Here is a 51,200-nt window from a genome sequence, read left to right as displayed (position 1 = left end):
ACTTTAACCAATAAGTGTAAGGGTTTTTGTTGTTTAATTATATTGTTAAATAATAAATAATTCACCTTAGCTAGTTTTAATTATGCAGTATAGTGTTGGCATAGTTAAATATAATTGTTATTTTTACAAAAATCTTCTTTTATGTTTGCGATAAAGTTACTATACATAACAATAAAGTACTATTTTGAAAATGAGACAAGCGCCTTAATATATATTCGCTAAACGGTAAGTCAGTATGCTATTATAGGCTTAGGTCTAGTAAAATTTCTGAAAGAGTGACGATATTTTATGACACAAATTACTGTCCATCGTATCCTACCGATGGCAAAGCGTTTTTTAGCAAAAGTGGTTGCATCAGGCGATGCAGTTATTGATGCTACGGCTGGCAATGGCAATGAAACTCGCTATTTAGCAGAGCTTGTAGGCGATGCAGGCTGTGTGTATGCTTTCGATGTCCAACAAGAGGCATTAGCAGCAACTGCACAAAAATTAGGTCCACTACAATCACGTGTAAAATTGATTCATGACGGGCATGAGAATGTCCTGCAATATGTAAAACACCCTATCGCAGCAGCAACCTTTAATTTAGGTTATTTGCCCTATACCGATACGGGTATTACGACGAAGGCACAAACAACTATACAAGCAATTAACGCAATATTGCAATCATTAAAGTGTGGCGGCATTATTACGGTTTCCGTATATGAAGGACATGACGGCGGAGCGGAGTCTAGCGCGCTACTAGCAGCACTCAGTCAACTTGAACAATCGGTAGTGCATGTAGCGAGGTATGAGTTAATTAATCAACGAAATAATGCACCTTATTTACTTTTACTTGAAAAGCTAAAGTAAGGAAAAAATGCACGCAATGCTTATTTACAGTAGCTTAATAATGGGGATGTATACTAAGCTTTGCGACAGAGAAAGGCAGGAATGTACATGGCGATAAATAGTGGCATCAAGCAAACTAAAAAATTACAAGAAGTGTTGGCAGCAACTTCTTTAGAAAATACGCTTATTATTAGCGAAGAAGGCTATATCCAATTTCAAAGTGAATCTATTTTGCAAAATTACGGTTATGAGCCAGGTAGCATGATAAATAAAAGTATTTTTTCATATATTAAACAAAAAGATCAGTTGTACGTAGCACAAGCTTTACAAAACTTGCTTAGTAAAGAGATTAACGAAATTAAGGGAGATACAACGATGCGGGATGCGAGTGACCGTAAGCGTTATATTTACTATGTAGCAAGGCGCTTCAATCGCCATATTATATGGAGTTTTTTTGATGTTACTAGCATGAAGAAAAAACATAAGCAACAACTTGAGGCAGTGTATATTGATGATTTAACGCAAATTCCTAATATTAAGGGTTTTGAACGTTATGTAACAAATCTTATGAAGCGTCATAATGAGCAGCCTTTCACAGTATTTAAAATTGATATTAATGATTTGAAAATTGTTAATGATATGTTGGGACGCGACGTTGGTGACCAAGTATTAGTCAATGTAGTAAAACGTGTAGAGAGCCTACTTGGTGAGCGTATTACCTTTTTTGCACGACTTGAAGAGGATGCGTTTGGTATTGTAGTACGCCGCTTGGCAGACGTGGCAGAAGTTGAAGCATTAGGCAAGGAGTTATTGCGTTGTATTAATGGGCAAGTATTAATACAAGAGTACCAGCTAGTAATTAGCATTAGTGTAGGTGCGAGCTTTTATCCTGAAGCAGGTAAAACCTATAAACAGGTTATGCTATCCACCTCACAAGCTTTACAAATTGCACGCCAAAAGGAAGATTTTCAGCTCGAGGTATACACTCCTTTTGCGAGTGAAAAAGCGTACCGTATGTTTACCCTACGCAATGAATTATTACGTGCAATTGAGGAGGAGCAATTTACGCTGTACTACCAACCAATTGTATGTGCTAAAACAACACAAATTATTTCGGCAGAAGCTTTAATTCGTTGGGTACATCCCGAATGGAACATTATCCCGCCCAATGAATTTATCCCAGCATTAGAAGAAACAGGGCTCATTATTCCCGTGGGAGAGTGGATTGTACGTCAAGTATGTCGACAGCTAGCGGAGTGGCATAAGGCGGGGCACGAAATCCGAGCTTCATTAAATATGTCGGCTGTACAATTATTTAATGAAGAGATTGTAGCTGTTGTACGCGAGGAGCTTTTACTATCAGGTGTTGCGCCAGCCTACTTAACGATTGAAATTACCGAAACGATCGAAATTACAAAGAAAAGTATTTTCTTAAAAACAGTGGAGGACTTACGCGCGTTAGGTGTAAATATTTCACTTGATGATTTTGGTGCGGGTTATTCTTCTTTTTCTAAAATTTTAGACTTAAAGCCGCATGTGTTAAAGCTTGACCGTTCAATGATTAATGATATTGAAACGGATTATACGAGCTTTGAGGTGACAACAGCACTAGTATCGTTAGCACATCGTTTAAATATGCAAGTTGTAGCAGAAGGTATCGAAACCGCAACGCAGCAAAAATTAACGGCCGATGTCGGCTGTGATTTATTGCAAGGTTATTTATTTAGCCGACCAATTCCAAGCGCAGAGTTTTTAAGCTTGCTGTTTACGCACGAGCCGTTGACACCGCAGTAAAACTTTCTTATAATTGCGTGTATAAAGTAAAAACATTGACGAAGAAAGTACGTATTGCCCGGGCGTTGTAGAGAGAGGTTTCTTGGCTGTAAAAACCTTACGCAAGCATTACCGAAAGCTACTTCCGAGTTGCAAGCTTAAACTTGCCGTAAAACTACGTTACAGTAACTAAGAGACAGCTAACGCTGTAAATTAGGGTGGTACCGCGACTAATCCTCGTCCCTTTACATAGGGGCGGGGTTTTTTTGTGAACAAAACCTTAGGAGGAACCTATATGAAAGCAGCAGACATTCGTAAGTTATATTTAGACTTTTTCGTTGAAAAGGGACACCAAATCGAGCCATCAGCACCACTTGTGCCAATTGATGATGCTTCGTTATTATGGATTAACTCAGGTGTAGCAACATTAAAAAAATATTTTGATGGTCGCGTAACACCTGACAACCCTCGCATTACCAATGCACAAAAATCAATTCGTACCAACGATATTGAAAACGTTGGTAAAACAGCGCGTCACCATACATTCTTTGAAATGCTAGGTAACTTCTCAATTGGGGATTACTTTAAAAAAGAAGCGATTCATTATGCGTGGGAATTTTTAACGGATAAAAAATGGATGGGCTTTGACCCAGAAAAACTATCAATTACTGTACATCCTGAAGATCAAGAGGCTTATGATGTGTGGAAAAATGAAATTGGCATTCCTGAAGAACGTTTAATCCGTCTAGAGGGTAACTTCTGGGATATTGGTGAAGGTCCATCAGGTCCAAACTCGGAGATTTTTTATGACCGCGGTGAGAGCTACGGTGCTGACCTTACAGATCCAGAGCTTTACCCAGGTGGCGAAAATGAACGCTACCTTGAAATCTGGAATCTTGTATTCTCACAATTTAACCACAATCCAGATGGTACGTACACGCCACTACCAAAGCAAAATATTGATACAGGTATGGGCCTAGAGCGTATGGCATCTGTTGTACAAGATGTGCCAACTAACTTTGATACAGATTTATTTATGCCAATCATTGAGCAAGTGGAAAAAATCTCGGGTAAAAAATACCGTGAGACAGATGAGCAAGATGTAGCATTTAAAGTAATCGCTGACCATATCCGTACAGTAGCGTTTGCGATTGGTGACGGTGCGTTACCATCAAACGAAGGACGCGGCTATGTATTACGTCGTTTATTACGTCGTGCAGTACGCTATGCAAAACAACTAGGTATCGAAAAACCATTTATGTTTGATTTAGTGCCAACTGTAGGCGCAATTATGGTTGACTTCTACCCAGAGGTAACAGAAAAAGAAGCCTTTATCCAACGCGTAATTAAAAATGAAGAAGACCGCTTCCACGAGACATTAGATGGCGGTTTAGCTATTTTTAATGATGTAGTAAAAGCACAAAAAGAAGCAGGACACAACTTCATCCCAGGTGAAGATGCATTCCGCTTATATGATACGTATGGCTTCCCTGTAGAGTTAACAGAGGAGTATGCAGAAGAAGTAGGCATGACAGTTGACCACGAAGGTTTTGATAAAGCGATGGAGGCACAACGTACGCGTGCACGTGCAGCGCGTCAAGATGTGGACTCAATGCAAGTGCAATCTGAGGTGCTAGCTAACTTAACAGTGGCAAGTGAATTTGTAGGTTATGACACGCTACATGCGGAAACAACAGTAGCCGCTATTGTAGCAAATGGTGAACAAGCAACTGTAGCATCAGAAGGCGATGAGGTACTTGTTATTTTAGCAACAACACCATTTTATGCAGAGTCAGGTGGTCAAATTGCCGATGAGGGTACGATTGCTAATGATGGCTTTACAGCACAAGTGAAAGACGTTAAAAAAGCACCGCATGGTCAAAACTTACACACGGTAGTGATTACAAGTGGCGAAATGCATGTAGGCGATGCTGTAACAGCTACGGTAGACCGTACAGCGCGTAATAAAACAGTGAAAAACCATACGGCAACCCACTTATTACAACGTGCCTTAAAAGATGTATTAGGTGAGCACGTTAACCAAGCAGGTTCTTACGTTGGTCCTGACCGTTTACGTTTTGACTTCTCACATTTCGGTCCTGTTACAAAAGAAGAACAAGAAAAAATCGAACGTATTGTAAACGAAAAAATTTGGGATGACATCGAGCTTGTGATTGCCAATAAAGCAATTGACGAAGCTAAAGCGATGGGTGCAATGGCATTATTCGGCGAAAAATACGGCGATATTGTACGTGTTGTAGCTGTTGATGATTATTCTATCGAGCTTTGTGGTGGTGTACACGTAGCACGCACGTCTGAAATTGGTATGTTTAAAATTGTTTCAGAGGGCGGTATTGGTGCAGGTACACGTCGTATTGAGGCAGTAACAGGTAAAGGTGCATACGAGGCAGCTAAAGAAGAGCAACATGTTTTAGAGCAGGCAGCGCAATTATTAAAAGCAAAAGCAACAAAAGACGTGGCAACACGTGTGACAGCAGTACAAGCTGAGTTAAAAGAAGCACAGCGTGAAAACGAAGCATTATCGCAAAAAATTGCCAATGCTCAAGCAGGTGCAATTGTAGACGCAGCCCAAAAAATTGGTGAGGTTACCGTTCTTGCCACACAAGTAGAGGCTAAAGATAATGGTCAACTTCGTCAAATGATGGATGATTTAAAGGCTAAAATGTCTAATGCAGTTATCGTACTTGGTGCAGTAGCTGACGGTAAAGTTATGCTTTGTGCGGGTGTTTCGAAAGAATTAGCGGGCAAAGATTACCATGCTGGTAACATTGTTAAACAAGTAGCAGAAGCTTGTGGAGGTAAAGGCGGCGGTCGTCCTGATATGGCAATGGCTGGTGCAAAAGATGCGGCTGCTTTACCTAACGCATTACAATCTGTTTACGAATACGTCAAATCTATTTAATTAAAAACAGTAATCGAGTATACTAAGAGGAAAGGTGCTATTGTAGCACCCCCTTCTGAAAGCGAGGTGCTGGATATGAATAAGTTTGATCAAACGATGAAGTTTAGTTTTCCAGATGAGTCGATGGCGCAAGAAGTACAGCAAGTTATGCTACAGGTGCATAATTCACTAGAAGAAAAGGGGTACAACCCGATTAACCAAATAGTAGGGTACTTACTTTCAGGTGATCCGGCGTACATCCCTCGCCACCAAGATGCACGAAACTTAATTCGTAAACTAGAACGCGACGAGATTTTAGAAGAACTCGTTAAGTTTTATATTAGAGAAAATAACGAGGCGAAAAAATGAAGGCAATGGGATTAGATGTCGGTACAAAAACAGTAGGCGTAGCAATTAGCGACGCATTTGGCTGGACAGCACAAGGCATCGAAACGATTAAAATCAACGAAGAAAAGGGCGAATTTGGCATTGCACGTATTGCAGAATTAGTAAAACAGCATAACGTAACAAGCTTTGTCGTAGGGTACCCAAAGAACATGAATAACACAATTGGCCCGCGCGGGGAGGCTTCTGAGGCATATAAAGCCCTTTTAGAAGAAACTTTCGCACTACCTGTGGTATTATGGGACGAGCGTTTAACAACGATGGCAGCGGAGCGCGTTTTAATCGACGCGGACGTGAGTCGTAAAAAGCGTAAACAAGTTATTGATAAGATGGCAGCTGTAATGATTTTACAGGGTTATCTTGATAGCAAAAATTAGAAAAAGAGGTGTCCAATAATGGAACATGGTGAACAACACATCACAGTAATCGACGACAACGGCGATGAGCATTTATGCGAGGTAATGTACACATTTGATTCAGAGAAACATAATAAATCATATGTACTTTACTACCTAGTAGGCAGCGAGGACGAAGAAGGCAACATCGAAATCCATGCCTCTTCATTCACACCATCAGAAGGCGACGAGGGCGGCGATTTACAGCCTATCGAAACTGAAGACGAGTGGGAAATGATTGAAGAAGTTTTAAACACATTACAAGATGAGTTTGAAGACGAAGAATAGTTCAATCTACATGAAGCGACCCTTAGCGGTCGCTTCTTTTTTTGTAACTAAATGAGGGAAATGGCGTCTATAATAAATGCAATTGTTTACTGTTTCGATTTTTAGTATGATAACTAGGTAGTAGTAAGGGGGAAATTTCGTGTTAGATGAAGATAAACGCAAAAAAATGCATGACACCATGCAAGCGAAACAAGAAGAGGTGAAGTTTGTGCGAAATATTGTAGGCAAAATAGCACTAGGCATTATTGTCATATGCTTACTTGTTGTCGGCGGTGGCTATTTATACGTAAAGAGTGCGTTAAAACCTGTAGACCCAAGCGCCACAGAAAAAATTCAAGTCGAAATCCCAATTGGTTCAGGACTATCACTTATTGCGAATGAGCTAGCAGATAAGGGCGTTATTAAGAGCGCTAAAATTTTTAAATACTATACGAAATTTAAAAATGAATCAAGCTTTCAAGCAGGCACGTATGGTTTAACGCAGGCGATGACATTAGACGAAATTATCGAGAGTTTAAAAACAGGTACAATTTACCGCGAGCCTATTTTTAAAATGACGGTGCCAGAGGGCTTAACGCTCGACCAAATCGGTGCAGTTGTAGCCAAACATACGGACTTTACAGCAAAACAATTTATGGACGTTGTAACGAGTGATACCTTTGTCGAAAAAATGAAGGCAACCTATCCAGAACTAGTAACAGATGCTGTAGATGGCGAAAACATTCGTTATAAACTAGAAGGCTATTTATATCCTGCAACCTACCCAATTTTTGACGAAAATCCAACCGTTGAAGGTATTGCTGAAACAATGATTAGCACAATGAATGATACCGTTATGCAATATAAAGGGTTAATGCAAGAGCGCGAAATGACACCGCATGAACTATTAACATTTGCATCATTACTAGAGAAGGAAGCTACCGCACAAACAGACCGCGAAACAATTGCGAGTGTATTTTATAACCGTATTGGCGCAGATATGCCACTACAAACTGACCCAACGGTATTATATTCACTAGGTGAGCATAAGGACGTTGTGTTGTATAAAGATTTAGAGGTAGACAACCCATATAACACCTATAAAAATAAAGGGCTAACACCAGGACCAATTGCGGCACCTGGCGATGTATCAATTCAAGCAACATTAAATCCAACATCAACAGAGTATTTCTACTTCTTAGCAGATAAAGACGGGGTTAACCATTTTGCAAAAACCTACGAGGAACATCAAGCAAATGAGAAGAAATATATTCCACAATAAGTAAGGCTTAGGGTAAGCGTACAGGCAACTTGTCAGTACGCTTCCTTTCGTGTTACGATAAGCAATGATTTTCAGTAGCTAATAAATTTAGTCAGCGAGTGCGTACTCGCTGTTTTTTGATAATGAGGTGTCAAATTTATGGAGTTGTCAGATGCATATATTAATTCATTTGTGCAACCGCGTAGCGCGCTCTTGCAAGAGATGGAGCAATACGCCGAGGCCAACCATGTGCCAATTATGCAACTTGCGGCAATTGATGCATTAAATCAATTATTACGCATTCAAAAGCCAGCAAGGATTTTGGAGATTGGCACAGCTATTGGTTATTCAGCAATACGCATGGCAGAGGCACTGCCTACTGTCGAAATCGTTACCATTGAACGAGATGCGCCCCGTATTGAAGCGGCTAAGGCGTTTTTAGCGCGTTCAGAGGTAGGTAATCGCATTACTTTAATTGAGGGTGATGCGCTAGAGGTAGACGTACCGCAGGCGAGTTATGATGCTATTTTTATTGATGCAGCAAAAGGACAGTACCAGCGCTTTTTCGAAAAATACGAGGCGCTCGTGCCATCAGGCGGTGTGCTTTATATTGATAATATGTATATGCATGGCTTGTCGGATTTAGCTTTAAAGGACGTCCCGCGCCGTAAACGTACAATGATACGTAATTTAAAAAATTTTACAGACTGGATCACGGCGCACCCGGATTATACGAGTGCATTTTTACCCGTTGGTGATGGTTTATTATTATGTTTGAAGAGGTGACCAAATTGAAAAAACCAGAATTACTTGTAACACCAAAATCAGTCGCGCATATCGAAGCGTTACTTGAAGCAGGTGCAGATGCATTTGTAGTAGGTGAACAAATGTTTGGGCTACGCTTAGCAGGTGAATTTACTGTAGCTCAAATTAAAGAGGCAACAGCGCTTGTACATGCGGCTGGCAAAAAAATTTATGTAGCAGTTAACGCATTATTCCATAATGAATTAATCGAAGCACTTGACGCTTATATGGTAGAAGTAGCTAAACTTGAGGTCGATGGCTTTATATACGGAGACCCGGCTGTGATTATGGCATGTCGCGAAAATGATATTACCATTCCATTACATTGGAACCCAGAAACAACAGCAACGAACTGGTTCACAGCAAACTATTGGGGCGAGCGTGGCGCAAACCGTGCTGTTTTAGCGCGCGAGCTTTCTATGGATGAAGTTGTTGAAATTAAAGAGAATGCTAACGTAGCGATTGAGGTGCAAGTACATGGTATGACGTGTATGTTCCAATCAAAGCGCCCGTTACTAGGCCATTACTTCCTTTACCAAGATAAGGTGATGGAAGTCGAAAATCGCCAAGAGGACCGTAATATGTTTTTACATGACGATGAGCGTAATAATAAATACCCAATTTATGAAGATGCAAATGGCACGCATATCTTTAGCCCAAATGACATGTGTATTATTGATGAAATTGACGAGCTAATGGATGCAGAAATTGACGCCTTTAAAATTGATGGCGTATTACAAACAGCTGATTATATTACACAGGTGACGGCACTATACCGCAAAGCAATTGATGCGTATGTAGACGGCACGTATGATGATATGCGCGACGAGCTTCAACAAGCCGTAGAGGAAATCCAACCGGCACACCGTCCGCTTGATACAGGCTTTATCTTTAAGGAAACAGTTTACTAAGGGGGTAAGTAAAGTGGCACTAGCTTTACAACAAAATGATAAAATTCGCTCACTCGTTGATGGAAAACGCGTGATTACGAAAAAGCCAGAGTTACTTGCACCAGCAGGTAGTCTTGAAAAATTAAAAGTAGCGGTACACTACGGTGCAGACGCAGTGTTTATTGGAGGTCGCGAGTTTGGTTTACGCTCAAATGCGGATAATTTCTCAATTGAGGATATGCGCGAAGGTGTAGAATTTGCGAACAAATACAATGCTAAAATTTATGTAACAACAAATATTTTTGCCCATAACGAAAATATGGATGGTTTAATTGAGTACTTACAAGCAATTGAAGGTGCTGGCGTTACGGGTATTATCGTAGCTGACCCACTCATTATCGAAACATGTCGCAAACATGCACCAAAATTAGAAATCCATCTATCAACACAGCAATCCCTATCTAACTGGAAAGCTGTGAAGTATTGGAAGGATGAAGGTTTACACCGCGTCGTACTTGCACGTGAAGTAGGCGGCGAAGAAATGCGCCTAATGAAAGAAAAAGTTGATATTGAAATTGAAGCCTTCATTCACGGGGCAATGTGCATTGCTTACTCAGGTCGCTGTGTACTATCTAACCATATGACAGCACGTGACTCTAACCGTGGTGGTTGCTGTCAATCATGTCGTTGGGATTATGATTTATATGAGTTAGAAGATGGCGAAGAAAAAGCATTATATGAAGAAAACCATGAGCCATTTGCTATGAGCCCAAAAGATTTAAAACTAGTTGAGGCCATTCCACATATGATTGAGCTTGGCATTGATTCACTTAAAATTGAAGGGCGTATGAAGTCAATTCACTACGTAGCAACAGTTGTATCAGTATACCGTAAAGTTATTGATGCCTACTGTGCAGACCCTGATAACTTTAAAATTAAGCGCGAATGGTTAGAAGAACTAGATAAATGTGCTAACCGTGAAGCAGCGGAGGCATTTTTCCATGATGCACCAGGTCATGAGGAGCAAATGTTTGGCGAGCATGGACGTAAAACAAAATACGAATTTGTTGGTCGCGTTGTAGCCTATGACGAAACTACACAAATGGTGACATTAGAACAACGTAATTACTTTAAGCCAGGCGATGAAGTAGAGTTCTTCGGTCCAGAAATCGCAAACTTCCGCGTAGTAATTGATGAGGTATTTGATGAGGACGGCGTATCACTTGATGCAGCACGCCACCCATTACAAATTGTTACTTTTAAATGTGAGCACAAGCTCTACCCAGAAAACATGATGCGTAAGGAGAATGCTTGATGAAACCTATCGTCATCGGTATTGCGGGCGGTTCTTGCTCAGGTAAAACAACAGTAACACAAACGATTAAGCAAACGTTTCATAATCAATCTGTCGTTGTTATTGAGCAAGATTATTACTATAAAGATCAATCACATTTAACGTTTGATGAGCGTTTAAAAACTAATTATGATCACCCGTCAGCTTTTGATAATGACTTACTTATCACGCACTTAGAGACGCTGCTTAAGCGCGAGCCAATTGATAAGCCAATTTATGATTACGTTAAGCACACGCGTGCCGAAAACGTGGAACATATTGCGCCAGCTGACGTTATAATCGTCGAAGGTATGCTTATTTTAGATGACGAACGCCTACGCAACATTATGGATATGAAAATATTTGTGGATACAGATTCGGATTTACGTATTATTCGTCGTATTTTACGCGATATTAAAGAGCGTGGACGCACAACGGACTCTGTTATTGAGCAATATTTAACGACTGTCCGTACAAGTCACATTCATTTTATTGAGCCTACTAAACGTTTTGCGGACATCATTTTGCCAGAAGGTGGCGAAAATGTTGTAGCAATTGATTTGTTAATTACAAAAATTAATACAATTTTAGCAAAGTAACACTTTAGTGCAATAAAGATTGACAAATGCGACAAGCTGTATTATGCTAATGCAAATATTGGAAGCATACGTATGTAAAATTCGATTAGCGCAGGCGCTAATCGAGTTTTATGTTTATGTAGCGTATCTAATAGTTTTATGAAGGTATTTACGAAGGAGTGGAACACGTTGTCAAACGAAAAAACTTACCCAATGACTGAAGCGGGGAAACGCAAGTTAGAAGAAGAATTAGAATACTTAATTACCGAAAAGCGTAAAGAAGTAGTTGAACGTATTAAAGTAGCGCGTAGCTTCGGTGACTTATCGGAGAACTCAGAGTACGATTCAGCTAAGGAAGACCAAGCATTCGTAGAAGGTCGTATCTCGACATTAGAGTCAATGATTCGTAACGCTGTTATCATCAACGAAGATGAATCAAACAATGGAACAGTGTCACTTGGGAAAACGGTTACATTTGTTGAAATCGTGGATGGCAAAGCGTCAGACTTTGAAGAAACATATACAATCGTAGGTTCAGCAGAGGCAGACCCATTAGAGGGCTTAATCTCAAATGACTCACCAATTGCTAAAGGCTTAATCGGCAAAGAAGTAAATGCAACGGTTAAGATTCAAACACCAGGCGGCGAGATGGACGTACGCATTCTTACTATTAAATAATTGTCAGGAGCTGTCGTAATACGGCAGCTTCTTTTTTGTAGGCAAAAGTCGCCAAACGATGGTAAACTATTGCGAGAGGTGTTGACAGATGACCGAAGAAAAACAACAGCGCAGAAATCGTATGCCTTCTTCTGCAAAAAAACAAAGAGCCGATAAAATGCTAAATTACTTAATTGTTTTTATGGTTTTATTAATTTTAATTACCATTGCCATTATCGTAAAAAATGCGGGCGGCGAGCCAGAGCCTGCCAAAGAGCTAAATGAGCAACCAATTGAAACAGTGGATAAGCAACCCGTAAAAGAAAGTGATGAACAGGATGAGGTAGAGAAGGCCCCTATTAAAGAAAAAGAAGAAACACTAGTAGAGGGCGACCCGATTGTAGCATCCGTTATTGTAGACCCAGCATGGGAGCCAACGCCTACTACACAAACAGGTGAGCATGTGTCATTATATGTGGCTTCTACTGATTGGCAAGAGAAAATCGAAACATTGAGCCGCACAACAGGCCTTGCACATGATAATATGATTGTATTGCGTGTTGGCAATAATGGTGGCGCACAAAATGCGATTGGTGTTGTAACATCAGCAGACGGTACCGAAAAATATCGTGTGAGCATGGAGTGGGTTGATGAACAAGGTTGGTTACCAACCAAGCTAGAAAAGTTACACACCACAGAGGGTGCGTACTAAGGAGGATACAGCATGAAAATCGCAGTAATTGGTGCAATGGAAGAAGAAGTAGTTGCACTACGTGAAAGTTTACAAAATGCAGAAACTGTAACAATTGCAAATAGTGAGTATACAACAGGTACATACGACGGCAAAGACGTAGTATTACTAAAAAGTGGTATTGGTAAAGTAAATGCCGCAATGGGTACAACGATTTTATTACATCAATTTAAGCCAGACGTTGTCATTAACACAGGTTCAGCTGGCGGCTATGACGAAAACCTAGAAGTAGGTGCTATCGTTATTTCAGACGAAGTAGTACACCATGATGTAGACGCTACTATTTTCGGCTATGTATGGGGGCAAGTACCACAGATGCCAGCAACGTATAAAGCAGACGCTAAGCTTTGTGCTATCGCTCAGCAAGCTGTAGCAACTGTTGGTGAACATAATAGTGCAGTAGGTTTAATTGGTTCAGGTGACTCATTCATGTATGACCCAGCGCGTGTTGAAGATGTGCGCGCAAAACTACCAGCGCTTAAAGCGGTAGAGATGGAAGCAGCAGCTGTTGCACAAGTATGTCATCAGTTTAATGTACCATTTGTAGTGATTCGTGCCTTATCTGATATTGCAGGTAAAGAATCTAACCTAAGCTTTGACGAATTTTTACCAGTAGCTGCTAAGCACTCGACAGCAGTAGTACTAGAAGCTATTAAAAATTGCTAAAAAAAAGTGGTAGCGAGATTACTCGCTGCCACTTTTATTATGAAGCACCCAAAACTTCATGCCATAAGCAATCATCATACTGTAAATTAAGTGCGCAAATACCCACATGCCCCATGATGTTAAATCAAAAGGTGAAGGTGCTTCGCTAGTAAAACCACTTAAAAAATACAGTACAGCACTACCAATTGTAATTGGTAAAACATAGCTGAGTAAAGATAGCTCTACATGAAAGGCTTTTACAATGTAATATAAAACAATCGTACTAATAATACAGGTGCCAAAATGAAACAGTAAGCCAAGTGCCATATTGCCATTATAAGCACCAATAATAGGGATGTATTCAAAGTTGAATAATAAATCATACGCGCGACTAGTGTGTAAGAACTTAAACAGGTAGAGTACAGCAATAAGCATGAGACCACTAATAAAGCTTACAATTGTTATGCGAAAGATTTTATTCATGAAATAACCTCCTAAGTTAACCATTACCTTAACAGGTCATAACTAAACAAAAAAACTACGCTAGCAAAGTAGCGTAGTTAAAAATTATACTTTTTTCATGGTAAATGTACTAATCATTAAAAGTGCAAGAACAAGAACTAATGGGATATAAAAGCCTAGAGGTACAAAAGGTGCTAAAAAATAACTTACTGTTAAAATTGTACCTGCTGCTGTAATAGGTAGGCCAACAAAAGTACCGTTTGACTCTGAAATATTAAAGCGTGCAAGACGTAAAGCACCGCAAGTAATAAATAATACGGTTACAATCATACCTGCTGCACCTAAGTCATGTAGTAAATACTCATAAATTAGTATCGCTGGTGCTACACCGAATGATATAATATCACTCATTGAATCAAGTTGCTTACCAAGCTCAGATTGTTGGTTTAAGCGTCGTGCGACTTTACCGTCATAACGATCAAGTAAAGCGGCGATAAAAATGAATAGTACAGCGGAGCTATAATGCTCATTTAATGTTGCCATAATGGCTGCACCACCAAAAGATAAATTACATAGTGTAATAAAGTTTGCAATTTGAGATTTGGCTTTTTTTATTGTATTGTCCATAGCATGCGGAATATACATGATAGGTCACTCCTTTACAAGTGAAGTATTTTTTAATTATACTGCTAAAAGATTAAATTAGATAGTGAAAAAATGAGAAATAAGGGTGAAAACAAATGAAGCAAAAATTATACCAAACAATGATAGAACTGACAAATGGTAGAGGAACGTCGGCAATGTTAAAAACCTTTGCTACCTCTCGTATTAGTAGATACCTTATTCCAGGCTATACTAAACTTTACGCAATTAATACCCAAGAGGTTTCAAAAAGTTTACAACAATTTTCAACGCTACATGATTTCTTTACGCGTGAGCTAAAAGAGGAGGCGCGTCCTATTGCTTCTGCGGATGATATCATTGTAAGTCCCGTAGATGCAAAAATCGAATCTTTTGGTGCCATTACAGAAGGACAAAATTTTGTAGTAAAAGGTAAATCGTACCGTCTGGTGGATTTATTAGGCAAGGAAGCACGTGCCGAAGCGTATAAGGACGGACAGTATATTGTATTTTATTTAAGTCCTGCTGATTACCACCGCATGCATAGCCCGTTAGACGCTACTGTTTTACGCCAGTACACACTAGGGCAGCAATCTTACCCTGTTAATCAAGCAGGTTTAAGCTATGGCAAAAAGCCACTGTCACATAACTACCGTATGGTGACGCAATTACAACACAAAAAGATGCGCTGTGATTTTATTAAAGTTGGTGCAATGTTTGTCAATTCTATTGCATTAACAAATACAACAACAGCATGGTATAAGGGTGAAGAAGTCGGCTATTTTAGCTTTGGCTCAACGGTTGTTATGTTATTTGAGAAGGATAGCGTTGCTTTCACAGAAGATGTTGTAAAGAACCGTATGATTCGTGTGGGTGAAGCGTTCGCAACTATGCTATAATGAGTGCGACAAAGTTTAGAGTGAGGGGAATTACGTGTATAATTTTTTATTGCCAAAGCAATACGTCGAGACAATTTACGAAATTACACCAGAGTCATTAAAGGCTCAAGGGGTTAAGGGTGTTGTCACTGACTTAGATAATACGTTAATTGAATGGGATAGCCCATATGCAAATGATGATTTAGCTGCCTGGTTTGAAAGATTAGCTGAAGGTGGCATTCGTGTGATTATTGCTTCTAATAATAATGAAGCACGCGTGAAGGCTTTTGCTGAGCCTGTAGGGATTCCGTATATTTCACGCGCGAAAAAGCCATTAGGTAACGGTTTTTACTCAGCTATGATTCAACTTGGGCTACGACCACATGAGACAGCAATGGTGGGTGACCAGCTATTAACAGATATTATGGGTGGCAACCGCATGGGTATGCATACGATTTTAGTGCGCCCTGTTGCACAGTCAGATGGGCTTGTAACAAAGTTCAATCGCTTTGTTGAACGACGTGTATTTAATGATTTACGACGAAAAGGAAAACCAACTTGGGAGGACAAAAAATGAACGAAATGCCAACATGTATCGGTTGTGGCGCAACAATTCAAACAACAAATAAAGGTGAGGTAGGCTATGCACCCGCTTCATCATTAGATAAGGAGACCGTCATTTGTCAGCGTTGTTTTCGTTTGAAAAACTATAACGAAATCCAACCTGTGTCATTAACAGATGACGATTTTTTACGTATTTTAAACGGTTTAGGCACGCAAGACGGTCTAATTGTTAAAATCGTAGATATCTTTGACTTTAACGGGAGCTGGTTACCAGGTTACACCGCTTTGTAGGCAATAATCCTGTATTATTGATTGCCAATAAAGTTGATTTATTACCAAAATCAGTGAAGCCAGGTAAAGTAGTGCACTGGTTAAAACACGAAGCGGCAAAGCTTGGTCTTAAGCCAATCGACGTATTACTTGTGAGTGCACATAGCGGTCGCGGTATGGAAGACGCAATGAAAGCAATTGACCGCTACCGTAAAAAGCAAAACGTTTATGTCGTAGGTTGTACAAACGTAGGTAAATCAACATTTATTAACCGTATCATCAAACAAGCTACAGGTGAGGGCGAAGTTATTACAACATCACACTTCCCAGGCACAACGCTTGATATGATTGATATTCCTTTAGATGATGGTAGCGCAATGTTTGACACACCTGGTATTATTAATCATCACCAAATGGCACATTACCTTGATGCGAGCGAGCTTAAGTATATTATGCCGAAAAAAGAAATTAAGCCAAAAGTGTTCCAACAAAATCCTGAGCAAACTTTATTTGTTGGTGGCTTAGCACGTTTTGACTTCCTGCAAGGGATGCGCACAGCCTTTACGGTATATATGGCGAATGACTTACCAATTCACCGTACAAAACTTGAAAAGGCAGATGAACTGTATGCTAATCATAAAGGTAAAATGCTAGCACCACCATCTGAGCAATTTATTGACCAGTTGCCACCATTAGTACGTCATGAGTTTTCAATTAAAGAGGGGCGCACAGATATTGTGTTCTCTGGACTTGGTTGGATTACCGTACAAGACCCTAATGTAGTAATTGCAGCACACGCACCAAAAGGCGTGGAAGTATTTTTACGCCCTTCATTAATTTAAGGAGTGATTGACCATGAAAAAATGGTTCGCAGTTATTGGCGATCCTATCGCCCATTCTAAGTCACCTGAGATGCACAATGCGTGGTTCGCTGAGCTAGGCATTGATGCTACCTACATTCCCTTACACGTTACTGAAGAAAATTTAGCTACAGCTATTACAAGCTTACGTGTGCTTGGTAGTAGTGGCTTTAATGTGACCATTCCACATAAGGAAAAAATCATCCCATTACTCGATGAGTTGGACCCTTTAGCTAAAAAAATGGGCGCAGTTAATACAGTAGTACGCTTAGCGGATGGTCGCTTAAAAGGATATAACACCGATGGACTTGGCTTTTTGCGTTCACTTGAAATGGTAACAGGGCACAAGCCAAAGGCAAAAGTTGTGTTACTTGGTGCAGGCGGAGCGGCTAGAGGTATTGCATTTGCAATGGCACAAGCAGGCTATACCATAACGATTGCTAATCGTACCGTAGCGCGTGCACAGGCTATCATAGCAGAGTTAGGTAGTGGACAAGCTATTGCTTTAACAGATGTAGATGCGAGTGCGTATGATGTCATCATTCAAACTACATCGGCAGGGCTAAGCGCAGACTTTACATTACCAATTGATGTGACAAATTTGCGAAAAGAAGCATTTGTTGCTGATATTGTGTATAATCCACTCGTAACACCATTTTTGCAAGCGGCACAACACCAAGGTGCAACGATAATAAATGGCGTGGGTATGTTTGTTAATCAAGGGGCAATTGCCTTTACACATTGGCTTAACGAAACGCCAGATACAAAATCAATGATTGCTTCAATAGAAGAGCAATTAGGAGGAAACTAATTTTGATGTTAACAGGTAAACAAAAACGATTTTTACGTGCAGAGGCACATCATTTAACACCGATTTTCCAAGTAGGTAAAGGCGGCGTAAATGAAGCGATGCTAAAACAAATTAGCGAAGCACTAGAAGCACGTGAATTAATTAAAGTACGTATTTTAGACAACTGTGAGGACGAAAAGCATGAGGTAGCGGAAGCGCTAGCACGCGGTACACGCGCAGAGCTTGTTCAACTTATTGGTTTAACTGTCGTACTATATAAAGAGTCACGCAACAATAAACAAATCGTACTACCGAAAGTAGCGAAGAAGTAATGAAAAAGCGAATCGGGATTTTAGGTGGTACGTTTAACCCGCCCCACATTGGTCATTTAATGATGGCAAATGAGGCGCTTAATGCGTTGTCACTTGACGAGATTCGCTTTATGCCAAATGGTGTACCACCACATAAAGCTGTAGATATGCCCGTTAGTGATGCAGAGCGCCTTACTATGTTGTCAATTGCGACAGCGCCATATCCTTACTTTAAAGTAGAGCCTTATGAAATTAATAAGGGTGGTATTTCCTATACGGCTATTACAATGCGTGAGCTTACCAAACGTGAGCCAGAGGCAGCTTTTTATTTTATTATGGGCGGTGACATGATTGAGTCGTTGCACACATGGCATGATATAGGTACGCTAAATCAGCTTGTTACCTTTGTTGGCTTTGCACGACCACATACACAGGCACAAACCATTTATAATGTACAAATGGTAGACGCACCGCAATTCGATATTTCTTCAACCATGTTGCGTCGTCGCTTTAAAGAGGGACGGACGGTACAATTTTTAATACCAGAAGCGGTAGCAAATTATGTACGAGAGGAAGGATTATATGGAGCGACAACAACTACTAGCGGCCATTAAACCGCGCATGCCAGAGAAGCGCTACATTCATACACAAGGTGTAATGCATACAGCAATCGCTTTAGCAGAACGCTACGACGAAGACCCAAGTAAGGCAGAATCAGCGGCTATTTTGCATGATATGGCAAAATATGAGGACGTAGCGAAGATGGAAGACATCATTCGACGTGAAAACCTTGATTTATCCGTTATAGGGTGGGGCAGTGAGTTACTACATGGCCCAATTGCCGCCTACTATGCACAAACCCAGTTTGGCATTACCGATCAAGATGTGTTAAATGCCATCCACTACCATACGACAGGGCGCGCTGGTATGAGCAAGCTCGAAAAAATTATTTTCGTTGCTGATATGATTGAGCCCTCACGTAATTACCCAGGTGTTGAACGCCTGCGTAAAAAAGCACAAAAAAACTTAGATAAAGCAATGAGTGCATGTGTGCGCCATTCGTTACGATTTTTAATTGATACGAAGCAGCCGATTTTTCCACTGACACTTACTTGCTATAACGATATCATGAATGGAGAAAACAAATGAACTTATTACAAATCGCTTATAAAGCAGTAGATGACAAACATGCTGAGGACATCGTAGTACTTAATATGGAAGGTATTTCGTTTTTAGCTGACCAATTTATGGTTTGTCACGGTAATTCAGACCGTCAAGTACAGGCAATTGCACGTGAAGTAAAAGAGCAAGCTGAAAAAGCAGCTACACAGTACGCCGCATGGAAGGCTTTGACCAAGCACGTTGGGTATTAGTTGACCTTGGCGATGTAGTTGTTCACGTATTCCATAAAGATGAGCGTGGCTATTATAACTTAGAGCGCCTATGGGGAGATGCACCACTGCTTGAGGTAGCGCAGTGAGTAGCTACACACAATTTGCGTTAATCTACGACGAGCTACAACAAGATGTGCCGTATGATGATTATGCAGACTGGGTGCGACTAGTCGCACCACCCACAACAAATAAAGTGCTTGTTGATATTGGCTGTGGTACTGGTACCATGTTGCAACGTTTTCAAGCATTAGGCTATGAGGTAACGGGCGTAGATTTATCAGACGAAATGCTGATGGTCGCAAGTGAGCGCCTTCCTCATGTGCCACTTGTCTGTCAGTCTATGGATGAGCTAGAAGGTTTTACGGATGTGGATGTGATGACCATCGTGTTAGATTCACTTAACTATTTGCCAAGTGCAATGGCCGTACAAGCTACCTTTGAGCGCATTTATGCTAGCTTAGCGGCAGGCGGACATTTATTTTTTGATGTGCACAGCTTACTAAAGATGGAGATTTTCCTTGACTCGCCTTTTACGTATGATGATGGCAACATTGCATACATCTGGCATACCGAAGAAGGCGACGCACCTCACAGTATTGTGCATGATATGACATTCTTTGTAGCGGAGGGTGAGCATTACCGCCGCTTTGACGAAACGCACTATCAACAAACTTATGAGCCAATGCAGTATGTAGCATGGCTACAAGCAGCAGGCTTTACAGACATTACAGTAACTGCTGACTTTACAATGGATGCACCAACGGACGAAAGTGAACGCATTTTTATACACGCAAAAAAAGCTGATGCCTAAGTAGGTAGCAGCTTTTTTGCATATATGGCACAATGGGCAGCTGTTTAATGACAATCTGCGCTTTTTGTTGGTTGATTTTATCGGTTAACTTAGCGATTTGTGTAAAAGTCGTTGTCGATAAAAATGTATCAATTAGTATGACAGGGCACTGCGGTTGCAACGATGGTAGTAGCACATCTGTAATAATAAAATCAAATTCCTTCCTATCAATAAAGTTACGTATATCTTCCGCATCACAAGCGAGCGTTGGCAACAATGTTAGCTTACCGCTTAACTCACGATCAATAGACGTTGCTACGTAATGGCTAATTGCTACAGAACGCAATTTAATAAAAAGTGCATGGACGCGGGTGTGTTTTTGTACAAAGATATCGTCAAATAGTTCGTGATTCCCAATTTCATCAATCGCAACTATTGAACGATGCTTGCTCAAGAAGTAGGCGATAAAATCCAATGGACTTGAAAATCCAAAGCCAGGTAAGCTAGAACCAAAACCGGAGGAACCAACAACCCCAGAAAACCCTTCCGTAGAAATTCCGAACGAAAATCCAAATACAGAAAATGAACAGGCAAAACCTGAGTTACCAACGGTGCAACAACCGGATACGGATAACAAGGTAGAGCAACCGACAATTTCTGTACCTGTAAAAGAATTACCTAAAGCCGGTAACGACACAGCGGTAGAAAAATTACCACAAACAGATGGCGAAAGCACACTAGGCTTAATGCTTACAGGTTTCGCACTGATTGCGGCAAGTATTTTCCTATTTACACGTCGTAAACAAATGCAATAAAAGTAAAAACACCTTTTCACTCACGAAAGAATAGGCTATAGTAGGAGGTAACTCCATACGACGCCACTTTCGTAGGAAAGGGTGTTTTTTTCTATGCAGCAACTTTGGCAACAGTATGGCAAGTACGCACTTATTATTGGTGCGGTTAGCGTAGCACTTCTCTTTTATTTTACGCGCACTGAAGCGCAACAACCCGAACTACTCCCACTTACCCCAACCCTTGAAGAACCCAAAATAGAGCAACAACCAATTGAACCAGAGCCACCACAAGTTACGACTGTCCTTGTAGATGTTAAGGGTGCTGTTAAACAGCCAGGCGTTTACCCTTTAACAACAGAGGAGCGCATTATTGATGCTTTAACTATCGCAGGTGGTATTACGGATGAGGCTGATACTAAGCTCATTAATTATGCGCAAAAATTACAGGATGAAATGGTCATTTATATCCCCAAACAGGGCGAGGAGCCCCCACCCGAAGCTGTCGCGACACAAGCACAGCCTACATCTACAACCTCTCAAACAACAACCACTACCGTCAATTTAAACACAGCGGATGAAACGCAGCTCATGACAATCCCAGGCATTGGTCCAGCAAAAGCAGCAAGCATTATTAGTTACCGTACAGAGCAGGGCAACTTTACAACAATTGAAGACGTCAAAAAAATTAGCGGTATTGGTGACAAAACCTTTGAAAAATTAAAGGATTATATTAGTGTGAAATAATGCTACACTTAATAAAACGAAGGAGGTATTCGTATGGAGCGAATTACTTGGAATCAATTTTTTATGGCACAATGTCATTTACTTGCGTTACGTAGTACATGTACACGTTTAGCTGTTGGTGCAACGATTGTGCGTGATAAGCGCATTATTGCGGGGGGCTATAATGGCTCGATTGCAGGGGACGAACATTGCATTGACCATGGCTGTTATGTGGTAGACAATCACTGTGTACGTACGGTTCATGCCGAAATGAATGCATTACTGCAATGCTCAAAATATGGTACACCTACACAAAATGCAGATTTATATGTGACCCACTTCCCATGCTTACCTTGTACAAAATCAATTATTCAAGCAGGCATTAAAAATGTATACTATGCGACGGATTATAAAAACAATACATACGCACTAGAGCTACTACAAAAGGCAGGCGTTACCGTAGAGCATGTGCCTTTTGATGAGCGTAAAATTGATTTTTTAAGCGACGAAAAACTACATTTGTATATGACAATGCTTGACGAGATGCGCCAAGCAGGTGTTGCGCCAGAGAAGATTGCTGACCTTGAAAAGCAGGTGACAGAAATCCTTGGTAAACAACTTCAAAAATAAAGGGATGCTAGTAGCGCTCGCAGTAGTTATTATTGCGAGTGCGCTGCAACTCTCCCCAGTAGTATTTTTACTATTATTCCCCTACACATTATGGTTATTTTATAAAAAAGAATCCCCTAAATTACTAATTATCATCGCAATTTGCACACTTATTTTACTCATTCAAACAAAACCTAAGCCACTGCCAGCAACCACAGAGCTAACGCTGCAACAAATGAAAATTACAGGCGCTACATTACGTGGTTTTGCGAAAGCAGATGGTCAAAAAATTTATGTAACATATCGTTTTACAAGTGCTGAAGAAAAAGCACTGTACCAAGCGACCTCATTGTATGGTAGTAAGATGCATGCTCAAGCTGAGTGGATACCGCCACCTCGACCTGCACATCGCTATGCTTTTTCGATGGCAAGTTATTTAAAAAGTGCGGGTGCTGTTGGTATGGTTGAGGTTAGCGAGTGGCAAGCAGTAGGCAAAGCAACAAACCTTGCGACAATGCTCGCTACGCAACGATTTAATGTAGCGAGACATATAGAAGATAATTTTCCTAAAAGCCTACAGGCAGAAGCACAGGCGCTTTTAATAGGCTTGCGTGATGATGTTGACGAGGAGTTGACGCGTGCCTATCAAATTTTAGGGATTACGCATTTGTTTGCGATTTCTGGCTTACACGTTGGGCTAATGACAGCTGTAATTTATTATAGCTTGTTGCGGCTTGGTGTTCGGCGTGAAAAAGCAACGTGGGTATTAATTGTGGCGCTTCCTCTTTATGCGATGCTAGCGGGTGGTGCGCCGTCAGTTTGGCGTGCGGTTACAGTAACTGTTTTAGTATTAGTACTACAACTTAAACAGCGACGGATTGCGGTAGATGATGCGCTTGCGGTAACGTTAATAGGTTTTGTCTTATGGCAACCATCTAGTATTTTACAGGTGGGCTTTCAATTGTCTTATGGTGCAACAATTAGCTTGATTTATGCACAGCGTATTATGAGCTTAAGTCAGCACGGGCTAGTAAAGGCTTTTATTATTACAAGTGTGACGCAACTTGCGGTTTATCCTATTATTTTGTATCACTTCTTTGAAGTATCCGTATCTTCACTCATTATGAATTTATTTTTTGTTCCGTTATTTTCTGTCGTAATTTTACCTGTGACGATGGGGTTATTTGTGCTGAGCTACTGTGTACCAGCTTTAGCGCAGGTAGGGTTTACTTTATATGAGCCGCTCCGTACACTGCTTACCGAACTAATTACGGCTTTAACGCAGCTGCCTTGGCAATTGTGGACGCCAGGCCGACCTGCTATATGGGGGTTAGCCCTTGCCTACGTAGGCGTACTTGCTGTGTTTTTATTACTAGAGATTGAGCGCTTTAAGCAAGCGCTAGTAGTTGGTGTGCTTTCTGTGCTACCTTTACACTTTGCTTATTTGGCAGAGCGCGATGTGACGGTAACTTTTTTGGATGTGGGACAAGGTGACAGTATTGTGATAGAGCTGCCTCAAAGGCGAGGTGTTTATGTCATTGATACAGGTGGTGTACTACGCTTTGATCGTAAGGAAGAGTGGCAAGTAGGCAAACCTTATGAAGTGGGAAGGCGTGTAGTCGTACCTTACTTAAAAGGTAAGGGCATTACAACGATTGATACGCTTATTTTAACGCACCCTGATGCAGACCATGTAGAAGGAGCGGAAGAGGTAATGCAAGAGCTCACAGTCAAAACCATTCATATGACACCAAATAGTTTAGCGAAAGCCGAGGTAATGCAAGCGGTCTATGAAGAGGCTGTAAAGCAAGGGATTCCATTAGAGGAGCCGGTACGAGGAGCGAGTTGGCAACGAGCTGGTGTAAATTTTATGTATGTGGCGCCGCAACAAGCGGGTGAGGGGACAAATAATGACTCACTTGTACTAGTACTACAATACGGCAAAATGCGCGCCTTATTTACAGGTGATTTAGAAGCCGAGGGTGAAAATAAGTTGCGAGATGAAATACTGCGTGATATTGATTTATTAAAGGCGGGGCATCACGGTAGTAAAACATCGAGTACAGAGGGCTTTATTGCGCATACTAATCCCAGACTCACTATTTTTAGTGCAGGCATTAATAATCGCTACGGTCACCCTCATCCTGACGTAGTCGCGCGTTTTGCGCCAGGTACTACATTAACGACAGCGGATGTAGGCACGATTGAAGTTAAATTAACACGAACAAATATGGCGATAAAATGACAAAAAGCATTTCGGAAGCGAAATGCTTTTTGTGCAGTAATAAAATTAGTTCATAGCTACGTATTCGAAAATAATTGCAATGATGAACATAGTTGTAAAGAAACCGAATGATACGCCAAAGCCAACGCCAGCGTCAATCGCATCGTTACGTTTTGAGTTAATGTTTTCACCTTCAAATGGATTCATTGCTATCCCTCCAATTCTGTATCTTATTATAAAACAACACCTATGAAAAAGCCATATCAAAAGGAAAACATAAAGAGGTGTGACAAATTTATAGTAAATCAAGTATAATGTACTGATGTATAAGGAGAGTGAACGTAAGTGCTTACAAAAATTTGGCGCGATATTGATAATAAAAAACTACAGCCCGTTTATTTACTCGTCGGCGAAGAAGCTTATTTAATTGACGAAACGGTGCGCAAGATCAAGCAGGCACTCGCGGCAGACGAAGAAGCGGAAGTTATGACGTACTCACTTGACGAAGTGCCAGTTGATGAAGTGTTAAACGAAGCGGATACAATACCATTTTTTACGGAACGCAAACTCGTTATCGCAAAAAATGCTACGATATTTAAAGCTAGTGATCGTGAAAAAGAAAAAATTACACATGATTTAAAGCGCTTTGAACAATATATGAGCAACCCAGCCCCATTTTCGGTAGTAGTAATGATTGCGCCCTACGAAAAGTTAGATGAGCGTAAAAAGTTTACGAAAGTAGCTAAGGCCAATGCCTGTGTCGTTGAGGCAGTTGCTCCTGAAGAACGTGATCTTGCGGTATGGATTACCTCCCGCGTACAGGAGTTAGGGAAGTCGATTGATGATGAGGCGATTGGTGCTTTACTAAATTTAGTAGGAACTAATATGCTTCAGCTAAATTTAGAAGTCGAGAAGTTAGCACTATATTTAGGAGCTGACGGTGTAGAGATTACAGAAGTAATGGTGAATGAGCTAGTGGCAAAAACTTTAGAGCAAGATGCTTTTAAAATGGTAGATGCCTACTTTGCCAATGATGAGGCAACTGCGCTAGAAATTTACCACGACCTACTGTTACAAAAGCAAGAGCCTATTATGTTAGTGGGGTTACTGGCCTCTACTGTACGTTTAATGAATCACTCTTATTATTTGCAGTCGAAGGGGTATAGCCAGCAGCAAATTGCTAAACAGTTAAAGGCACATCCTTACCGCATTAAAATGTTATTACAAAAGCGTAACCGTCCAACTGAGGAGCAGTTATTACGTGCGCTGTACGCGCTCTCTAAGGTGGATGAGGCGTTAAAAACAAGCAGTGGTAACCGTGAACGTCATTTAGAGTTATTTATTATGAAAGCGATGTGAGGCTGTCCTTAGGGGCAGTCTTTTTATTCATAGAAAAAAGGTTATCTACACGAAGTAGATAACCTTAGGAACAGCGATTATGCTTGTTTTGTAAGACGTGACTTAAGACGAGCTGCTGCGTTTTTGTGGATAAGACCTTTTGAAGCGGCTTTATCTACTGATTTAGTAGCTGCTTTTAAAAGCTCTTGTGCGTTTTCGCTGTTTTCAGCGATAGCAACGCGTGCTTTTTTAACTGCAGTACGCATAGCTGATTTCACTTGAGTGTTAGCTACGTTTGCTTTTTCGTTCGTTTTTACACGTTTGATAGCACCTTTAATGTTTGGCATGTATTTCACCTCCTGGATTAGATACGAGATGAGTATTTTCTCACGTTTTCGTGTCAATACAACAAAAATCATTTTAGCAAACGATACGTTAAATTGCAATAGTTTCGCGCAAAGAATATTTACTTGACAGCATAAGTCGTACAAAAAGGGTGCATAAAGCACGCCTTAGTAGTAGTTGTACATTGCCTAATATTCATAGTATAATTCTATATAGTTGAAATAGGAGTGAAGTACATGAACCGAGATGAAAGACAGAAAAGACAAGAGAATATCCGAAATTTCTCGATTATTGCCCATATTGACCATGGTAAATCGACGTTAGCTGACCGTATTTTAGAGCACACGCAATCATTAACGAAGCGTGAAATGAAAACGCGTATGCTAGATTCTATGGATTTAGAGCAAGAGCGCGGTATTACGATTAAATTAAATGCGGTACAATTAAAATATTTAGCGAATGACGGCGAAATTTACACAATTCACTTAATTGACACACCAGGACACGTAGACTTTACGTATGAAGTTTCACGTAGTTTAGCAGCGTGTGAGGGTGCGATTTTAGTTGTGGATGCGGCGCAAGGTATTGAAGCGCAAACATTAGCCAACGTTTATTTGGCATTAGATAATGATTTAGAAATTTTACCTGTAATTAATAAGATTGACTTACCTGCCGCTGATCCTGAGCGTGTACGTGAGGAGATTGAAGATGTTATCGGTTTAGATGCTTCGGAGGCAGTACTTGCCTCAGCCAAAGCCAATATTGGTATTGGCGAAATTTTAGAACAAATTGTCGAAAAAGTACCCGCACCAGAGGGTGACCCTGACGCACCACTACAAGCTTTAATCTTTGACTCTGTGTATGATGCATATCGTGGCGTTATTGCCTCAATCCGTATTGTAGAAGGCCGCGTGAAAGCAGGCGATAAAATTCGTATGATGGCAACAGGTGCTGAGTTTGAGGTAGTAGAGGTTGGGATTCATACACCGCACGTAACACCTGTAGAGGAGCTTACAGTTGGTGATGTTGGTTACTTAACAGCATCAATTAAAAATGTAGCAGATACACGCGTAGGTGATACGATTACGTTTGCTAATAATCCAGCGAGTGAAGCATTACCAGGTTACCGTCGTTTAAATCCAATGGTATTCTGTGGTTTGTACCCAATTGATACATCAAAATATAATGATTTACGTGAAGCACTTGAAAAATTAGAGCTAAATGACTCTGCGTTAGAGTTTGAACCAGAAACATCGCAAGCATTAGGTTTTGGTTTCCGTTGTGGCTTCTTAGGCTTATTACACATGGAAATCATTCAAGAGCGTATTGAGCGTGAGTTTAAAATTGATTTAATTACAACTGCACCGTCAGTAGTGTACCAAGTGCATATGACAGATGGCTCTGAGCTAATGGTAGATAACCCAGCCATGATGCCAGACCCACAAAAAATTGACCACGTAGAAGAACCTTATGTGAAGGCAGCTATTATGGTGCCAAATGATTATGTAGGGGCAGTAATGGAGCTTTGCCAAAAGAAACGTGGTAACTTCATTGACATGAACTACCTAGATACAACGCGTGTAGCTGTTAACTATGAGCTGCCATTATCAGAAATTGTTTATGATTTCTTTGACCACTTAAAATCAAATACTAAAGGTTATGCGTCATTTGACTATGAGTTAATTGGCTATAAAACATCAAAACTTGTGAAGATGGATATTTTATTAAATAGCGAACAAGTCGATGCTTTAAGCTTTATTGTTCACCGTGACTTTGCGTATGAGCGTGGTAAAGTTATCGTGGAAAAACTAAAAGAGTTAATCCCTCGTCAACAATTTGAAGTGCCTGTACAAGCAGCCATTGGACAAAAAATTGTAGCGCGTTCTACAATTAAATCTATGGGTAAAAACGTACTAGCAAAATGTTACGGCGGTGACATCTCACGTAAACGTAAATTACTTGAGAAACAAAAAGCAGGTAAGAAACGTATGAAACAAGTAGGTTCAGTAGAAGTACCTCAGGAAGCATTTATGGCTGTACTTAAAATGGACGACGATAAATAAGATACACTATCAAAGTTTGTAGCCTTTTGTAAAAATAGAATGACAAACGAACGATAAAATATAGAAATAGTTAAAGACAAAGCGTATACAGAGCGCTTTGTCTTTTTTTGAGCAAATACAATTTAGTGACTACATAATAACGAGAGTGTTTAACTATTGATAATGAGGCTTAATAGGTTGATTACTAATTAGCCTTTAATTTGCAACCTATTTTATTACGAAGACCAAAAAAATAGCCAGCACTAGGATGTGCTGGCTGGCGGTCCATCTTGATTGAGTAAAATAACACCTAAAATAATAAGCAATAGCCCAAGCGCGATAGTGACCGTAAACGGGTCGTTAAACAATAGCACACCAATAATTACAGTGGCAGCAGTGCCAACTCCTGACCAAATCGCATAGGCAACGCTAAGCGCCATATGACGAAGTGTGAGACTTAAAAAATAAAACGCGGTTAAGTAGCCAGCTATTACGACAAGAGAAGGCGCTAGTACCGTAAAGCCATTAGAAAATTTAAGCGCAAGCGTTGCTATAATTTCGGTTACAATGGCTACACTAAGCAATGCAAAACCCTTCATACTAGCTCACCACTATTCAATAGCACAACGCCTACAATGATGCACAGTAGGCCCAGTGCTTTTTTTAAGCTAATAACCTCTTTATAAACGATGACCCCAATAATAGCTGTAGCAGCTGTACCAAGCCCTGACCACATGGCATACGTAATACCAAGTGGCAATGTGAGTAACGTTAAAGACAAAGTATAAAACGCAACGCCGTAGCCTACTACAACGCCAAGAGAAGGCGCAAGTTTACGAAAGCCATCCGTCGCTTTGAGTAAAGAGCTAGCGATGACCTCAGCCATAATCGCGATGATAAGTAAAACGTAAGGCAAATGGATTTCCTCTATTCTGTTAAGCTTTGTTTAAGTGTGTGCCAACGCTCCTCGTGTTGCGTTGGGACTTCGACATAGTCGTCGAGACATTCAATAAAATGTTTTAAGCGTGTTTTTTGATGAATAAGTGCGTGCTTTGATGTGGTAGCCTGCTCTTTAAAATCATTTGATACATATTCAATGAGGGCAGCAGGTGGGTAATAGTTGCCTTGAATAAACTCCTCGTCAATTGATGCGAGTAATTGTCCAATAATATATTGCATCTCGTCAATAGTAAATCGTGCTTTGTCACCTAACCATTGACGCAGTAGCATAGTTGGCATTACGAGTTTTTCGTATTGTGTAGGTGAAAGATGTTGTTTGGCATAAGGTACTTGCGCATCAAACATCGCAAGTAAAACCGCACGTGCATTTTTAAGTAACTTTGTATTTTGTGTTAAGTTACTAACAAGTACAGTAGTGTAAAGCGTTGTTTCGATTAAAATCATATTTTGTGCGGCCGTACTTGCCTGTGGGCTAAGGTGTTCAGCCTCATCAAGTAAAGCATATAAATCCGCATGATAATAATAGGTTAAAAGCTCATAGATGTTTTCGAGCAGTAAGTGACGCTCAAAGATAGTCTTATCTGGTTTATTTAGTAATTGCCCAAAATATAGGGCCAGTGCGTGCGCGTCTTGCTCGGAAGAAATACAAATAATTGATTGTCGCATAAGTTAGCCTCCATTTTGTAAAGCGATTCTAGTGTTCAATATAATATGCTTTAGTCATGCCGACAAGTATTAACACTGCATTTGTTTCCTTATTTGTACGAAAGGGAAGTTAAATGATAGAATTAAGCTACACTAATTGAAGCAGGGAGTTAATGAGTATGAGCGAAAAAATTTATACATCAAGGGATGCTGCGAAGTTTTTAAATGTTAGCCCCGCTACATTAACCAACTATACGAAGCATTTAGAGGATAATGGCTATATGATCCAGCGCAATGCTAAAAATCATCGCTGCTTTGTCGGTGAGGATTTTGGTCGCATGAAGGCTATGGTTATTTTAAATCGTTTGCGTGGTATACCGTTTAGTGAAGCGGCGCAGATGGTCACAAACAAAAATACTAATATTAAAGAGATATTGCAGTTAGATAAGGATAACCTAGTAGAGGGTGATGTACCAGCTGTACAAAATAATGCAGTGCGAGCAACAGAGTTAACAGAGGTAGCGAAAGAACTTGATAATATTGTACAGCAAGTACAGGAGCAGGAAGCCATGCATAAGGCTTTTGTGCATGAAGTTGGCGATATTTTAACGCAACAATCAGATGTAATAAAACAGCAAAATGACTTGATAGAACAGCTCATTCGCGAAAATACTAGACAAAAGAAACGATCTTGGTTAAGCCGTTTGCTATTTCGTTAAAAGTACCGCTAATTTGGTACTTTTTTTTTATTCCCTTTTCTACTATAATAACAAAGTTGAGGAGGTTTCAATAATGAGAGACTTAGTAGAAAAAGCAGCACTGGGGAAAGCAAACATGCTCAGCAATGATAAGCCAGCATATTTAATGAACACAATGCTTGGTGGGATTTACATTGGTTTTGGTATGTTGCTATTAGTAACACTTGGGGGATATATGTCAGCTGAGCCAAGCTTAAAGCTTGCGCAGGGTGTAACATTCGGTGTGGCATTGACGATGGTATTATTAGCAGGCGCAGATTTATTTACAGGAAACCACTTCGTCATGACAATTGGTGCACTTAGCAAAAAGACAACATGGTCACAAGCTATTGCATCATGGGTAGGTAGCTATGCAGGTAACTTAGTAGGGGCAATTTTACTAGCAGGTGTCTTTTATGCTTCAGGCTTAGCTGTAGGCGACTTAGGGGCTTACATTGATAAGGTTGTGCATGGTAAAACAGCACCTGACACACTTGAGTTATTTATGCGTGGTATTTTATGTAATGTTTTAGTATGTATCGCAGTATGGGGAAATTATAAGCTGAAAACGGAGATGGGTCGTATTGCAGTTATTTTTTGCTGTATCACACCTTTCATCACAATGAGCTTTGAACATAGTATTGCTAATATGACAGCGTTTAGTGTAGCGTATTTTAATGGGGTAATTACACTAAGCGAAATCGTTCATAACTTAGTACCAGTAACACTTGGTAATATTGTAGGCGGCGTATTTGTTGCGATTGCTTACTGGGTAACGATTTTAAAAAATGATAAATAAAAAGTTGAGCCGATTTTTGGCTCAACTTTTTTAATTATGTGGGATATGGTGCTTTTGACAAAACTCACGTAGCTCATTATAAAGGTCAGGGCTATCAAAGCGTAGGAGCGATAAGTTTTGAGTAGTTGTAAAGACTTCTGCTTGAAAAATCGTGTCGTCCTGACGGCGTGTAAACTCGATACGTGCAATATCTGCAGTTGCCATATGACGCTTTTTAACAGTGCTGTTTAAAGCCATTACGCGGTAGGTAATACCTTTGTCTGTAATATGCAGTTGGTAATGCAAAAAAGAAATAAGCACAACTAGTACCATGGCCAAAACCGCAAGTAGGCTAATCTGAGGGAAGGGCCAAGGGATAACGGCAATTACAATAGTAATGAGAAGCCAAATAAATAATGTGAATTTTGGTGTCGTTGCAATATGCATAAATCATTCATCCTTTATTATAAGTTAGCTTTAGCCTATCGCATTTCATGCAGAAACTCTAGTGCATTTCTTCGCACTTGTGCACCATAGCGCTTATAATAGGAAAAGATTATTTTTGAGAGAGTAGGTCATAATTATGGCACGTGGTATTTATATTCATATTCCGTTTTGTCACCAAATTTGTAATTACTGTGATTTTAATAAATTTTTCTTTGCCAATCAGCCCGTAGGTGAATACATTGAAGCAGTGGGCAAAGAGCTAGCACTTTGGAAGGCACGTGCTCCAAAGGCATTTGAGAATGTAGAAACCGTATTTTTAGGTGGCGGCACACCAACGGCATTATCCGCCCCTCAAATTACACGCTTGCTGACATTAATTGCTCAGCAAGTACCACTTGCGCAAGTGAAGGAGTTTTCGTCAGAGGCAAATCCTGATGAGCTATCACGAGATAAGTTAGTAGCTTTATATGAGGGTGGTGTTAATCGCCTTAGTATGGGCGTACAATCTTTTGATGAAGCTTTACTTAAGCGCCTTGGTCGTACGCATAGTAACGCACATGTAATGGAAACAATTGCTACGGCTAAGGACGTAGGTTTTAAAAATATTAGTATTGATTTAATGTACGGCTTGCCTGACCAAACGATGGCACAGTGGCAAAGCTCATTACGTATGGCGTTAGATTTACAACTGCCGCATTACTCAGCCTACTCTTTATTAGTAGAGCCTAAAACCATTTTTTATATGGAGTACAATAAAGGGCGTTTGCCTTTGCCAACGCCACAGCTTGAAGGTGAAATGTATGATGTATTAATGCGTGAGATGGAAGCGGCTAATGTGGCACAGTATGAGATTAGTAACTTTGGGCAAAACTCGGTTCATAATACGATCTACTGGGACAACGACGAGTATATTGGCATTGGCGCAGGTGCGCATGGCTATGTAGGAGGCGTACGTTATGGCAACCACGGCCCACTTAAAAAATACTTCGCTGCATTAGCGTCTAACACACTGCCTTTATTAAATGAACATAAGGTAACAGAGCAAGAAGCAATGGAAGAACAATTATTTTTAGGGTTACGTAAAACAGCGGGTGTACCTAATGCTAGCTTTGAACAACGTTTTGGCAAAACGATGGACGAGGCATTTCCTGGTGTAATTGCCCCGCTTATTACGAAGGGGTTAGTTGTGCAAGATGTAGAAGGGTTGAGGCTTACACGTGCTGGTCGCTTTGTAGGAAATGAGGTTTTTCAACAATTTTTATTTTAGTGAGCGTTAACGTTGACATCATCTATAGGGTTTGATAAATTAGAAATAGATATTAGCACTCCCTTCAAACGAGTGCTAACAGAGGTGATGAATTATGTTAACGAATCGACAGCTAGAAATTTTGCAAGTCATCGTAGACGATTTTATCACGTCAGCACAGCCAGTTGGCTCACGACAAATTTCGAAGAAGGAGCATATCACGTATAGTCCTGCTACCATTCGAAATGAGATGGCAGACCTCGAAGAGATGGGATTACTCGAAAAAACCCACACCTCATCAGGACGTGTGCCTTCCGATAAGGGTTACCGATTTTATGTAGACCATTTGCTACAGCCTAAGCGGATCCGTAAAGATGATTTAATGCAAATTCAATCGGTATTTACAGACCAACATGTTGAGGTTGAGCAAGTTATTCGCAAGTCGGCTACTATTTTATCGCAGTTGACGTCGTATACGTCTATTATGTTAGGCCCGGATGTACAAAGCCATCGAATTAAAAAAATATCAATCGTATCACTAACAGATGATACAGCAGTAGCAATAATCGTGACAGATCAAGGTCATGTGGAGCATCGGACATTTACGATACCTGAGCGCTTTAGTGCCTCGGATGTCGAGAAGGCGGTCAATATTTTAAATGAACGCCTCTATAATGTACCACTTGAACAATTTGCCGTAAGCTTAGAGGCAGAGGTACAACGTTTACTACAGCAGCATATTCGTGCAGCTGATGAGTTTGTTGCCTCGCTCATTCAACAAGAGCCGCGTCAAACTAAATTGTTTTATGGTGGTAAAACCAATATGCTACGCCAGCCTGAATTTCACGATGTTAATAAACTTCGCATGTTGATGGATATGATGGAAACGCGTCAGCAGGTGTATGAGTTATTTACACCTAATGAGGCAGGGATTCATATTCGTATTGGCTCAGAAAATGAGCAACTAGCGATGGAAAATTGCAGTGTTATCACCGCAACCTATCAAGCGGGGGAAAGCACAGGTGCGATAGCAATTATCGGACCAACACGCATGGATTATGAACGTGTTATTTCATTAGTTGATTTAGTACGACACGATTTAACACGAGCCTTTAAAAAAGGCTAAGTAGGAGGGTAATCATGGCAGAAGAAAACAAAGATGTACAAGCTGAAGAAGTAGAAGCAGTAACTGAAGAAACGACAGAAGATGTACAAGAATTAACAGAAGAGCAAAAATTACAAGAAGAAATTACAACGTTACAGGCACGTGTGGAAGAAGAAGAAGCGAAATACCTTCGTCTACTTGCAGACATGGACAATATGCGTCGTCGTCAAGCTACAGAGCGTGAAGCGGCACAAAAATATCGTGCACAAGCCTTAGTCACTGATTTACTTCCTGTTTTAGATAACTTCGAGCGTGCGCTACAAGTAGAAGCAACGTCAGAAGAAGCGGCTTCTCTTGTGAAGGGCGTAGATATGGTTTACCGCTCATTACTTGAAGCAGTTAAAAAAGAAGGACTAGAAGTCATCCCTGCAGAGGGCGAGGCTTTTGATCCTAATGTGCACCAAGCAGTTATGCAAGAGGCAGATGCCGATAAAGCATCGGGTATTGTACTACGCGAAATGCAAAAAGGTTACCAATTAAAAGACCGTGTTATTCGTCCATCAATGGTATCAGTAAACGAATAATTGCTACCCCCCTTGCAGGTGAACGAATAACTCGTTAAAAGATGTGCACAATGCACGACAACTTTCAAATGATAAAATATACTAAAAGCATACAATTATTAGGAGGAAACAAATTATGAGTAAAATTATTGGTATTGACTTAGGAACAACAAACTCTTGCGTATCTGTATTAGAAGGTGGCCAACCAGTCATCGTAGCTAACCCAGAAGGTAACCGTACAACACCTTCAGTAGTAGCATTTAAAAATGGCGAGCGCCAAGTTGGTGAAGTAGCAAAACGTCAATCAGTTACAAACCCAAACACAATTATGTCAATCAAATCTAAAATGGGTTCTAACGAAAAAGTAACAATTGAAGATAAAGAATACTCACCACAAGAAGTATCAGCTATGATTCTTCAATACCTTAAAGGTTTCGCAGAAGAATACCTTGGTGAAAAAGTAACAAAAGCAGTAATCACAGTACCAGCTTACTTCAGTGATGCACAGCGTCAAGCAACAAAAGACGCAGGTACAATCGCAGGTCTTGAAGTAGAGCGTATTATTAACGAGCCAACAGCAGCAGCACTTGCTTACGGTTTAGAAAAACAAGACGAAGATCAAAAAATCTTAGTTTATGACCTTGGTGGCGGTACGTTTGACGTATCTATCCTTGAACTTGGCGACGGCGTATTTGAAGTACTAGCAACAGCTGGTGACAATAAATTAGGCGGCGACAACTTTGATGATAAAGTGATCGACTACTTAGTAGCAGAGTTTAAAAAAGAAAACGGCATTGACCTTTCTAAAGATAAAATGGCAATGCAACGTCTTAAAGACGCAGCAGAAAAAGCGAAAAAAGATCTATCTGGCGTAATGTCAGCAGACGTTTCACTTCCATTCATTACAGCTGGTCCAGACGGTCCATTACACTTAGAAGTAAAATTAACACGTGCTAAATTTGACGAGTTAACACAAGATTTAGTAGAGCGTACAATTGGTCCAGTACGTCAAGCACTTAAAGACGCTGGTCTTTCAGCTTCAGAATTAGACCAAGTTATTTTAGTTGGTGGTTCTACACGTATTCCTGCAGTACAAGATGCAGTACAAAAAGAAACAGGCAAAGAGCCACATAAAGGCGTAAACCCTGATGAAGTAGTAGCAATGGGTGCAGCAGTACAAGGTGGCGTATTAACAGGTGACGTACAAGATATCGTATTACTTGACGTAACACCACTTTCTTTAGGTATCGAAACAATGGGCGGCGTGTTCACGAAATTAATCGAGCGTAACACAACAATCCCAACATCTAAATCACAAGTATTCTCTACAGCAGCTGATAACCAACCAGCAGTAGATATTCATGTATTACAAGGTGAGCGCCCAATGGCAGCAGATAACAAAACGCTTGGTCGTTTCCAATTATCTGATATTCCAGCAGCACCACGTGGTGTACCACAAATCGAAGTAACATTCGACATTGACAAAAACGGTATCGTTTCAGTTAAAGCGAAAGACTTAGGTACACAAAAAGAACAAACCATCACAATTCAATCTGACTCTGGTTTAACTGAGGAAGACATCGAGCGCATGGTAAAAGACGCTGAAGCAAACGCTGAGGCAGATGCTAAACGTAAAGAAGCAGCAGATGTGCGTAACGAAGCTGACCAAATGGTATTCCAAGTAGATAAAACAATTAAAGACTTAGGCGAAAACATCAACGACGAAGAGAAAAAATCAGTTGAAGATGCACGCGACGAGTTAAAAACAACGCTTGAAGGCGAAGATACAGAAGCAATCAAAGCGGCTAAAGAAAAATTAGACGGCATTTTACAACCACTTGTAATGAAAATGTATGAGCAAGCAGCAGCAGCTCAACAAGCAGCACAAGAAGGTGGCGAACAGCCACAGGGCGGTCAAGACGATGACATTATCGACGCTGACTTTACTGAAGTAAAAGACGACGATAAAAAATAAGAGAGCTAGAAAAGCCAAAGACCGCTTGCGGCTTTGGCTTTTCTCTTGATACAATGAAATTTATGTTAAAGAATCGGAGTGTGAACTATGGCAAAACGCGACTATTATGAAGTGCTAGGCGTTGACAAGTCAGCGTCTAAGGACGAAATTAAAAAAGCGTACCGTAAGCTTTCAAAAAAATATCACCCAGATATTAATAAAGAAGCGGGTGCTGATGATAAATTTAAGGAAATTGCTGAAGCCTACGAGGTATTAAGCGACGAACAGAAAAAAGCAAACTATGACCAATTTGGTCACGACGGCCCACAATTTGGCGGCGGCGGTGGCTTCGGTGGTGGAGGCGGCTTTGGCGGCTTCGACGATATCTTTAGTTCCTTCTTTGGTGGCGGCGGACGCCGTGACCCGAATGCACCACGTCAAGGCGATGATTTACAATACCGTATGGACATTTCATTTGAGGATGCTGTCTTTGGTGCAGAGCGTGAGTTTGAAGTAACAAAAGAAGAAGAATGTTCAACTTGTCATGGCTCTGGCGCAAAACCAGGTACACAGCCAACAACATGTACGCACTGTAATGGTGCAGGTGAAATTAACCAAGCAGTAGATACACCATTTGGTCGTATGATGAACCGCCAAACATGTAAATACTGTGGTGGTACAGGTAAAGAAATTAAAGAAAAATGTACAACTTGTCACGGTAAAGGCACAGTAAATCGTCGTAAAACGATTAAAATCAATATTCCTGAGGGCGTTGACGAAGGTCAGCAAATGCGCGTATCAGGTGAAGGCGCACCAGGTGTTAACGGTGGGCCAGCAGGTGATTTATATGTAGTATTCCGTGTTAAACGTCATGAGTACTTTGACCGCGACGGTGATGATATTTTATATAACTTAAATATCTCATTCCCACGTGCAGCACTTGGTGGCACGGTAGAAGTACCAACCATCCATGGCACAGTGGAATTAAAAATCCCAGCAGGTACACAATCAGGCAAACGTTTCCGTTTACGAGGCAAAGGCGTGAAAAACGTGCATGGCTATGGCACAGGTGACCAAAATATTACCGTACATGTACAAACACCAACAAAATTAACAGAGCGTCAAAAAGAATTATTAAAAGAATTAGCTGAAATCGAAGGGGACCACAATCCTAACGACGGTGGCTCATTCTTTGACAAAGTTAAAAATAAATTTAAATAATTTAAACTAAAACGTTTAATCATTGATAAATGTAGAGGGTGCTGCATAAGCATCCTCTCTTTTTGTGCTTTATGGTAAACTACAAAAGAGAAAACATAGAGGAGTTGTTGCACATGCAATGGACAGAAATCGCAATCCACACAACAAATGAAGCTGTAGAGGCAGTATCCTATATTTTAGAACAAGCAGGCGCAAGCGGTGTTGTTATTGAGGATGTAGCAGATTTAACAAAAGAGCGCGAGGATATGTACGGTGAAATGTATGCACTAGATGCCAATGATTTCCCGGCAGAGGGCGTTATTGTAAAAGCCTACTTGTCAGAAGATAAAGCAACAACAGACAACTTCGCACAAATTAAAGCAGCCGTAACTAACTTAACAAGCTTTGGCTTAGCGATTGGTAAAAACGAAGTAACCATTACAGAGGTGCATGAGGAAGACTGGGCAAATGCTTGGAAGCAATACTATCACCCCGTGCGTATTTCGGAGCGCTTTACTGTAGTACCTTCATGGGAAGTATACGAAAAACAACAAGACAATGAGCTAATCATTGAGCTTGATCCAGGTATGGCATTTGGTACAGGTACGCACCCTACAACCGTGCTTTGCCTACAATCTTTAGAAAAATACCTACAGCCTAATGAAGAAGTAGTAGACATCGGCACTGGTTCAGGCGTACTGTCAATTGGTGCAGCGTTACTTGGTGCTAAAACAGTACATGCACTTGATTTAGATGAGGTTGCGGTACGTTCAGCACGTGAAAATATTGCGTTAAATAAGGTAGACCACCTTATTGAAGTACATCACGGCAATTTATTAGATACAGTAGAAAAACCAGCAGACGTGGTAGTCGCTAATATTTTAGCAGATATTATTTTATCCTTTACAGACGATGCGTTTAAAGTTGTAAAGCCAGGCGGTTTATATATTACATCTGGTATCATTGGTGCAAAACGCGCAGAAGTCGAGCAAGGCTTAGTGAAATCAGGCTTTGTGTTAGTAGAAACAATGGAAATGGAAGATTGGGTAGCGATTACGGCACGTAAGCCAGAGTAGGAGAGAACTGCGATGCAACGTTATTTTAGTGAAACCACTTGTATTAGTGGCGATGATGCGCGTCATATTACACGTGTTATGCGCCAAACGATTGGCGACGAAATTATTGTAGTGATGAATGATGTAGCTCATATTTGTACGATTACAGCAATAGAGGACGATGTTTTAGTAGCACCAACAGGGCGTATTGTAGCATCGCCTGAAATGCCCGTTGCTGTAACAATTGCTTGTGGTTTGCCTAAGGGTGACAAATTAGAGCTGATTGCACAAAAGGGTACAGAGTTAGGTATGCATACATTATTACCATTTGAGGCCAAACGCTCCATCGTAAAATGGGATGCAAAAAAAGGCGGTAAAAAAACAGAGCGCCTGCAAAAAATTGCAAAAGAAGCGGCAGAACAATCACACCGTACACATATCCCAGCCGTAAAAAATCCTGTTAGCTTTAAGCAATTACTAGCAGAAGTAAGCACCTATGATATGGTTTTTATTGCGGATGAAGAAGAAGCAAAGCTAACTGAGCGTGTAACCTTTAAGCAAGTTTTACAAGCAGCAGAAGCTAAAACAATGCTACTAGTATTTGGCCCAGAGGGGGGTATTGCTAGAGAAGAAGCAGAAGCTTTACGCGCTGCAGGTGCGAAAACAATGTCACTAGGACCACGTATTTTACGTGCAGAAACAGCACCGCTTTATGCGTTAGCTGCAATTTCTTATGAGTTAGAGTAAAGTAAAGCGCCTGAGTGTCCGGGCGCTTTTTTCTATTTTGCATATAGCCATACGCCTAGGCTTTTGAGATACTAGAGCTAAGAGATTTTATGATTGTTGGAGGAAGCTATGAAAAAAGTTGCCGTAATTCAAGATTTATCTTCATTTGGAAAGTGCTCACTTACTGCCGCTATCCCCGTATTATCAGTTATGGGTGTGCAGCCTACCCCTTTGCCTACTGCAGTATTATCTGCGCAGACGGATTATCCGAGCTTCTTTTATGAAGATTTAACAACAAAAATGCCGCACTTTACGACAGAGTGGCAAAAGTTTAACACGAGCTTTGATGGGATTTATACAGGCTTTGTGACAGGGCGCGAACAGATTGATAATATTTTTGCGTTTTTACAAGCCTTTTATACATCCGAAACACTATTACTTGTCGACCCTGTGATGGGCGATAGTGGTGAGGCGTATAAATTATTTACTGAGGATATGTTAGGGCGTATGCGTGCTTTAGTTAAGCAGGCTGATGTGATTACACCCAACGTAACAGAGAGCTGTTTGCTGACGGGACTGTCCTATGACAAACTATACAGCTACCGTGAACCAGCAGATTTTATGAAGGCATTAACGGCCGTTGGACAAGAGTTACACCAAGAGACGGGAGCTAATGTGATTATCACAGGTGTAAATCCACCAAAAACGACGACCATTGGTAATGTTTTTGTAGATGCAACGCAGGCTAGTTTTAATGCGACAGCCTTTAATGGTAAAAACTATTCTGGCACAGGTGATTTATTTGCGTCTGTTTTAATGGGGAGTTTATTACGTGGTGATAGCGTAGCAACAGGTATTACCTTAGCAGAGGACTTTTTACTGCAGGCAATAGCAGACACCACACGTGCGGGTACACCTGAAATTGAAGGGGTAAACTTTGAACGTTATTTACGTATGTTATTGTAAAATAAGTCAGATATGGGATAGTAACGAGCCCTCATCTAAGGTACAATAAATAGTAAATATTGGAGGAGATAATATGATTGATGTAATTAAAAAGATTCGCACACATTTAATTATTAATAGTATTATTTTTATTGTGCTTGGGTTATTTATTGCAATTAAGCCGGTATTAGCTTATGAATTTACCGTAAATATTGTTTCAGCCTATTTCTTAATTATGGGCTTCATTGCTATTGTTACAGGCTTTAATGAAAAGAAATATAATCGCGGTTATTTAGGCTCATTTGCTCTTGGCGCATTATATATTGTAGCAGCGATTTTAATTTATACATTAGCTGATCAAATTATTAAAATAGTACCGTATTTACTAGGGATTATTATTTTAGTTGTAGGTGTTAGCCATTTAGTAAATGCACTTAGCCTACGTACGATGTTCCCAATTAATAAAATGCCATTTTATATTTATAGTATTTTATTAATTGTTGTAGCATTATTCCTATTAATGCGTCCAATGTCAAGTCTCGTTACATTATTCCAAGTGTATGGTGTAAGTTTAGTAGTCATTGGTGTAATGGATTTAGGTTTGTTAATGTACCTCAAGAAGAAAATTGTCATTAAATAAAAACGAACCCTCGTATAGCTTAACTATGCGAGGGTTCGTTTACGTTTGTGGTGTTATTTATTTTTGTGCAAGTAATTAAACCATACTGCGAAAATACTTGCGGGTTGGTATAGTAGCGCCCTTGTAGTTCATCATCTGATAAAATAATAAAATCCATAAAGGCATCGTTTATTTTTTCGGGCAAGTGCTGTTTAACAACCCGAAAAATTTGAATTGCTACACTGACACGTGTGCCTAACGGGTAGCGCGTTTGAATGGCTGTAGCATAGCTAACACAAATATAGCCCTCTTGTTTAAATTCGAAGCGGATTTTAGTCCAAGTTTGTTTAATACGTAACGTGCATGTCGTTTGCTCACCTGTTACTTCATTAAAGCGTACGCACTGCCACTCACCATTTAAATCAGGCGTTTTAGTAATGCCAATCCGTTGGTAAGAGGGTTTGCGCCATAACTTAGTATTAAAAATCCGTACAAATAATAAAAAGAATGTAAAGGATGTAACGGGAATAGTAATTGTTACAAAAGGCAAGTTATGCAAGAGCGCACTAATGGTGCTAGCAAGTGCAATAGCTAATAGAGAAAGGTAAAATAAAATTTTATTACGCCTTGCATCAATACTATACTCGTGCATTAAAAGCCCTCCTTATTAGCTATTTGATAAATTTAAAAACCCTTCGCCAAATACATCACGTACATCATGAATGGTAATAAAGGCATTAGGGTCAACCTTATGCACATAAGCTTTGAGCTTAACAATTTCTTGATTACTAATAATGATATACAGTACATTTTTCTCTTGCTTCGTGTAATAGCCATAACCTGATAGCACCGTAACGCCGCGATTCATTTTATACGTTACTTGCTCAGCAATCGCTTCGTGTTCTTTCGAAATAATCGTTACCGCTTTTTTGCGGTTAAATCCTTCAATAACGAGCTCCATAGATTTTGTACCAACATACAGCATGACAATTGTTAACATCACAGACTCTAGTCCAATAACAAAATAAGAAGCACCTACCACAATTAAATCAAAGAATAATAGGGCATAGCTAACACTCCAGCCTAAATATTTGCTCGCAATCTTCGCTAAAATAGTAGAGCCTGCTGTAGAGCCACCCACACGAATAATTAAGCCAATCCCTACACCAGAGAACATACCACCAAAAATTGCGCTTAAAATACGCTCATCTGATAAAATATGCCAAGACTCTGTAAGATGTAAGAAAATCGACAATAAAAAAATGACGATAATCGTATAGATTACCATTTTACGATTTAAAAATTTGTAACCAATGACTAATAAAATACCATTTAAAACGAAGCTGACAATACTCGGCGCCCATTCAAATAAGTAGTACGCAATAATCGTAATACCTGTAACGCCACCTTCACCTAAACCATTAGGAATAGCAAATAAATTGACGGCTAACGCGAAAATGAACGAACCAATAATTAGCATGGTCAAGTCTTTGAGGAAGTCCTTCATTTTCCCACCTGCTTTCTATATCACTCAATTTCTACTATAACGTATTTTACCCAGTAATGACCAAGGAAAATCGACAAAAAAACAATTTGCAGCCGTAGCTACAAATTGTTTGGATTAATGTGCAAGCATATCATGTAAAATATCATCTTTTGTCATAGCGGCAGGGAAGTAAGTTGGCCAGTGCGTAACTTCTTCCAATAACTTAGCGCGGTCATCTCCCCAGTATAAATGAAAGTGCCCTGATTTTTGCGGAGCAATGATATGGTCGCTAAATTGAATGAAGGCAGGGACACCTTCGACATTACCCGTTTGTTTAAAAATATAACGTACCCCGCGGTTACCCTTGTCATAAGTTAAAATCTCATAGCCATCATAAGCAAATGTGCCGGTATGTGGCTGATTATTTTCGTAAAAGGTGACCTGATCCCCGTCAATGACAATACGTTCTGTTGTTGTTTTGTAGCCTTCCTCATAATAGGCTTTATAAGCTTCTGGTGTTTTGCTTGGATCATGTTCAGCTTTATGTTCAAATACAGCATCAAGTGTACCATCTTGTAATAGAGGATAGATGGACTGCCAATCGCCTTGCCAATCCGTAAGCGCACGGTCTTTTACTTGGGTGTCTTTAAAATAGCCTGCTGCTATGTCATTACGCTCCGCGTGTTCATGCTTATGTTCGTGTTTGTGCTCATGCTCATGGCTATGTTCATGCTGCGGTGCTTCTTCCTCTTTTGCAGGTGTGTTGGCTTGAGCACAACCTACGAGTAATGCACTTAAAGCTAATGTACAGCCCCATACCTTTTTATTAATCACATGTAAAACCTCCTAATTAGTAATCATTACGCTTTATGAGTATAAAACGGCGAGTTGTATCTGTCAATACAAAAAGTAATCATTACGATTTAAAATAAAACACGGATAGGCATTGTCAATACACGTGCTTTCCTTTAGTATTAAAGGAAAAACGTAATAACTTCTTATAAAGAGAGATGGAAGGACTGGCCTAATGAAATCTCGGCAGCGGAACATCAGTTACCGTGCTAAATCCAGCAAGCAATAGCTTGGCAGATAAGAAGAGCGTCCACTGACCTCTTCTTATTTTTGTAGAAGAGGTTTTTTTAGATTAGGAGAGAGTGAGTAGTGAAGAAAGGCAATCCATGGGCATTGCTCCCATTTTTCGTGTTTTTAGTTTTATTTATTGGTTCAGGTATTGTGTTAAAGGATTTTTATGCATTTCCCGTAATTGTAGCAATAACTATTTCTTCGATGGTAGCGCTCGCGATGAATCGCAAAGTGCCCTTTACGAAGAAGGTCGACATTTTTTGCCAAGGTGCAGGTAATAGTAATGTTATGTTGATGGCATTAATTTTTTTACTAGCAGGCGCATTTTCGAGCGTAGCTAAAGGCATGGGTGCAGTAGATGCAACGGTTAATTTTGCATTATCCATTATCCCGCAAAACTTTTTAATTATTGGGCTCTTTATAATTGCCTGTTTTATTTCACTTGCGATGGGAACATCAGTAGGTACGATTGTTGCACTTGTGCCAATTGGTTTAGGTATTAGCGAGCACACAGGGCTTGCTGTAGCACTTGTGACAGCAGCTGTTATTGGTGGCGCAATGTTTGGTGATAACTTATCTATTATTTCGGATACAACGATTACAGCCGTACGTACGCAAGGTGCGCAAATGAAAGATAAGTTTCGTGTTAACTTTTGGATTGTACTACCAGCGGCATTCATGACAAGTGTGATTTTTGGGGTTTTAACTTGGGGCGAAGCGGCGCCTATTACACATGTTGACTATAGCTTAATTAAAATTGTGCCGTATCTGATCGTCATTGTGTTGGCACTTATGGGCATGAATGTATTTTTTGTGTTAACACTAGGTATTACACTTGCAGGTGTAGTGGGGCTAGTGGATGGTAGCTATCAGTTACTGGATGTTATACAACAAGTGGGCGATGGTATGGCAGGTATGTATAATATGGCCTTTCTTGCAATTTTAATTGCAGGCATGGTAGAGATTATTAAATTTAATGGTGGGATTGAATTTATTTTGCAAGCGATTATGAAGCGAATTTCGACCAGTAAAGGTGCGGAGTTTGGCATTGCTGGGCTTGTTGCCCTTACTAACTTAGCTACTGCTAATAATACGATTGCTATTTTAATTGCAGGCCCGCTAGCAAAAGACATTGCCACGCAGTACAATATTGAGCCGCGTAAGGCTGCTAGTTTATTGGATGTCTTTTCTTGTATGGTGCAAGGCGTATTACCGTACGGCGCTCAATTTTTAGTGGCCGCTAGCTTAGCAGGTATTTCACCAATCAATATTTTACCGTACTCCTTTTACCCTGTATTAATTGGTATATGTGGTGCAGTTGCTATTATGATTGGCTATCCTAAAAAAACGTTCAGCTAAATGAAGTAGCTGAACGTTTTTTTATTGAGGTGATGCTCGTTTAATTTTAGTAGGTGTAAAGAGATGGTATTGGTTTTTTTGTATTACATGTTGTTCAATAGCGCGAGCGTCTGTTTCATCGTGTACAAATAGTGCTGTAATATCTCGTACAATGTGGTAGCCATAGTTAAATTCGAAAAACTTCCGAGAATAAGGACGAATAACTAAAGTTGTTCCTTGCTGCTCAACGATGTTTTCGATATCTTTTCCTTTTGGTAGCTCGTGTTGCCATATTATTGTTACATCTGTTACAACAGCATCTATGTCAGCTTGTTGTAATACATCTACTGTGCTGAGTACTGCTTGGCCATAATGGAGTGCTTGTTTTGTAGATACGCCGGTATATGTTATCGCTAGCTTATTTTCGATAAGCATCTGTACAGTAGGTGCTTTTTTTTCATGATGTGATACAACAAAAGGAACTAAGATGTATATAAATATAATGCTTAGTAAGAGTGAGCGTAATCGATTTCGGTCTCTTGTAGTGAAATCATAGTGTTTATTAAAGTAAAACCCAATGAGAAAAAGGCTAATTAATATAATGGCAAGGCTATTCCAAGGGTTGGGGTAATCAGGGTACATGAAATTTAGTGTGGGTGCTATGTAAGTAAAACGTTCAAGTTGGTAGCCATGTAATAAAAATAATGAAAAATATAGGGCAACAATAATACCGACAGCTAAATTAGTAGTTAATAAAGAGCTACAACAGCCTAATGCTATAGCGAATAGGGCGAACAGTGCTATACAACTTAATAATAGTATAAATGGTGTATCTGGAAATAATCGTCTCACTTCTATTGATAGTAAAATTAAAGTAGGAAGTGAACATATTAAACAAAATAATAGTAACCGAAAACTAGTTAACAGGGGGTTACTTGTAACAACACGTACAATTTTATCCATCATGAATGATTGATGTAGTTGTAAAATCATAATAGTTAATAGAGAAATTAATAATCCGTAAAAAGGAATCAGGGCATGCTGTTCTTGTAATTGAAATAAAGAATGGCTAGCAAATAAAACTAATACAATACTATAATAGCCCCATAAATAATAGTCTTTCCATAATACAGCGAACCATGTTTGCCAAAGGTGAAACATTAGCTCACCACCAATCGCTTGAAAAGAGGCGCTGCAAGAAATAAAAGTAGCCCTATCCAAATGATTAAAGCTAAGCGTTGCATTATAAAACTGGGTTGTATCATCATTTCTTCTATGAGGTTAGGGTTGAACCACAATGCAAACATAGGATTTTGTAAAAATTGAATACTACCTAATAAATATAAAATAATCAGTATAATACTATAAAGAGTGCGTCCTAATAAGAGTGATAAAAACCCTGTTAGTGTTACAACTAAAGCAATGGTTATTAAAATTTGTAGCAGAGTGGCATACAATAAGTAGAGTGGGATTGATAAAGTGATAAACCAAAAAGCACTATAAAATATACAGAGTAAGGTACTAATTACAAGCCAAGTGACTAGAAGTTTATTGAAGAAGTAAAGGCTTGGTGTATGTAAGTGAAAAATCACAACTTGTTTCTCATAACGTTGCAATCTACCAGTCCATAATGTATTTAAAATAATGGGGGTAGCTGGTATAAATAAAATAATATGTAATTGTAGTGAGCCGTACCATGCATCGGTTAAGTTTTCTATTCCTTCTAACCATAATAAAGCAAGAGGAAGAAGCCAAATGATAAATAATGCGATTAGTAATCCCCATTGCTTTGAAAGTAATTTTAGCTCAGTACTCATAAAGACACCTTCTTTTGGTTTATATAAATGTACGCATCTTCTAATGTAGGTATCGCTAATTGACTAGTAGCGATTTGTTGGTGAGCAATAAAACGAACACTTATCCCTTTTGTAGTGGTACGCGATGCAATAATGTTACCGTGTGTAGCGATTTCGGGTAGTAGAGTACCCCCTTCGTAACACCATATTTTGCCCTCTGCAAGTTTAATGAAGTCCGAAATATTACCATAATAATTCATACTTCCTTGATGGAGTAGCAAGATTTTTTCGCAAGTCATGGCGACATCTTCAATGATATGAGTAGATAAAATAATAAGACGCTCTTGTCCAAGGTTATTTAGTAATTGGCGAAAAGCAACACGTTCATTTGGATCTAGCCCGACTGTAGGTTCATCAACAATTAATAGTTTAGGATCTCCTAACAACGCTTGAGCGATACCCAGTCGTTGTTTCATGCCACCAGACAGTTCGCTGAATTTTTTCTTGCGCTGAGAGGCTAGTCCTACGAATTCTATTTTTTCATTGATTTCAGCAGTACGTTGCTGTTTGTTGGAAATCCCTTTTAAGCGGCAACTATAGGCTAAGCACTCCTCAACATTTAAAGAGGGAAAGAAATTAAAGTTTTGTGGTAAATAGCCTATCTGTTGCCTTAGCTCGTATAAATGTTCGCTGGCTAATAGGTTATCGTATAAAATTGAACCATTTGTAGGTTTCGTTAGTGTAGCAATTATTTCAATGAGCGTGGTTTTTCCTGCGCCGTTTTCACCTAACAAACCAATGACACCTTTAGTGGCTTCAAAGCTTATATTTTGAAGTACAGGTGTTTTATAATGCTTGGTAATATTTTTAACTAGTAAATTCATAAAAAGCCCTCCATTCTCACTTCTCAATATATACCAATTGAACAAAATGATAAATGATAATTCTTTGTCCAAACAATACACATGGAAAGAATACGTGGTAATATGCTATTATTAAACACGTTGATATTTTTTAGTGCATATAATGGAAGGATGAAATAAATTATGAGTGCAGAGCTTACTAAAACTGTGAGTTTTCATACATTAGGTTGACTGCATGTATACATAGTTATGATATATTTTACTAATGATTTGTACTTTAGTATTTATAAGCTATCCAGCCATTGGTTAGATATCGAGAGATACTCTGACGTGTAAAACTATATATGTAGTATACTACTGGAAAAAGTATAACAAAAGCTCTAATATGTTTGACAAGTGAGAGATTCGCTTAAGTTAGGGCATAAACTTGTAACGGTTATTGAATATTAGGAGTATAAAGAACATAAATCTACCGAAAAAATAAGTACTTGGTGATAAGTAAGTGATCCATTTTTTGTTAATAGCTTACTTAAAAACAAAAGATAGGGGAGGATATTAAAAAAGACTTTTCGCTTTTTGTAAGAGGCTTACCTTCATCTAAATTTAAAAATATATTAGGAGGCGTTTTTTATGAAAAAAACTATGTTATTTGTTTTGTCATTGACGTTAATATCCATTAGTCTTATTGGTTGCCAATCAAAAGACAGTAATGAACATTCCGATACAAATATATCAAAGGTCAATATTTCTAAATCAAGTGGATTTGGTAAAGCTAATACAGATGATTTTTTAATAGAATATGAAGATAAAGAAACGCTTGATATATTTGACAATGCTATCTCAAACGCTATTAAGAGAAATGGTATTGTATCCATTGTTGAACCTGAATTTGATTTATCTGTTAGTTATACAGATGGAGATAAGCAGGTTTATCATTTATGGCTTGGGAAGAAAGGGAAAACAAGTATCTTAATGAATGCTAATGATACACACATCGTTTATGACATCTCAGAAGAAGTAACTAATCAGTTGGTGGATTTGGTTAAATAATTTTTATTTGAGACCTCCTCGTTTGGGGGTCTTTTTTATGCATTTCTTAGCATCTCAACAGTTAAGTAATAATATTGCGGTTATGGTTTTATGCCAATATAACAGTAATTTTAAGGTTGAGAAATTCTCTTTTGCCATCGTCTTCTTCAAAATTTTCTGTAATATCTATATAGGTAACGCTAGTGATTGTGATACTTGATGTTTCGTTTAATATCTGTGTTACCATAAAGAACAGAATCTAAGCTTGAAGAAAGTCATGCTTCGTCAGTCGTGTGTGATTATCGAAAATCTCTTAATGGTCTGTAAAGAAAAGAAATTTTAATTCAAGCAGGATTTGATGATTTAAATTTCATTAGAGCGGATGACTTAGGAGAAGATTTCAAATAATAATATAATGCTACAAGAGGAAATGTACTTCTTCTATGTTAAAAGGGATAGGTGCATTTTCTACACTATTTTATAAATTTTTAAAATAAGAAGTATTTATAATAGCTACACCTATGTTTGTAGAAATGTAATATTAAAATATTCATTTGCAAATACAATAACACCTGTAGAGACATTTTTAATGAAATAAAATTTAGTTAGTAAAGCCATCGACATTAATTGTCGGTGGCTTTAATTTATGTGTGAAGTGTTTTCGCAACAATACACATGGAAAGAATACGTGGTAATATGCTATTATTAAACACGTTGATATTTTTTAGTGCATATAATGGAAGGATGAAATAAATTATGAGTGCAGAGCTTACTAAAACTGTGAGTTTTCATACATTAGGTTGTAAGGTAAACCATTATGAAACAGAGGCCATTTGGCAATTATTTGAGGCGGATGGCTATGAGCGCGTTGACTTTGAGCATCAATCAGATGTGTATGTCATTAATACATGTACGGTAACAAATACGGGGGATAAAAAATCACGTCAGGTTATTCGTCGTGCGATTCGACAAAATCCTGATGCGGTAATTTGTGTCACGGGCTGTTACGCACAAACATCACCAGCAGAGATTATGGCAATCCCAGGTGTTGATATTGTTGTTGGTACACAAGACCGCACAAAAATGCTAGGCTTAATTGAAGAATACCGTACGGAGCGTAAGCCAATTAATGCCGTGCGTAATATTATGAAAAACCGCGTCTATGAAGAATTAGACGTACCAGCGTTTACTGACCGTACGCGTGCATCACTTAAAATCCAAGAGGGATGCAATAACTTCTGTACGTTTTGTATTATCCCTTGGGCGCGTGGTTTAATGCGCTCGCGTGATCCGCAAGAAGTAGTTAAGCAAGCACAGCAATTAGTTGATGCAGGCTATCTTGAAATCGTATTAACAGGTATTCACACAGGTGGTTATGGTGAAGATTTAAAAGACTATAACCTTGCGCAATTATTACGTGACTTAGAAGCAAATGTGAAGGGGCTTAAACGTCTGCGTATTTCTTCTATTGAAGCTTCACAGTTATCAGATGAAGTGATTGATGTGCTACGTGAATCAAAAATTGTTGTTAATCATTTACACATTCCGATTCAATCGGGTTCAGATACGGTATTAAAACGTATGCGTCGTAAATACACGATGGATTTCTTCTCTGATCGCATTACACGCTTAACAGAGGCATTACCAAATTTAGCGGTAACATCTGATGTTATTGTAGGTTTCCCAGGTGAAACAGAAGAAGAATTTATGGAAACGTATAACTTTATCCGCGACCATAAGTTTTCAGAGCTTCATGTTTTCCCTTATTCAAAACGTACGGGTACGCCAGCAGCGCGTATGCCAGACCAAATTGATGAGGAAATTAAAAATGAACGTGTACATCGCTTAATAGCGTTAAATGACCAGTTAGCGAAGGAATATGCGAGCCGTTTTGAAGGCGAAGTTGTTGAGGTTATTCCTGAGGAGAAGTTTAAAGACGGCGAAGGCCAAGACTTATATGTAGGGTATACGGATAACTACTTAAAAGTAGTATTTGCGGGTACTGAAGATATGGTTGGTGATTTAGTCGCAGTTAAACTAACGAAAGCAGGCTATCCTTACAACGAAGGTCAGGTTTTACGTGTATTAGAAGAAGTATAATAGTTATAGAGGCTGGGA

At 39.6% G+C, this 51,200-nt stretch carries 56 protein-coding genes, 2 pseudogenes, 1 riboswitch and 1 other annotated feature; of the genes and pseudogenes, 43 read left to right on the top strand and 15 right to left on the bottom strand.

What is annotated here, in order from left to right; translation table 11 throughout:
• The first annotated feature begins 288 nt into the window (after positions 1 to 288).
• The 14 genes from CH76_RS06770 (at position 289) to mtnN (ending at position 13,513) form a co-directional block, all read left to right on the top strand.
• Positions 289 to 852, top strand: coding sequence for a class I SAM-dependent methyltransferase (locus tag CH76_RS06770; protein ID WP_152553301.1), 564 nt, complete (start codon positions 289 to 291; stop codon positions 850 to 852).
• An 87-nt stretch (positions 853 to 939) separates the two neighbouring features.
• Positions 940 to 2,625: a GGDEF domain-containing protein gene (locus CH76_RS06765; protein WP_036144526.1), complete on the top strand. Its 1,686-nt coding sequence runs from the start codon at positions 940 to 942 to the stop codon at positions 2,623 to 2,625.
• 26 nt (positions 2,626 to 2,651) lie between these two features.
• Positions 2,652 to 2,852, top strand: a binding site (T-box leader).
• Between the two features lie 47 nt (positions 2,853 to 2,899).
• Entirely contained in the window at positions 2,900 to 5,527 is a 2,628-nt protein-coding gene (alaS, locus tag CH76_RS06760) for an alanine--tRNA ligase (protein WP_036144523.1), read from the top strand.
• Positions 5,528 to 5,602: 75 nt separating this feature from the next.
• Positions 5,603 to 5,875: an IreB family regulatory phosphoprotein gene (locus tag CH76_RS06755; RefSeq protein WP_036144521.1), complete on the top strand. Its 273-nt coding sequence runs from the start codon at positions 5,603 to 5,605 to the stop codon at positions 5,873 to 5,875.
• The gene (gene ruvX / locus CH76_RS06750; RefSeq protein ID WP_036144519.1) at positions 5,872 to 6,288 is read left to right on the top strand and encodes a Holliday junction resolvase RuvX; all 417 of its coding nucleotides are present in this window, start codon (positions 5,872 to 5,874) and stop codon (positions 6,286 to 6,288) included. Before CH76_RS06755 ends, ruvX begins: the two co-directional genes overlap by 4 nt.
• 18 nt (positions 6,289 to 6,306) lie before the next feature.
• The gene (locus tag CH76_RS06745; RefSeq protein ID WP_036144517.1) at positions 6,307 to 6,594 is read left to right on the top strand and encodes a DUF1292 domain-containing protein; all 288 of its coding nucleotides are present in this window, start codon (positions 6,307 to 6,309) and stop codon (positions 6,592 to 6,594) included.
• A 166-nt stretch (positions 6,595 to 6,760) separates the two neighbouring features.
• A complete protein-coding gene (gene mltG, locus CH76_RS06740) occupies positions 6,761 to 7,855 on the top strand; it encodes an endolytic transglycosylase MltG (RefSeq protein ID WP_200877339.1) in 1,095 nt (364 codons plus the stop codon).
• A gap of 138 nt (positions 7,856 to 7,993) precedes the next feature.
• Positions 7,994 to 8,620, top strand: coding sequence for an O-methyltransferase (locus CH76_RS06735; protein WP_036144513.1), 627 nt, complete (start codon positions 7,994 to 7,996; stop codon positions 8,618 to 8,620).
• A 5-nt stretch (positions 8,621 to 8,625) separates the two neighbouring features.
• A complete protein-coding gene (locus CH76_RS06730) occupies positions 8,626 to 9,549 on the top strand; it encodes a peptidase U32 family protein (RefSeq protein ID WP_036144512.1) in 924 nt (307 codons plus the stop codon).
• 13 nt (positions 9,550 to 9,562) lie between these two features.
• The gene (locus tag CH76_RS06725) at positions 9,563 to 10,843 is read left to right on the top strand and encodes a U32 family peptidase (RefSeq protein WP_036144510.1); all 1,281 of its coding nucleotides are present in this window, start codon (positions 9,563 to 9,565) and stop codon (positions 10,841 to 10,843) included.
• Positions 10,843 to 11,460, top strand: a complete 618-nt coding sequence (gene udk / locus CH76_RS06720) for a uridine kinase (RefSeq protein WP_036144508.1) — start codon at positions 10,843 to 10,845, stop codon at positions 11,458 to 11,460. The genes CH76_RS06725 and udk overlap by 1 nt, the downstream gene beginning before the upstream one ends.
• A 168-nt stretch (positions 11,461 to 11,628) precedes the next feature.
• Complete coding sequence (gene greA, locus CH76_RS06715; RefSeq protein ID WP_036144504.1) at positions 11,629 to 12,117, top strand: transcription elongation factor GreA; 489 nt, start codon at positions 11,629 to 11,631, stop codon at positions 12,115 to 12,117.
• Positions 12,118 to 12,205: 88 nt separating this feature from the next.
• Positions 12,206 to 12,808: a YrrS family protein gene (locus tag CH76_RS06710; protein ID WP_036144502.1), complete on the top strand. Its 603-nt coding sequence runs from the start codon at positions 12,206 to 12,208 to the stop codon at positions 12,806 to 12,808.
• A gap of 12 nt (positions 12,809 to 12,820) precedes the next feature.
• On the top strand, positions 12,821 to 13,513 hold the full coding sequence (gene mtnN, locus CH76_RS06705; protein ID WP_036144500.1) for a 5'-methylthioadenosine/S-adenosylhomocysteine nucleosidase: 693 nt from the start codon (positions 12,821 to 12,823) through the stop codon (positions 13,511 to 13,513).
• Positions 13,514 to 13,531: 18 nt separating this feature from the next.
• Here the strand turns inward: mtnN and CH76_RS06700 are convergent, their stop codons facing one another.
• Both CH76_RS06700 and pssA read right to left on the bottom strand, forming a co-directional pair.
• On the bottom strand, positions 13,532 to 13,975 hold the full coding sequence (locus CH76_RS06700) for a hypothetical protein (protein WP_036144498.1): 444 nt from the start codon (positions 13,973 to 13,975) through the stop codon (positions 13,532 to 13,534).
• An 84-nt stretch (positions 13,976 to 14,059) separates the two neighbouring features.
• Positions 14,060 to 14,599 (bottom strand): CDP-diacylglycerol--serine O-phosphatidyltransferase, encoded by a 540-nt coding sequence (gene pssA / locus CH76_RS06695; protein ID WP_036144495.1) that lies wholly within the window; start codon positions 14,597 to 14,599, stop codon positions 14,060 to 14,062.
• Between the two features lie 95 nt (positions 14,600 to 14,694).
• On the opposite strand from pssA, the gene CH76_RS06690 reads away from it, so the two are divergent.
• The 9 genes and pseudogenes from CH76_RS06690 to CH76_RS06650 all read left to right on the top strand — a co-directional run bounded on the left by CH76_RS06690 (position 14,695) and on the right by CH76_RS06650 (position 20,453).
• Positions 14,695 to 15,474, top strand: a complete 780-nt coding sequence (locus CH76_RS06690; protein ID WP_036144493.1) for a phosphatidylserine decarboxylase — start codon at positions 14,695 to 14,697, stop codon at positions 15,472 to 15,474.
• Positions 15,475 to 15,508: 34 nt separating this feature from the next.
• Positions 15,509 to 16,030, top strand: coding sequence for a YqeG family HAD IIIA-type phosphatase (locus tag CH76_RS06685; protein WP_036144492.1), 522 nt, complete (start codon positions 15,509 to 15,511; stop codon positions 16,028 to 16,030).
• Positions 16,027 to 17,129 (top strand): annotated as a pseudogene (gene yqeH / locus CH76_RS06680) (ribosome biogenesis GTPase YqeH). The gene CH76_RS06685 and the pseudogene yqeH overlap by 4 nt, the downstream one beginning before the upstream one ends.
• 13 nt (positions 17,130 to 17,142) lie before the next feature.
• Positions 17,143 to 17,958, top strand: a complete 816-nt coding sequence (gene aroE, locus CH76_RS06675) for a shikimate dehydrogenase (RefSeq protein WP_036144490.1) — start codon at positions 17,143 to 17,145, stop codon at positions 17,956 to 17,958.
• Between the two features lie 5 nt (positions 17,959 to 17,963).
• The gene (yhbY, locus tag CH76_RS06670) at positions 17,964 to 18,269 is read left to right on the top strand and encodes a ribosome assembly RNA-binding protein YhbY (protein ID WP_036144538.1); all 306 of its coding nucleotides are present in this window, start codon (positions 17,964 to 17,966) and stop codon (positions 18,267 to 18,269) included.
• On the top strand, positions 18,269 to 18,862 hold the full coding sequence (locus CH76_RS06665) for a nicotinate-nucleotide adenylyltransferase (protein WP_036144488.1): 594 nt from the start codon (positions 18,269 to 18,271) through the stop codon (positions 18,860 to 18,862). The genes yhbY and CH76_RS06665 overlap by 1 nt, the downstream gene beginning before the upstream one ends.
• Positions 18,831 to 19,397, top strand: a complete 567-nt coding sequence (yqeK, locus tag CH76_RS06660; protein WP_036144487.1) for a bis(5'-nucleosyl)-tetraphosphatase (symmetrical) YqeK — start codon at positions 18,831 to 18,833, stop codon at positions 19,395 to 19,397. The genes CH76_RS06665 and yqeK overlap by 32 nt, the downstream gene beginning before the upstream one ends.
• A pseudogene (gene rsfS, locus CH76_RS06655) lies at positions 19,394 to 19,728 on the top strand (ribosome silencing factor). Before yqeK ends, rsfS begins: the two are co-directional and overlap by 4 nt.
• Positions 19,725 to 20,453: a class I SAM-dependent methyltransferase gene (locus tag CH76_RS06650; protein WP_036144483.1), complete on the top strand. Its 729-nt coding sequence runs from the start codon at positions 19,725 to 19,727 to the stop codon at positions 20,451 to 20,453. Before rsfS ends, CH76_RS06650 begins: the two are co-directional and overlap by 4 nt.
• On the opposite strand, the gene CH76_RS06645 is transcribed toward CH76_RS06650, so the two are convergent.
• Positions 20,425 to 20,907, bottom strand: coding sequence for a hypothetical protein (locus tag CH76_RS06645; RefSeq protein ID WP_036144481.1), 483 nt, complete (start codon positions 20,905 to 20,907; stop codon positions 20,425 to 20,427). The two genes, CH76_RS06650 and CH76_RS06645, sit on opposite strands and share 29 nt — an antisense overlap.
• 136 nt (positions 20,908 to 21,043) lie before the next feature.
• Here CH76_RS06645 and CH76_RS13905 point away from each other — a divergent pair, with 136 nt between their 5' ends.
• The 4 genes from CH76_RS13905 to CH76_RS06625 all read left to right on the top strand — a co-directional run bounded on the left by CH76_RS13905 (position 21,044) and on the right by CH76_RS06625 (position 24,803).
• Positions 21,044 to 21,247, top strand: coding sequence for an LPXTG cell wall anchor domain-containing protein (locus CH76_RS13905; protein ID WP_036144479.1), 204 nt, complete (start codon positions 21,044 to 21,046; stop codon positions 21,245 to 21,247).
• 93 nt (positions 21,248 to 21,340) lie between these two features.
• Positions 21,341 to 21,970: a helix-hairpin-helix domain-containing protein gene (locus CH76_RS06635; RefSeq protein ID WP_036144535.1), complete on the top strand. Its 630-nt coding sequence runs from the start codon at positions 21,341 to 21,343 to the stop codon at positions 21,968 to 21,970.
• A gap of 33 nt (positions 21,971 to 22,003) precedes the next feature.
• On the top strand, positions 22,004 to 22,579 hold the full coding sequence (locus CH76_RS06630; protein WP_036144477.1) for a ComE operon protein 2: 576 nt from the start codon (positions 22,004 to 22,006) through the stop codon (positions 22,577 to 22,579).
• Entirely contained in the window at positions 22,557 to 24,803 is a 2,247-nt protein-coding gene (locus CH76_RS06625; RefSeq protein ID WP_235190369.1) for a DNA internalization-related competence protein ComEC/Rec2, read from the top strand. Before CH76_RS06630 ends, CH76_RS06625 begins: the two co-directional genes overlap by 23 nt.
• 45 nt (positions 24,804 to 24,848) lie before the next feature.
• Here the strand turns inward: CH76_RS06625 and CH76_RS13710 are convergent, their stop codons facing one another.
• Entirely contained in the window at positions 24,849 to 24,989 is a 141-nt protein-coding gene (locus tag CH76_RS13710; RefSeq protein ID WP_036144475.1) for a YqzM family protein, read from the bottom strand.
• Between the two features lie 138 nt (positions 24,990 to 25,127).
• On the opposite strand from CH76_RS13710, the gene holA reads away from it, so the two are divergent.
• Entirely contained in the window at positions 25,128 to 26,141 is a 1,014-nt protein-coding gene (gene holA / locus CH76_RS06615) for a DNA polymerase III subunit delta (protein ID WP_036144473.1), read from the top strand.
• A 77-nt stretch (positions 26,142 to 26,218) separates the two neighbouring features.
• Here holA and rpsT read toward each other — a convergent pair whose 3' ends face one another.
• Entirely contained in the window at positions 26,219 to 26,467 is a 249-nt protein-coding gene (rpsT, locus tag CH76_RS06610; protein WP_036144470.1) for a 30S ribosomal protein S20, read from the bottom strand.
• Positions 26,468 to 26,701: 234 nt separating this feature from the next.
• Here rpsT and lepA point away from each other — a divergent pair, with 234 nt between their 5' ends.
• Entirely contained in the window at positions 26,702 to 28,528 is a 1,827-nt protein-coding gene (gene lepA, locus CH76_RS06605) for a translation elongation factor 4 (RefSeq protein ID WP_036144468.1), read from the top strand.
• 242 nt (positions 28,529 to 28,770) lie between these two features.
• Here the strand turns inward: lepA and CH76_RS06600 are convergent, their stop codons facing one another.
• The 3 genes from CH76_RS06600 to CH76_RS06590 are packed head-to-tail and all read right to left on the bottom strand — an operon-like array spanning position 28,771 to position 30,133.
• A complete protein-coding gene (locus CH76_RS06600; protein WP_036144466.1) occupies positions 28,771 to 29,106 on the bottom strand; it encodes a multidrug efflux SMR transporter in 336 nt (111 codons plus the stop codon).
• Positions 29,103 to 29,423 (bottom strand): multidrug efflux SMR transporter, encoded by a 321-nt coding sequence (locus CH76_RS06595; RefSeq protein WP_200877338.1) that lies wholly within the window; start codon positions 29,421 to 29,423, stop codon positions 29,103 to 29,105. The genes CH76_RS06600 and CH76_RS06595 overlap by 4 nt, the downstream gene beginning before the upstream one ends.
• Before the next feature lie 11 nt (positions 29,424 to 29,434).
• Positions 29,435 to 30,133, bottom strand: a complete 699-nt coding sequence (locus CH76_RS06590; RefSeq protein ID WP_036144463.1) for a hypothetical protein — start codon at positions 30,131 to 30,133, stop codon at positions 29,435 to 29,437.
• Between the two features lie 158 nt (positions 30,134 to 30,291).
• Here CH76_RS06590 and CH76_RS06585 point away from each other — a divergent pair, with 158 nt between their 5' ends.
• The gene (locus tag CH76_RS06585) at positions 30,292 to 30,831 is read left to right on the top strand and encodes a hypothetical protein (RefSeq protein ID WP_036144460.1); all 540 of its coding nucleotides are present in this window, start codon (positions 30,292 to 30,294) and stop codon (positions 30,829 to 30,831) included.
• Positions 30,832 to 30,904: 73 nt separating this feature from the next.
• A complete protein-coding gene (locus CH76_RS06580) occupies positions 30,905 to 31,648 on the top strand; it encodes a formate/nitrite transporter family protein (protein ID WP_036144458.1) in 744 nt (247 codons plus the stop codon).
• Between the two features lie 30 nt (positions 31,649 to 31,678).
• On the opposite strand, the gene CH76_RS06575 is transcribed toward CH76_RS06580, so the two are convergent.
• Positions 31,679 to 32,074: a hypothetical protein gene (locus tag CH76_RS06575; protein WP_036144456.1), complete on the bottom strand. Its 396-nt coding sequence runs from the start codon at positions 32,072 to 32,074 to the stop codon at positions 31,679 to 31,681.
• A gap of 136 nt (positions 32,075 to 32,210) precedes the next feature.
• Here CH76_RS06575 and hemW point away from each other — a divergent pair, with 136 nt between their 5' ends.
• From hemW to CH76_RS06530, 9 genes are all read left to right on the top strand, one after another.
• Complete coding sequence (gene hemW, locus CH76_RS06570; RefSeq protein WP_036144454.1) at positions 32,211 to 33,341, top strand: radical SAM family heme chaperone HemW; 1,131 nt, start codon at positions 32,211 to 32,213, stop codon at positions 33,339 to 33,341.
• A gap of 94 nt (positions 33,342 to 33,435) precedes the next feature.
• Positions 33,436 to 34,446 carry a heat-inducible transcriptional repressor HrcA gene (gene hrcA, locus CH76_RS06565; protein ID WP_036144452.1) on the top strand — a complete coding sequence of 337 codons (1,011 nt, stop codon included), beginning with the start codon at positions 33,436 to 33,438 and terminating at the stop codon, positions 34,444 to 34,446.
• A gap of 14 nt (positions 34,447 to 34,460) precedes the next feature.
• Positions 34,461 to 35,009: a nucleotide exchange factor GrpE gene (gene grpE, locus CH76_RS06560; protein ID WP_036144449.1), complete on the top strand. Its 549-nt coding sequence runs from the start codon at positions 34,461 to 34,463 to the stop codon at positions 35,007 to 35,009.
• A 115-nt stretch (positions 35,010 to 35,124) separates the two neighbouring features.
• A complete protein-coding gene (dnaK, locus tag CH76_RS06555; protein WP_036144447.1) occupies positions 35,125 to 36,963 on the top strand; it encodes a molecular chaperone DnaK in 1,839 nt (612 codons plus the stop codon).
• 87 nt (positions 36,964 to 37,050) lie between these two features.
• Positions 37,051 to 38,163, top strand: coding sequence for a molecular chaperone DnaJ (gene dnaJ, locus CH76_RS06550; protein WP_036144444.1), 1,113 nt, complete (start codon positions 37,051 to 37,053; stop codon positions 38,161 to 38,163).
• Between the two features lie 113 nt (positions 38,164 to 38,276).
• Complete coding sequence (prmA, locus tag CH76_RS06545; RefSeq protein WP_036144442.1) at positions 38,277 to 39,218, top strand: 50S ribosomal protein L11 methyltransferase; 942 nt, start codon at positions 38,277 to 38,279, stop codon at positions 39,216 to 39,218.
• 12 nt (positions 39,219 to 39,230) lie between these two features.
• Positions 39,231 to 39,944 carry a 16S rRNA (uracil(1498)-N(3))-methyltransferase gene (locus CH76_RS06540; protein ID WP_036144440.1) on the top strand — a complete coding sequence of 238 codons (714 nt, stop codon included), beginning with the start codon at positions 39,231 to 39,233 and terminating at the stop codon, positions 39,942 to 39,944.
• A gap of 108 nt (positions 39,945 to 40,052) precedes the next feature.
• Positions 40,053 to 40,889 (top strand): pyridoxamine kinase, encoded by an 837-nt coding sequence (locus tag CH76_RS06535; protein WP_036144438.1) that lies wholly within the window; start codon positions 40,053 to 40,055, stop codon positions 40,887 to 40,889.
• A gap of 73 nt (positions 40,890 to 40,962) precedes the next feature.
• A complete protein-coding gene (locus CH76_RS06530) occupies positions 40,963 to 41,508 on the top strand; it encodes an HdeD family acid-resistance protein (RefSeq protein ID WP_036144435.1) in 546 nt (181 codons plus the stop codon).
• 19 nt (positions 41,509 to 41,527) lie between these two features.
• Here CH76_RS06530 and CH76_RS06525 read toward each other — a convergent pair whose 3' ends face one another.
• The 3 genes from CH76_RS06525 to CH76_RS06515 all read right to left on the bottom strand — a co-directional run bounded on the left by CH76_RS06525 (position 41,528) and on the right by CH76_RS06515 (position 43,807).
• Positions 41,528 to 42,139: a hypothetical protein gene (locus tag CH76_RS06525; RefSeq protein ID WP_036144433.1), complete on the bottom strand. Its 612-nt coding sequence runs from the start codon at positions 42,137 to 42,139 to the stop codon at positions 41,528 to 41,530.
• Between the two features lie 15 nt (positions 42,140 to 42,154).
• Positions 42,155 to 42,994 (bottom strand): YitT family protein, encoded by an 840-nt coding sequence (locus CH76_RS06520; RefSeq protein WP_036144430.1) that lies wholly within the window; start codon positions 42,992 to 42,994, stop codon positions 42,155 to 42,157.
• 114 nt (positions 42,995 to 43,108) lie between these two features.
• Entirely contained in the window at positions 43,109 to 43,807 is a 699-nt protein-coding gene (locus tag CH76_RS06515; protein ID WP_036144427.1) for a metal-binding protein ZinT, read from the bottom strand.
• Between the two features lie 161 nt (positions 43,808 to 43,968).
• Positions 43,969 to 44,069: riboswitch (SAM riboswitch) on the top strand.
• 65 nt (positions 44,070 to 44,134) lie between these two features.
• Between CH76_RS06515 and CH76_RS06510 the strand changes: the two genes are divergently transcribed.
• Positions 44,135 to 45,415 carry a Na+/H+ antiporter NhaC family protein gene (locus CH76_RS06510; protein ID WP_036144424.1) on the top strand — a complete coding sequence of 427 codons (1,281 nt, stop codon included), beginning with the start codon at positions 44,135 to 44,137 and terminating at the stop codon, positions 45,413 to 45,415.
• Positions 45,416 to 45,436: 21 nt separating this feature from the next.
• On the opposite strand, the gene CH76_RS06505 is transcribed toward CH76_RS06510, so the two are convergent.
• From CH76_RS06505 to CH76_RS06495, 3 genes are read right to left on the bottom strand one after another with little or no spacing between them, the layout of a single operon-like run.
• Positions 45,437 to 46,555: a hypothetical protein gene (locus CH76_RS06505; protein WP_036144422.1), complete on the bottom strand. Its 1,119-nt coding sequence runs from the start codon at positions 46,553 to 46,555 to the stop codon at positions 45,437 to 45,439.
• A complete protein-coding gene (locus CH76_RS06500; RefSeq protein WP_036144421.1) occupies positions 46,555 to 47,211 on the bottom strand; it encodes a hypothetical protein in 657 nt (218 codons plus the stop codon). Before CH76_RS06500 ends, CH76_RS06505 begins: the two co-directional genes overlap by 1 nt.
• On the bottom strand, positions 47,208 to 48,074 hold the full coding sequence (locus tag CH76_RS06495; protein ID WP_036144419.1) for an ATP-binding cassette domain-containing protein: 867 nt from the start codon (positions 48,072 to 48,074) through the stop codon (positions 47,208 to 47,210). The genes CH76_RS06500 and CH76_RS06495 overlap by 4 nt, the downstream gene beginning before the upstream one ends.
• Before the next feature lie 609 nt (positions 48,075 to 48,683).
• Here CH76_RS06495 and CH76_RS06490 point away from each other — a divergent pair.
• Both CH76_RS06490 and mtaB read left to right on the top strand, forming a co-directional pair.
• Positions 48,684 to 49,103 carry a hypothetical protein gene (locus CH76_RS06490; RefSeq protein WP_051910260.1) on the top strand — a complete coding sequence of 140 codons (420 nt, stop codon included), beginning with the start codon at positions 48,684 to 48,686 and terminating at the stop codon, positions 49,101 to 49,103.
• A 735-nt stretch (positions 49,104 to 49,838) separates the two neighbouring features.
• Positions 49,839 to 51,182 (top strand): tRNA (N(6)-L-threonylcarbamoyladenosine(37)-C(2))-methylthiotransferase MtaB, encoded by a 1,344-nt coding sequence (gene mtaB / locus CH76_RS06485; RefSeq protein ID WP_036144417.1) that lies wholly within the window; start codon positions 49,839 to 49,841, stop codon positions 51,180 to 51,182.
• Positions 51,183 to 51,200: the final 18 nt, after the last annotated feature.

This window comes from Lysinibacillus sp. BF-4 (assembly GCF_000743635.1).
Classification (GTDB): Bacteria; Bacillota; Bacilli; order Bacillales_A; family Planococcaceae; genus Metalysinibacillus; species Metalysinibacillus saudimassiliensis.
The sequence above is the reverse complement of the archived record's forward strand: the minus strand, read 5'-3'. Positions and strand labels throughout refer to the sequence as shown.

Excerpts from the sequence above, each read along its gene's own strand:
- mtaB (WP_036144417.1), top strand. The coding sequence starts at position 49,839 with ATGAGTGCAGAGCTTACTAAAACTGTGAGTTTTCATACATTAGGTTGT.
- hrcA (WP_036144452.1), top strand. The coding sequence starts at position 33,436 with ATGTTAACGAATCGACAGCTAGAAATTTTGCAAGTCATCGTAGACGAT.
- CH76_RS06500 (WP_036144421.1), bottom strand. The coding sequence starts at position 47,211 with ATGAGTACTGAGCTAAAATTACTTTCAAAGCAATGGGGATTACTAATC.
- dnaJ (WP_036144444.1), top strand. The coding sequence starts at position 37,051 with ATGGCAAAACGCGACTATTATGAAGTGCTAGGCGTTGACAAGTCAGCG.
- mltG (WP_200877339.1), top strand. The coding sequence starts at position 6,761 with ATGCATGACACCATGCAAGCGAAACAAGAAGAGGTGAAGTTTGTGCGA.
- CH76_RS06630 (WP_036144477.1), top strand. The coding sequence starts at position 22,004 with ATGGAGCGAATTACTTGGAATCAATTTTTTATGGCACAATGTCATTTA.
- CH76_RS06505 (WP_036144422.1), bottom strand. The coding sequence starts at position 46,555 with ATGTTTCACCTTTGGCAAACATGGTTCGCTGTATTATGGAAAGACTAT.
- lepA (WP_036144468.1), top strand. The coding sequence starts at position 26,702 with ATGAACCGAGATGAAAGACAGAAAAGACAAGAGAATATCCGAAATTTC.
- CH76_RS06520 (WP_036144430.1), bottom strand. The coding sequence starts at position 42,994 with ATGAAGGACTTCCTCAAAGACTTGACCATGCTAATTATTGGTTCGTTC.
- CH76_RS06535 (WP_036144438.1), top strand. The coding sequence starts at position 40,053 with ATGAAAAAAGTTGCCGTAATTCAAGATTTATCTTCATTTGGAAAGTGC.
- CH76_RS06700 (WP_036144498.1), bottom strand. The coding sequence starts at position 13,975 with ATGAATAAAATCTTTCGCATAACAATTGTAAGCTTTATTAGTGGTCTC.
- prmA (WP_036144442.1), top strand. The coding sequence starts at position 38,277 with ATGCAATGGACAGAAATCGCAATCCACACAACAAATGAAGCTGTAGAG.
- CH76_RS06710 (WP_036144502.1), top strand. The coding sequence starts at position 12,206 with ATGACCGAAGAAAAACAACAGCGCAGAAATCGTATGCCTTCTTCTGCA.
- aroE (WP_036144490.1), top strand. The coding sequence starts at position 17,143 with ATGAAAAAATGGTTCGCAGTTATTGGCGATCCTATCGCCCATTCTAAG.
- hemW (WP_036144454.1), top strand. The coding sequence starts at position 32,211 with ATGGCACGTGGTATTTATATTCATATTCCGTTTTGTCACCAAATTTGT.
- CH76_RS06530 (WP_036144435.1), top strand. The coding sequence starts at position 40,963 with ATGATTGATGTAATTAAAAAGATTCGCACACATTTAATTATTAATAGT.
- mtnN (WP_036144500.1), top strand. The coding sequence starts at position 12,821 with ATGAAAATCGCAGTAATTGGTGCAATGGAAGAAGAAGTAGTTGCACTA.
- udk (WP_036144508.1), top strand. The coding sequence starts at position 10,843 with ATGAAACCTATCGTCATCGGTATTGCGGGCGGTTCTTGCTCAGGTAAA.
- CH76_RS06665 (WP_036144488.1), top strand. The coding sequence starts at position 18,269 with ATGAAAAAGCGAATCGGGATTTTAGGTGGTACGTTTAACCCGCCCCAC.
- yhbY (WP_036144538.1), top strand. The coding sequence starts at position 17,964 with ATGTTAACAGGTAAACAAAAACGATTTTTACGTGCAGAGGCACATCAT.
- CH76_RS06600 (WP_036144466.1), bottom strand. The coding sequence starts at position 29,106 with ATGAAGGGTTTTGCATTGCTTAGTGTAGCCATTGTAACCGAAATTATA.
- CH76_RS06540 (WP_036144440.1), top strand. The coding sequence starts at position 39,231 with ATGCAACGTTATTTTAGTGAAACCACTTGTATTAGTGGCGATGATGCG.
- CH76_RS06635 (WP_036144535.1), top strand. The coding sequence starts at position 21,341 with ATGCAGCAACTTTGGCAACAGTATGGCAAGTACGCACTTATTATTGGT.
- CH76_RS06590 (WP_036144463.1), bottom strand. The coding sequence starts at position 30,133 with ATGCGACAATCAATTATTTGTATTTCTTCCGAGCAAGACGCGCACGCA.
- CH76_RS06770 (WP_152553301.1), top strand. The coding sequence starts at position 289 with ATGACACAAATTACTGTCCATCGTATCCTACCGATGGCAAAGCGTTTT.
- grpE (WP_036144449.1), top strand. The coding sequence starts at position 34,461 with ATGGCAGAAGAAAACAAAGATGTACAAGCTGAAGAAGTAGAAGCAGTA.
- CH76_RS06735 (WP_036144513.1), top strand. The coding sequence starts at position 7,994 with ATGGAGTTGTCAGATGCATATATTAATTCATTTGTGCAACCGCGTAGC.
- dnaK (WP_036144447.1), top strand. The coding sequence starts at position 35,125 with ATGAGTAAAATTATTGGTATTGACTTAGGAACAACAAACTCTTGCGTA.
- rpsT (WP_036144470.1), bottom strand. The coding sequence starts at position 26,467 with ATGCCAAACATTAAAGGTGCTATCAAACGTGTAAAAACGAACGAAAAA.
- CH76_RS06690 (WP_036144493.1), top strand. The coding sequence starts at position 14,695 with ATGAAGCAAAAATTATACCAAACAATGATAGAACTGACAAATGGTAGA.
- CH76_RS06575 (WP_036144456.1), bottom strand. The coding sequence starts at position 32,074 with ATGCATATTGCAACGACACCAAAATTCACATTATTTATTTGGCTTCTC.
- yqeK (WP_036144487.1), top strand. The coding sequence starts at position 18,831 with ATGGAGCGACAACAACTACTAGCGGCCATTAAACCGCGCATGCCAGAG.
- CH76_RS06585 (WP_036144460.1), top strand. The coding sequence starts at position 30,292 with ATGAGCGAAAAAATTTATACATCAAGGGATGCTGCGAAGTTTTTAAAT.
- alaS (WP_036144523.1), top strand. The coding sequence starts at position 2,900 with ATGAAAGCAGCAGACATTCGTAAGTTATATTTAGACTTTTTCGTTGAA.
- CH76_RS06745 (WP_036144517.1), top strand. The coding sequence starts at position 6,307 with ATGGAACATGGTGAACAACACATCACAGTAATCGACGACAACGGCGAT.
- ruvX (WP_036144519.1), top strand. The coding sequence starts at position 5,872 with ATGAAGGCAATGGGATTAGATGTCGGTACAAAAACAGTAGGCGTAGCA.
- CH76_RS13710 (WP_036144475.1), bottom strand. The coding sequence starts at position 24,989 with ATGAATCCATTTGAAGGTGAAAACATTAACTCAAAACGTAACGATGCG.
- pssA (WP_036144495.1), bottom strand. The coding sequence starts at position 14,599 with ATGTATATTCCGCATGCTATGGACAATACAATAAAAAAAGCCAAATCT.
- CH76_RS06765 (WP_036144526.1), top strand. The coding sequence starts at position 940 with ATGGCGATAAATAGTGGCATCAAGCAAACTAAAAAATTACAAGAAGTG.
- CH76_RS06580 (WP_036144458.1), top strand. The coding sequence starts at position 30,905 with ATGAGAGACTTAGTAGAAAAAGCAGCACTGGGGAAAGCAAACATGCTC.
- CH76_RS06490 (WP_051910260.1), top strand. The coding sequence starts at position 48,684 with ATGAAAAAAACTATGTTATTTGTTTTGTCATTGACGTTAATATCCATT.
- CH76_RS06525 (WP_036144433.1), bottom strand. The coding sequence starts at position 42,139 with ATGCACGAGTATAGTATTGATGCAAGGCGTAATAAAATTTTATTTTAC.
- CH76_RS06755 (WP_036144521.1), top strand. The coding sequence starts at position 5,603 with ATGAATAAGTTTGATCAAACGATGAAGTTTAGTTTTCCAGATGAGTCG.
- CH76_RS06495 (WP_036144419.1), bottom strand. The coding sequence starts at position 48,074 with ATGAATTTACTAGTTAAAAATATTACCAAGCATTATAAAACACCTGTA.